Here is a 56,569-nt window from a genome sequence, read left to right as displayed (position 1 = left end):
CAAGCGCCCTCCGCATTTCGATTAATCAGCGTCAGTTTTGCTTTTTTGGTCTTTGTTGTGTTTATTCCCTTTGCTGTTGTCGCCGCTTATTGGGTCGGACAGGCCAGCGCGCGGGGAGTTTTGGTTGCTGCTGCCTTTATTATACTTTTTTGTCATCGCTTTTCCCCTCCTTATCCTAAGTACATCATTATCTTCCCATCAAGGAATCTTTTATATGCAGCGGCTGAAAGGATGGGTGGAACACCCGCTTTTGGCTGGGTTGCTCTGACTGGCTATGCTATAATGTAGGCAAAATTCTAAACGAGGTGAATGATTTGCTGGAAACGATACTGGTATGTGTAAGCAGCCCTCAGCATGCTGAAACGCTCATTCAAAGGGGGAAGCTCCTTGCTGATGCATTTAAGGGGAAGTGCTATGTATTGTCAGTGCTCCCGGGGCAGGAAAAGGATCTTGAGTTCAACCAGATCCAGACGAAAATGCTGTTCGAATCATTGGCTGAAAAATACGGCCTTCCAGCCATCCAAAAGTATAAGAACGGACAGAAGGTTTCTGATTTAATCGCCGAAACAGTCCGGGAGAAGTCCGCCACTCAAATCGTCATGGCCCACGCCGTTCAGAGCAAATGGGAAATGGTCGTCAAGCATTCCCTCGTCAATCATCTGTTCGAGCTTCTTGAAGGCGTTGACCTCCATCTTGTTGAAGTGAACCGCGATGTATACGATCCGGCAGGAGAATGGGATAAGGGGATAGAAGCTTCTTTGGTAAAAGAAGAAGGCGGCTATAAAATCTCGTTTGATGATAACGGGAAAGAAGGAACTCTTGGCACCTTTTTCAGGGAATTGTCCACCGATTTCTCCAATGGCTTTTTTGTAAAAGGGGATGGACAAAATCCAAAAGTCATTAAGATCCATAATGGGACCGCTGCAGCAGAAGCAGTGGAAAAGGACTGAAGAGTGTTGAAGCATTAAAAATCCGAGTACAAGATGCAGCGGGCGGCAAATAGTGCCGCCTGCTTCTTTATTGCTGTAAAAGGGCCCCTGCATAGGGCCCTTTTTTTGCTTTTGGGGGATGAGCCCGAACTAAATGGATGAAATCCCATATACAAGTAGTATAAGGGCCAAGCGCCTTGAGTGGCGCACCATCAGCCGATACAAACGCCCTTTTAAGCCGGGATAGGGATTAGCCCTCACTTGCCGGCTTAAAAATCATATTAAATAGTATAAGCGCTCGGAGGGGGTGAACTGTGTTGGATGAACTAAATAACAAGATGGCTGAGCTATCGAATCAGCTTGTAAGCCTTAAAGTCAGAGACCTTTTAAAGCGGAATCAAAGCGACGAAAGCGGATTGAAAACGAAAAACCTGTCAGATGAGGAAAAAACGCGTATCCGCAATCTTGTGAAAGATCTGGAACAGCAGGTTAAAGATTTTGTTGAAGCACAAAAAAAGAAAAATGATTCTGCCGAAGAAGAGCCTAAGAAAGAAGCCAAACGCACGTTTAGGAAAAAAAGCCGATAAGGCAAAAAATTAAAGGGAGAGATTACATTGTTAAGTGGAAACTATCGTCCAAAGGTAGAAGATGTTTATTGTGAAAGCAATGCTGCCGGTTCATCATGCCACCACAGCGGATGGAATGCCCTTGATCCTTCATCAAGCCATCCTATGAGCATTTTTGACAGCAGCGACAGAGATGTAAAAGATGTTGTGCAAGGCACGAATATGGGCCAATATTCTAAAGAGTCCATTGTCCTTAAAAACTGTCTCAATGTTGAAGTAAACTCAAGTGAAACCCAAGTTGCCGCTTCATTGCAGGCAGCCCTCGTTGTAGCAATCGTCATTGTCATCAATATCTCAATTGCTGACGGAGGCCAAGCTGAAAGGATCACTGAAGATTTGCTTCAATTCACACAAATCAACCAATCTAACCGCCAGAGCGTTTATATTGAAAATGCGAAAGACTGTACTGTAAACCTTGAAGATACTCAAGTAGCGCTGACACTCAACCTGCTGATCCAGGTACTTCTTGCACTGGTTATTGAACTGGAAATCCTGTAATAGGCAGTCTTAAAAAACGCAGACTTATCCAACCCTACCTCCTTTCATATAATAAATATGCGGCATAAGGAACCTCCTTGTGCCGCTTTTTTTATAGAATTTGGACCCGGGGGGAAGGAAAGCTATAATGTACATAAAGGCACAGCTTCCGTTATCAAATGTTTGATGTAATTTCTTACTTATTTCACAATTAAGAGATATAGTATCCTTTATAAAGGGAATCTGTATGAAAGAGGGACAAAGAATGAAGAAATATCTATATGTTTTTATCCTCGCCGTGATGGTTCTTGCAGCTTGCGGAAAGGGTTCTGATGACAGCGGCCAGGGGAACGGGGGACAAGTGCCGGAAATCCTTGAAGCCAAGCTTGATGTTCCTGAAAAAGTGGAGCTGAATGAAGAAATAACCCTTTCTGTCGAAGTAGTGCAGGGGGAAGAAGCTGTCGAGGATGCAGATGAAGTAAAGTTTGAAATCTGGCAGGAAGGAAATCAAGAGGAGAGTGAGATGCTTCCTGCAGAACATACAGGCAAAGGAATTTACCAGGCTGCCAAGACCTTCGGCAAGGATGGCGATTATATAGTCCAGGTCCATGTGACAGCGAGGGATATGCATACAATGCCAAAAGCTGAGGTACAAGCCGGTGAGGGCGGAGACGCTGGCAATAGTGCGGACGGAGAAGCCGCTCATGAGCATGGGGAAGATGAAGGCCATGACCATGAGTCAGGCGGAGAAGAATCATCCCACCATCATGGTGAGGCTGCAATCAGTTTCATCAAGCCGGATCATATCCATATGAAACAGGCGGCGGGCCTTGAGGTCCAGGTGGACAAGAAAGATGGGGCTCCCCTGGAAAAAGCGCTTGTTAAGCTTGAAATCATGAAAGAAGGCAAGGACACCCCTGAGTGGGTGAACCTGACAGAGTCCGGAGAAGGAAAATATTCTGCAGAACATAGCTTTGCAGAGGCGGGCAGCTATACAGTGACTGTTCATGTGGAAAACTCGGAAGGGCTGCATGAACACTCGGATTTTCCTCTGACAGTCAGCGAATAGGAAAGAGAAACGGCAGCTCCGGGGCTGCCGTTTTTTCCTGCGCAAGGTCAAAAAGGCGCCAGGTTCAGGAGGTAAGTGATATGATTTATAGGAGAAAAACCTGCAGGATGGTGGAAATATGACAAAAACACATTTGAACTTCAACACTTCAATCGGAGTGAAAAAGCCAAACAGTATCCGTGACAAAGAGCAGGGCTGCCCTTTCTGTGAGAGAGAAAAGCTGACCGATATCCTTGCAGTCGAGGACAATATCATTTTGCTGAAAAATAAATTCCCTGTCCTTGAAAATACACTGCAGACTGTTTTGATTGAATCAGACGAATGCAGCGGGGATATCTCAACCTATTCTTTAGAGCATCTGGAAAAGCTGCTAAGTTTCGGATTGAAGCATTGGATTGAAATGGAAAACAGCGGACGCTTCACATCTGTCCTGCTTTTTAAAAACCACGGGCCGCTCTCAGGGGGGACCATTGCGCATCCCCATATGCAGATTGTCGGGCTTAATGAAGTGGATTACACAGAAAATATCAGGGAAGAAGAATTTGAGGGACTGGCCATCAGCCAAAAAGGCAGATCACTGCTCAATATTTCAACAGCCCCGAAAATCGGCTTCTATGAATTTAATGCAAAGCTTGGAGACATGGAGGAAATCGGTGCCTTTGCTGCTTATATTCAGGCAGCTGTCCGCTATATCCTTCACAGCTTTCCGTTCAAATGCTCCAGCTATAATTTATTTTTCTATAAACTCGGAGAGGACATCTATGCCAAAATAGTCCCGCGGTTCGTAACAACACCTATTTACATCGGCTATTCGATCCCGCAGGTCCCCAATAATCTGGAATGGATGAAAGAGGACATCCGTGCAAAGTACTTTGACAGCTTCCCTGCCGAAGACTGATCCGGCAACTGAAAAAGAAAAGTGAAAAATGAAATAATATCCAACAGCATGAAACAAGTTGTGATTTGTCTCTTAAAAAAATATAATGAAGAATTGTAGTAGATTTTTTGTTTGGGCAGCCTGCGCATCAAAGCAAGCGCCCTCCGCTTTTCTATTTGTCCAGCTCCGGCGGCTAGGTGCTCGAGTCATAAGCCAATCAGGCCAGAAGGTTAAAGAACAACCTTCAGTCCTGCTTGTCTTATGCTTGTCGCACCTGAACAAGCCGCCTCCGCTTTTCTATAAAAGGAGACGATTATGACTTCTAAAAATAATTCTAGTTATCGTATAGATTTTGGGTTGATATTGATTTTGATGCTGCTGTGCCTGGTTAGCTGCATATCGATTTACAGCGCGCAGACCACGGGCCAGTATAAAGATAATTTCCTTCTGAAGCAGATTGTCTGGTGGGTGGTCGGGGCCGGCATTGTTGGAACGGTTATGACGCTTGATTCTGATCAGCTGAAGAAGATTTCCTGGTATGCCTATGGGCTGGGTATTGCGCTGCTTGGGTTTTTGATCGTGGCTCCTTCGGGGATTGCACCTGTCATAAATGGGGCAAAGAGCTGGTATACCTTCCCTGCGGTAGGGTCCCTTCAGCCTTCTGAGGTTGTTAAAGTTTTTATCATCCTCGCTCTGGCAAGGGTGATAACAGACCATCATCCGAAGTATCGGATCAAGACGATCCAAACCGATCTCTGGCTGCTGGTGAAAATCGGTGCAGTGACGTTCCTGCCGCTCATGCTTGTGATGCAGCAGCCTGACCTCGGCACAAGCCTTGTATTCATAGCAATCATGATTGGCATGATCTTCATCTCAGGAATCACATGGAAACTTCTGCTCCCAATATTCGGCGGCGGAATCACCTTAATCGCAGGCATTTTCTACCTCGTGCTCTGGCACCCCGATCTGCTGGAAAAATATCTGGGCGTCAAACAGTACCAGTTCGGCCGCATCTATTCCTGGATCGATCCCTATAATTATCAGGGGACGACCGGATTCCAGCTGACACGCTCCCTGCTTGCCATCGGTTCTGGGGAAACAAGCGGAAAGGGCTATGGCACAAGGGAAGTCTATCTTCCTGAAAGCCATACTGATTTTATTTTCAGCATTGTTGGGGAAGAGTTCGGGTTCATTGGAGCGAGTGTTTTGATCAGCCTGTTTTTCCTGCTGATTTACCATATTACGAAAGTTGGCATGGAAACTAAGAACGACTTTTACACCTATATTTGTGTCGGTGTCATCAGCATGATCACATTCCATGTATTCCAGAATATCGGCATGACAATCGGGCTCCTGCCGATCACTGGTATCCCGCTTCCATTTGTCAGCTATGGAGGAAGCTCGCTCATGGGCAGCATGCTTGCCATCAGCCTGATCTTCTCCATCCGCTACCATTATAAAAAGTATATGTTCTCCAATAGTGACTAAGGACAGGGAAGCCCCTGTCCTTTTTTCATTCTATTACCCCTGATTCAAGTATCTCTACATTGCTTGTAACCTTTACGCTCATGCGCTTGTATTCGTCTTCCCATTTCTTAAAATCAAAGCCCCTTGTTTTGCTTTTCACAAAAGCGCCAAATCCTACCGGATCAATGCCCTCTTTTTGAAAGCGGGTAATGAGCGCTTCCGTTTCCTTGTCTATAAGATTCTCGAAGTTCTTCTCCACACCCTTGATTTCTTTTATGGTCAGCTGTTCTCCGGAGTATTCCCGGATAATTCCTTTTATGCTTATTTCGACTTTAAATTCATAAGGCTCGCTTTTGATGATTTTAATTTTATGCTTGGATTTAATGCTCTTGATGGCTGCCTGATCGTTCCCGATATTTATCTTATAGGAACCCTCGCTGTACTTGTCTACCAGCAGTTTAAAAAAGAACATTTTCTCTGCATCAATTTCGTCTACCACTTTATCAAATTTAAATAAGGACATTCCTGAAATCTCTACTTTGTCCTTGCCCATATCTTTCAGCTTAGGCAAATAAGCTGTCTTGCCCTGCTGATAGAAAGATGCCAGGAAAATTTGGAGATTGCTTTTGGGGACATCGCGCTGTTCCATATTGTGCTTGAGCAAATTGGAGATATAAATGGCATTGCCCCTTGTCCCATACTCGCCTTTCATGATATCGCCTGCCTTATTATCTGCAACAGCGAGAAATACCCTGGCACCGATGCTTGCATCCCTCTGGAATGAGTCAAGGACATCAATGATACCCCTTTGGGTGAGTTCCTTGCCGAACACGCCTACCTCCAAGCTTCCAGTCACCAGAGGCTCGGACGACTGGCGCTGCATTTCCAGCAGCAGATCCCTGCTCAATGTGGAGGTGCTGGTAAACGTGACATTTTTTACAGGCTGGTCGGGCAGGTAGACAGGGATAAGGGCAGTGCCCTTCAATTTATCATCCTCCCAATCATAAGCAATCCCGCTCTCAATATTTAAATCATCAATAATTTCTTTTTCCAGGCACCCGGTCAGCAGTATACAGACCGCAAGGAGGGATAAATAACTGGATAATTTCATTTTTTCCTCACCTTCTTTGCAACGAGGCTGCCGGCAAACAACAAAGGAACATAGCCGTAATTAAAATAGAAGCCAAATTGGGAAGAGATATTATTGAGGAGATCAATCTGCTCCCTGGTCTCAAATATATTGGCAACAGCAAGGCAAATAAGGACGATGCCAATGACGTTCTTGCGCTGCTGGATGCCCGCGACCCGTTTGACGATCCTGCTTGCCCCCCAAATCGCCAGGCAGGCATTTGGTAGAATGATTAAATTCCAGTTGGCAATCCCGATATATTCAAACCGCTCAACAAAAGGCATTTCAACAATTTTCCACATCGTCAATGTTGCCCAGACAGTTTTCTGCAGCTGCTTTTCAGAAAAATAGCCGAAGGTAATGATTGTCAGGATGACATATAGTGAGGTTGTGGTGAAAATGGCCAGGTGTGCCCATTTTTTTGATTTGCCCGGATCCTTTAAAAATGGATAGACAAGCAATAAGATTTCATAGCCAAGATACGTCAGCGACATATCTCTTGCTGCAAGTGCAATATCCTTAATGGAATGGTCCAATACAGGAAAAAGATTGCGATAATCGCTGAATGGAATTGCAAAGGCGAAGGTAAGCATCAGATAGCTGGGAAGAATGGCGCCAAGAAAGGCGACGCCTGTGACTGTACGCAGGCCCCCGCTGACTACATATGCTGCCAGGGCCAAGAAGCCGAAAGAAAACCAGAAGGTGCTCAATTCCGGGAACAGCCAGACTTGGATGACTTCGATATATGTTCTTATGATTGTAGTAGTCAGCAGGATATAATAGGCAGAAAAAGCAAGGCTGACTATTTTTCCGATTTTCTTTCCAAAGACGTATGAGTTGATGGATACTAAATCTCCTCCTGCATTTTCGGCTGTCTTATACATCATCCAGAGAATGATATGGATAGAGGCGCCGGCCGCAATGACTGACATCCATGCATCATAGCCGGCTGTTTTGGCAATGATCCGCTGATACCCAAGAACGCCGATGCCTATCTGTATGGATACAATAATATAAAATATCAGGAAGGGAGATATTTTCACATTTTCAGGCAAGGACTGCTTCATAGCCATAACCCTCCGTTTTACTCATCAATGTCTTTCTTTTGCTGAGCCTTCTTTTTTGAAAAACGCCTTGGCTGCTCTGGCCGGACATATACCGGCCTTTTTGACTGCTTTGAAAATGGCAGGCGGATGAGCGCATCCTTTAAATCAGGTACTCTGAGGGGATAGATCGGCTCAAGGAATGGCCGGCCCAGCGATGTCAGCCTGATCAGATGCGTCATAAGGATGCAGAAGCAAAATACAATCCCGAGGAGCCCCCATAACTCGGCCAGGAAAAGGAAGGGGAACCGCAAAAGGCGGATCGTGTTGCCCATCCGGTAGACAGGTGTAGTAAAAGACGCCAGGGCAGAGAGAGCTACGATGATGAGAAGGACGTTGCTCGTCAGGCCGGCTTCTACAGAAGCTGTCCCGATAACGATTCCTCCTACGATACCGATGGTCTGGCCTACCTTGGTAGGAAGCCGTGCACCGGCCTCACGCAGCAATTCTATAGTCAATTCAAGGAATAGTGCCTCCAGGATTGGCGGCAGCGGAATCTCTCTCCTGGAAGTGATCAGCGTGCTCATCAGATCCTTTGGTATCAGTTCATAATGATAAGACAGTGTAGCAACATATATGGGTGTGATTAAAATGGAAAAGGCAACCGCAAACAGGCGGACAAGCCTGAAAAAGGAAGATAAATACCAATTCAGATAATAATCTTCAAAAGAACTGAAATATTCCACAAGCGTCGTCGGGCATATCAGCACTTGCGGGGAGCCGTCCACCACAATGGCGATCTTTCCTTCTGCAAGGATGCCGGAAACCCGGTCCGGCCTTTCCGAATCCAGGATTTGCGGAAATATTGTATTCTGATTGTCGGCTATGATTTCGACAATATAAGAACTGTCCATGATATGGTCAATCTCAATATCCTTCAGGCGCTGCCGCACCGTGTTAACATTCTCATTGTCGGCAATTCCTTCGATATACAGGACGGCGACCTTCGTTTTAGACAGCTTTCCGATTGTATACTGCTCGATGATCAGTTCTTTAATGGACAGTCTTTTCCGGATCAGGTTCAAGTTCTGGTCAATAGCTTCTACAAAGGCCTCCTTCGGGCCGATGACACTGAACTCCACCTCAGGCTGGGTCAGGCTTCTGACAACTTCCTTCTGGGCTGCAACAAATGCAAAATGCTTTACTTCTGTTTCAATCGTCACCATTACATAGCCATTGAATAGCTTCTGTTCAATATCTGAAGGGTCCTCGGAAACACTTACATCTGGAATAGGAATAATCTTTTTGACATCCTCGATCCGGGTAAATTCCTCTCCCTGAAGATAAGGAAGGACCCCTTCTTGGAGGATGCTCTCATCCACAAGTGTAGACATAAAGGAAAAGCCGAATCTCAGTCCCGTTTTCTGGTTATAATAGAAAGTCTTTTTATAGTCCTCAGATTTAACAAGTGACTCTTCCCAGTCTTTATACTCGACATCCTTTTGGATGCGTGGCTTTTTCATCCAGCTTTTCTTTTTCACTCATATCACCGCATCTTTTTAGCGTTACCGATATTGTTGCCAAAGTTGGAATAGTTATGAACGAATGCAAATAAAAAAAGGATCCGTTTCCGGATCCTTTTGGCTGCTATATAGAAGAGGGGGCTTCTGTTAAGCAGAAATTCCTTATTTAATCATGAATTTTTCAATATCATCAAGCATGAGATTGGCTGCAAGGACACCGCCTGCTGTATTCCAGATGGTATCATCCACTTTGTATACATTTCCTGCCTTAGCAACTTCAAGATTTTTGAAGAGCGGGTCTTCAATCCATTCTTTTTCCACATCTGTTGCTTCGCCGTCCCCTTCTTCATAGGTGAAGTAGAAGAGAGCGTCTCCGTCCATGGCCGGAATTCGTTCTTTAGTGGCATTCTTCTCGGCAAAATCATCTACATCCTGGCTTTCAGGGCGGGCAAAACCGATCTGATCAAGAATGACACCCGAGAAAGAATCTTTATGATAGATGCGGACATCTCCGGCCATGAAGCGGACCATGGAGATTTCCTTGTTCACATCATCGCCGAGTTTTTCCTTTATATCAGCGATGCGCTGATCATAATCGGCAATGACCTGCTTGCCTTCTTCCTCTTTATTGATGGCTTTGGCGTAAAGCTCGAAGTTTTCCTTCCAATTGCCGCGCAATGTTTCCGCAAAAACGGTCGGGGCGATTGACTTCAGCTGATCGTAAATCTTTTCCTGGCGCATCTTGTTTCCGATGATCAAGTCCGGCTCAAGAGCTGCGATGGCTTCCACATTCACTTCACTCTCTAGTCCGACAACCTGGACATCTTTCATCTGGTCTGAAATATGGTCATACCAGGGATCACCAGTCCAGGACTGGACAGCCCCAACCGGAGTGACGCCCATAGCAAGAAGTGCCTCAGTTCCTTCGTTTGTCAGAATGACAATTTTTTCAGGTGTTTTTTCTAAAGTTTCAGTTCCCATTGCATGTTCTACTGTGTAGCTTGTATCTTCGCCGCTTCCGGATGATGAATCTTTGCTGTCTGCCGCTTCATCCTCGGCAGCGCCTCCGCAGGCAGCCAGCATCAGGATGGCTATAAGTGAAAACAGCCCAAGATAAATTTTGCTCAACTTCATATATGTATCCTCCTATATGTAATTAATTGATAATCATTTTCAATGACTTTCTTATCATAAAATGAAAGCGTTCAAACTGTCAACAGGTTAATGAAAATGATTCTCAAACTCATTGACAGAGTATGCCGATTCCCCTAGACTTATTAATAGAGAAAAACTGTTATTTGTTTATAAAAGAGTGCAGAAAGGTTTACGCAGGATGCTATTAAAAAAAACAGGGCATAAATGGCTCGGGCTGTTTATTTCAATACTGATACTTCTATTACTAATGTGTGCCAGCATAGTGTATGGCTATACAGATACTACCTGGAAAATGGCCTTCGAAGCTTTTTCGGCATTCGATGGATCTAATGAACATATTATCCTCCAATCAGTCCGCCTTCCGCGGGCGCTGATTGGTGCTGCTACAGGAGCAAGCCTGGCGATTGCCGGGGCGCTCATGCAGACGCTGACAAAGAATCCGCTCGCATCGCCGAGCGTATTTGGAGTAAATGCAGGCGCCGGCTTTGCAGTTGTGCTGGCCGTATCTGTGTTCTCCGTTTCCAGCCTCCAGGCGTACACCTGGATCTCTTTTGCAGGCGCAGCCGCAGCCGCTGCAGCTGTGTATGGAATCGGTTCTGTCGGGCGTGAGGGGCTCACCCCTATGAAGCTGACACTGGCAGGCGCTGCAATGAGCGCCATGTTTTCAGCTTTCACACAAGGTTTGCTTGTGGTCAACGAAGCGGCGCTGGAACAGGTGCTCTTTTGGCTTGCGGGTTCAGTGTCAGGAAGGAAGCTGGAGTCTCTCACAGCTGTACTGCCATACTTTGCTGCAGGCTGGATTGGATCCCTGCTCCTTGCGAAAAAGCTGAATGTCATATCAATGGGAGAAGATGTTGCCAAAGGGCTGGGCCTTCGCACAGGCTGGACGAAGCTATTCGCTGGTGCCGCGATCATCCTTTTGGCTGGCGGCGCTGTTGCTGTAGCGGGCCCGATTGTTTTTGTCGGCATTGTGATCCCTCACCTGGCAAGAGCAGTGGTGGGGATCGACCATAGATGGGTGATCCCATTTTCCGCCGTTATGGGGGGAATCCTCCTTGTTGCGGCAGATATTTCTGCCAGATATATTATCATGCCGCAGGAAGTCCCTGTCGGTGTCATGACCGCCATCATCGGCACCCCGTTCTTTGTTTATATCGCCAGAAGGGGGTTTGGCAGCTGATGTCCAAGTATATGAATTTCAGGATATTCAAAGGCAGGATTTCCTTCCTGGCTGACCGTAAATCACTTTTTACCATAATCATTCTCGCTGCTGCTGCTTTCCTTGTCTTTCTTTTCAGCACAGGCACGGGGGAGATGAAAATAAATCCGCTCAAAGTGCTGCAGGTCCTTTTTGGCGGAGGGACGAATATGGAGCAGCTGGTCATCAAGAACTTCCGCCTGCCAAGAATTATTGTTGCCCTTATGGTGGGAATAGGGCTTGCTGTTGCCGGGGGCATTCTTCAGGGGATGATCAGGAACCCGCTTGCTTCACCTGACATCATCGGGATCACCGGAGGCGCATCTGTCGCCGTTGTGGCTTTCCTGGCGATATTCAGTGATGATAATAATGCCTTGACCGTAAGTATAGAATGGATGCCTGTTGCCGCTTTCGCAGGCGCTGCAGCCATTGCTTTCCTTGTCTATCTTCTGGCATGGAAAAATGGATCATCACCAATCAGGCTTGTGCTGATCGGAATAGGGATATCCACCCTCACCCAGGCGCTTACTAATCTGATGATGATCCTTGGCCCCATCCACCAGGCTTCACAGGCCAATATATGGATCACGGGTACTGTCCACGGATCGAATTGGGATAATGTTAAAATTATTGTCCCATGGATCATCCTATTATCGGCACTGGCTATGATATTTGCCCGCAACCTGAACATCCAGGAGCTTGGGGATGATGTGGCCACCGGGATCGGCGGAGCAGTGCAGCGCCACAGATTCATCATGCTGATGCTCAGCACAGGCCTGATCGGCGGATCTGTTGCATTCGCCGGAGGGATTGGATTTGTCGGGCTCATGGCTCCCCATATCGCAAGGAGGCTCGTCGGATCATCATTCGGTGCCCTGCTGCCGACTGCCGGCCTGATTGGCGGCATACTTGTAATGGCAGCCGATCTGATAGGCAGGACACTGTTCTCGCCCCTTGAAATTCCGGCAGGTGTGTTTACTGCCAGCATCGGGGCGCCGTATTTTATTTACTTATTATTTAAAACCCGAAATGGATAGCATATAAGAATATCAGCCATTGGATGAAAAGATAAAAAAGGAGAGAGCGCTATGACCGCCGGGCAGGCTATTTCAACAAAAGAGCTGACACTTTCATATGGGGACACCATTATCATAAATGAACTGGAGCTGGAAATCCCAAAGGGGGAAATCACAGTATTCATCGGAGGGAACGGCTGCGGGAAATCAACCCTGCTGCGTTCGATTGCAAGGCTTTTGAAGCCGAAATCAGGTTCAGTCCTGCTTGAAGGAAAAGCCATCTCCAAGCTGTCCACAAAGGATGTAGCAAGAAGGATGGCCATACTGCCGCAATCGCCATCTGCACCAGAAGGGCTGACTGTCCTGCAGCTTGTGAAACAGGGGAGATATCCGCATCAGACATGGCTGAAGCAATGGACCGAAGATGATGAAGCAAAGGTGAATGATGCGCTTGCTGCAACCGGGATCGAGCACCTGAAGGACCGCACAGTCGATTCCCTGTCCGGCGGCCAGAGGCAGAGGGCATGGATTGCCATGACACTTGCGCAGGATACCGATATCATCCTTCTGGATGAGCCCACGACTTACCTGGATATGACCCATCAGATTGAAATCCTTGACCTTCTGTTTGAACTTAACGAGAGGGAGAACAGGACAATCCTGATGGTGCTGCATGACTTAAATCTTGCCTGCCGCTATGCCCATAATATAGTAGCAATCAAGGATAAAGAGATTTTTGCCCAGGGCAAGCCCGAGTTCGTCATCAATTGCAGCCTTGTCCGCAATGTATTCGGAATGGAATGCGAAGTGACGATGGATCCGCTTTTCGGCACGCCATTGTGCATCCCGTACGGAAAAGGCAGATGCATTCTGAAGAAGCCTGAGGCAGCCAGTGTCTGAACCGGCCCCGGCTTTACACAGGCTTGAAGATTTCCGTCTTGTCCAGGAGGAAAACGATGCCCCTCTCTCTGTAAACACAGGGCATCTTCTGCAGCCAGGGGAAATGGAAATATATCTGAACAGGCTTGCGAAAGAGCTTGATGCCCCTCTCCCAGCCGCAGGTTCACTTTTTATGAAAAGATACAGCTTTCTGGCAGTAATCTATTTATATAGCTTCACAGCCGGAAATTGCAGGCTTGATGTATCATTTTCCAATATCACTGTGGTATCAGGCTATAAAAATGGAATGTGGCTCCCAGGCTTTTATTTGAATGATACAAGTTCCGTTCAAACAGAGTCTGAACCCCGTGAAGAGCGGAGGGAAGAATGTTTTGAAGCTTTATTTTCAGAACATATGCAAATTCTGCTGGAAAGAGTATCTAAAGCCGCTGGAGTCTCCAGATACATTTTGTGGGAAAACATAGCCGTTTACATCTATTGGCTCTACGAATCAGTCCTCGCTGGTGAACATGATGAGGTGAAAGCAAGAGGTGCGGATGATTTTGCCTGTCTCCTGGGATTGCCCGGAAAACTATTCGGCATAAAGGACAATCCTTTAAAAAAGTACCATTCGCCTGAGAAGGAAGCAAAGATGAGGAAGACATGCTGCCTTTCAAATCTCATAAATGATTCAATGCGGTGCACCACCTGCCCAAAGTCATGGGGGCTGAGTGAAAGGGGAGTTTAATATGGATCCAAAATTCAAAGAAGAAATAGAAGGCCTTTATAGTAAATATACAGAACTTCTTGTTGGCGAAGCTAATGAGGAAATGACTGAAAAGGTGAAGGTATGGATTCTTTATAATCATATCGCGAAGTCCATGCCAGCACTTGCCCGCCATTGGAATGGATCCTGCCCGGAGTCGAAGGATTCGGTCAAGAAGCTGATCATGGAAATCAAGGAGCTTAATGAAGCAAAGCGTAAAGAAGAGAATAACAGAAGCGACTAATGAAGGATCTTCCAGGGCGGAAGGTCCTTTTATTATGCAGCTTTGCTATACAAGAAAAAGCTGGAAGAGCAGAATGAAAGGCAGGGAGCAGCATTTAATAGAGGCCGGAAAAAGCGAGATTACAGTAAATAGAAGAGTTTGGCCATCAGCCGACAAATCTCGCTAAATTTCTCGGAAAATTATATTCAAATAAAGAGAAAGATGATAGAATTATGGTTATCAAAGGCACATTTCAGAAAATTGACCATATACAAAATTGAATGTGATCCATGAATCATGATCCTTTGCCACTGCCCGGATTTCGCTGAAAGACAGGGCTTAATTATCCAAAATGTATGCGTTTTCAAGGGGGAGCCATTATGGAACAAGTAATGAGGGACTTTTTTCTCTTTTTATCCAAAAATAAATCGCTGACAAAGCTTGCGAAGAAGTACGGCCTTCGTTTTGGGGCCAGCCGCTTCGTTGCGGGGGAAATGATCAGCCAGGCAGTCAACGTAATTAAAGATCTTAACAGCAAGGGTCTTGTGGTGACCATTGATTATTTGGGCGAATTCGTGGACAATGAGGCAGAAGCAAGGGAAATGGCGGATAACTCAATTTTGGCAATCGAAGCAATCGGCCGTGAAGGAATCAATTCACAGCTGTCGCTCAAAATGACGAGCATGGGCCTTGATATTTCCGATGATGTGGTAATGGGGAATATGAGGCGCATCCTGGAGGCAGCCAAGAAAAACGGCGTGTTTGTCACGATCGATATGGAAGACTATTCACGCTGCCAGAAGACACTTGATATCTTCAAGCAGCTTAAATCGGAATACGATAATATCGGGACAGTCATCCAGGCCTATTTGTACAGGACAGAGGGCGATATGGACGACCTAAACCAATATTCGCCCAATCTGAGGCTTGTAAAGGGTGCTTATAAAGAATCCCCGGAGGTTGCATTCCCGGAAAAGAAAGACGTGGATGAAAACTTCAAGAAAATCATCAAAATGCATCTCCTGAACGGCAACTACACAGCCGTTGCCACCCATGATGATGCAATTATCGACTATACAAAGCAGCTGGTCAGGGAACATAACATCCCGAACAGTCAATTTGAATTCCAAATGCTCTACGGCATCCGCAATGAGCGGCAGCTGGAGCTGGCCAATGAAGGCTACAAAATGAGGGTATACGTCCCTTATGGAACAGACTGGTACGGCTATTTCATGCGCAGGCTCGCAGAACGCCCGGCCAATGTGGCATTCGTGTTGAAGGGTATGGTTAAGAAATAGGTATGTAAGGCCCAGCGGGGATCTGCTGGGCTTTTTTGATGTTTTGATGTGGAGCTGGCTGGTGGTGTGGACGGGGGAGTCGCAAATAAAATGGAGAAGTCGCAAATAAAAATTGTGAGTCGCAAATATAATCAGAAAGTCGCAAATAAAAGCTGAAACACGCAAATAAATCGGAAATCTCGCAAATAAAGGAGGCCGGATGCGTCGGTTGGCTACCCTTGTGCAAGGAGAGAGTCCCTAAAAACGGGCAGGCGTTTAGTGATAGTGGCGGAAAGCGGCCAGTTGCTAATAAAGGCTGAAAGTTGCTAATAAAATCCAGAAGTTGCTAATAAAACAAAAAAGTTGCTAATAAATCACCAAACTTGCTAATAAACCCCAAAAGTTGCTAATATCCTCAAATACAACCCACTAAAGCTCCCGCCAACCCTCCACAAACCCCCTGATCACCCAAATCTCCCCTTTAATTTCCATCTCATCCACCTCGCCACCCCTCATAAATCATAAAAAAAGAGAGCGGCCTCCCGCTCCCCTGCAGCAATTCTTACTTCTTATACTGATTGTTCTGGCTGTTTCTTTTTCCTCCGCCGTCACGTTCAACTGTCGGGCCTGCGTCACCTTTTACGCTGGCGGCGCTCACGCCTGCTTTTGAAGGATTTTTCTTATGCTTCATCCTGTTCACCTCCTGCCTGCCAATCTCGGCTATCGGGGAATGCCCACCCGAAGAACGGCAATTGCCAGATATCAGCGCCGTTCCTTATTGGGTGAGCTTCCATACTAGGTTGTCCATTCAAAGATAATTCACTATAAGCCAGAGATTGTAAATTTTAATAAATTTCACTGCTAAATATTGCGAAAATTTCAGAAATATCTTATAGTATTAACTAACAGAACTCATTCTCTGCCATTTTTTTTATCAGGAAAATGAATGAGTGTTCATTCAAAAGTGTCAAAGGGGGAAACAAAATTGATCCAACAAATTAAGAAGGCAGCAGTATTAGGTTCCGGTGTAATGGGTTCGGGCATTGCTGCACACTTGGCGAACATTGGCATCCCGACATTGCTGCTGGATATCGTGCCTCGTGAATTAAATGAGGCAGAGCAGAAGAAAGGCCTGACTTTGGAGGATAAAGCTATCAGAAACAGGATCAGCCAGGGAGCGCTGCAAAAGCTTCTTAAGCAGAAGCCGGCTCCGCTCACATCCAAAAAAAGCCTTGCGCTGCTTGAAGCCGGCAATTTTGAAGATGATATGGAACGTTTAAAAGATGTTGACTGGATTATCGAAGTAGTCGTCGAAAATCTGGATATAAAAAAGCAGGTATTTGCGAAAGTTGACCAGTTCAGGAAGCCTGGCAGCATTGTCAGCTCCAACACTTCCGGAATATCCGTCAACAGCATGGCTGAAGGAAGATCTGATGATTTCCAGAAGCACTTTATCGGCACCCACTTCTTCAATCCGCCGCGCTATCTAAAACTGCTGGAAGTAATTCCTGCAAAAACGACAGCACCTGAAGTCCTTTCTTTTATGAAGAAGTTTGGTGAAGATGTACTGGGCAAAGGCGTGGTTGAAGCAAAGGATACACCGAATTTCATCGGAAACCGCATCGGGACATACGGCCTTCTGATCACAGTCCAGGAAATGCTCAAGGGCGGCTATAGTGTAGGAGAGGTAGACTCTGTGACAGGTCCCCTGATCGGCAGGCCGAAAAGCGCTACATTCCGGACTCTGGATGTGGTTGGGCTTGATACGTTCATCCATGTGGCGAACAACGTATATGAACAGGTGGACGGCAAGGAAAAAGAGGCCTTTGAAGTGCCGGCATTCATGAAGCAGATGCTTGAGAATGGCTGGCTTGGAAGCAAATCAGGACAGGGGTTCTTTAAGAAAGAAGGAAAAGAAATCCTTGAACTCAATCCGGACACACTTGAGTACGGGCCGCGCCAAAAGCTGAAAGCTGCTTCGGTTGAAATGAGCAAACAGGAAAAAGGGCTGGCCAATAAATTGAAAGCGCTTGTATATACGGATGACAAAGCCGGACAGCTTCTCTGGAGCATCCTCAGCCCGGCGCTTCTGTACTCTGCCGAGCTGCTTGGCGAAATTGCAGATGATGTTACAAGCATCGATAAAGCCATGAAATGGGGCTTCGGCTGGCAAATGGGCCCATTTGAAACTTGGGATGCTATCGGACTCGAGAAATCAGTCGGCAAAATGGAGGCAGAAGGCAAGGAAGTCCCTGCCTGGATCAAGGAAATGCTCTCCAATGGGCATACATCCTTCTATAAGGAAGAAAACGGAGATATCTCCTTCTATAAAAACGGCGAGTATGTGCCGGAAGAAGAAAATCCAAAGAATATTAATTTAAAGAAGCTTAAAAAACAAAAGGGAGTCATCAAGAAAAATACAGGTGCGAGCCTGTTGGACCTTGGAGACGGGGTTGCCCTTCTTGAATTCCATTCACAAAGCAATGCGATCGGACTCGATATCATCCAGATGATCAATTTTGCGGTTGATGAGGTTGAAAAGAACTACAAGGGTCTTGTCATCGGCAACCAGGGCAAAAACTTCTCCGTCGGCGCCAATCTGGCCATGATTCTGATGGAGGCGCAGGATGATAATGTTTTTGAACTGGATATGGTTGTCCGTCATTTCCAGCAGGCGATGATGAAAATCAAGTACAGCACCAAGCCGGTAGTGGCTGCGCCATTTGCCATGACACTTGGCGGAGGTGCGGAAATATGCCTGCCGGCAGCACACATCCAGGCTTCGATGGAAACGTATATGGGCCTTGTGGAAGCCGGGGTCGGCCTCATCCCTGGCGGAGGCGGCAACAAGGAGCTGTATATCAAGCATCTTGAAGGCATGCCAAACGGAGTGGAGTTTGACCTGCAAAAAGTGGCCAACAAAGTATTTGAAAGCATTGCTATGGCCAAGGTATCAACTTCAGGGGAGGAAGCAAGGGAAAATAACTTCCTGGGAGCTGCAGACGGAATCAGCGTGAATGGAGACCATCAGCTGTATGATGCAAAGCAGGCTGTACTTGCTCTCCATGAACAAGGCTATACGCCGCCGGTAAGGAAGAAGATTCCTGTAGTCGGTGAAACGGGATATGCGACGCTTCTCCTTGGAGCACAGGCGATGCTGTATTCCGGCTTTATTTCTGAACATGATTTAAAAATTGCCCAAAAACTGGCGTATGTCATTGCCGGCGGCAAGGTGCCATACGGGACGGAAGTTGATGAACAGTATCTTCTGGATCTGGAAAGAGAAGCTTTCCTCAGCCTGGTAGCGCAGCCGAAATCCCAGCAGCGCATGCAGCATATGCTTGTAAAAGGAAAGCCATTGCGCAACTGACATATTAACAGATTGATAGATTAAATCTCGAACATCCATAGAAAGAGAGGGAATGAACGATGAGAGAAGCAGTTATTGTTGCTGGTGCCAGGACGCCCGTCGGCAAAGCGAAAAAAGGAACGCTCGCCCATGTCCGTCCAGATGATTTGGGGGCACTGGCTGTAAAAGAAACCTTAAGGCGTGCCGGAGGCTATGAAGGCAACATTGATGACTTGATTATCGGCTGTGCCATGCCGGAGGCTGAGCAGGGGCTGAATATGGCCCGCAATATCGGGGCGCTTGCCGGGCTGCCTCATACAGTGCCGGCAGTAACAGTAAACCGTTATTGTTCTTCCGGCCTGCAGACCATTGCTTATGCTGCAGAAAAAATCATGGTAGGCAGTGCGGACACTGTCATCGCAGGCGGGGCTGAATCAATGAGCCTTGTGCCGATGATGGGCCATGTGGTCCGTCCGAATGCAAAGCTCGCGGAAAGTGCACCTGAATATTATATGGGCATGGGGCATACGGCAGAAGAAGTGGCCAAAAAATACGGCATCAGCCGTGAAGACCAGGATGCTTTCGCGGTCCGGAGCCATCAGCGAGCGGCAAAAGCGATCCAGGAAGGCAAGTTCCAGGATGAAATTGTGCCGGTGGATGTGACCTTCCGTTCAGTCGGAAAGGACAATAAGCTTGTTGAGAAAAACGTTCAATTCACTACAGATGAGGGAGTGCGCCCTGATTCAACGGTCGATACGCTCGGCAAGCTCCGTCCAGCTTTTTCTGTCACAGGTTCAGTTACAGCAGGAAACTCATCACAGACAAGCGACGGCGCTGCCGCGGTCATGGTGATGGACCGCGAGAAAGCAGATTCCCTCAGCCTGAAGCCGATGGCCAAGTTCAGAAGCTTTGCCGTTGGCGGTGTGCCTCCAGAAGTAATGGGAATCGGGCCGATTGTGGCCATTCCTAAAGCACTGAAACTTGCCGGCCTGGAGCTGTCTGATATCGGCCTGTTCGAACTGAATGAGGCATTTGCATCTCAATCCATCCAGATCATCAGGGAGCTTGGCCTTGATGAGGATAAGGTGAATGTAAACGGCGGAGCAATTGCACTTGGTCACCCGCTCGGCTGTACAGGTGCAAAATTGACGCTAACGCTTCTGCACGAAATGAAGCGCCGCAATCAGCAGTTCGGGGTTGTCACAATGTGCATCGGCGGTGGCATGGGTGCAGCGGGCGTATTCGAGCTTCTCTAAAAGACAGCAATTATAGTGAAAAATATGGTATTCAATAAAAAACCGGAGCCAGCGCTCCTTCAATTGAATGGAGGAATAAAGATGTCTAACCAGACAGAAAACGTAATCAAAGGCGGAAGCTTCCTGATTGAAGATGTATCTTATGACCGTGTGTTTACACCGGAGGATTATACTGATGAGCAGAAAATGATTGCCAAGACAACTGAAGATTATGTGGTAAATGAAGTGGTCCCGCAGGTTGAACACCTGGAGAACCATGAGTTCGACCGCTCTGTTAAGCTGCTGAAGCAGGCAGGGGACCTTGGGCTCCTTGGTGCAGATGTGCCGGAAGAGTACGGCGGGCTTGGCCTTGATAAGGTAAGCTCAGCTCTTATCGCTGAAAAAATGTCCCGTGCAGGCGGATTCTCAATCACCCATGGTGCCCATGTGGGAATCGGGTCGCTTCCAATCGTGCTGTTCGGAGATGAAGAACAAAAGCAAAAATATCTGCCTCTTTTGGCGACAGGCGAAAAGATCGCTGCCTATGCACTCACTGAGCCGGGTTCAGGTTCCGATGCACTCGGGGCAAAAACAACTGCAAAATTAAATGCTGAAGGCACTCACTATGTCCTGAACGGTGAGAAGCAATGGATTACCAATGCCGGCTTTGCCGATGTGTTTGTCGTCTATGCGAAAGTGGACGGAGAGCATTTCTCCGCCTTCATCGTTGAGAGGGAATACCCTGGCGTTTCCACGGGCCCTGAGGAAAAGAAAATGGGCATCAAGAGCTCTTCCACAAGGACGCTGATCCTGGAAGATGCACAAGTGCCGAAGGAAAATCTGCTGGGTGAACTTGGCAAGGGGCATATCATCGCTTTCAATATCCTGAATATCGGCCGCTACAAGCTTGGAGTAGGAGCAGTAGGAGCTTCCAAGCGCGCGTACGAGGTTACTGTACAATATACAAATCAGCGCCAGCAGTTCAAAACGCCGATTTCCCAATTCAACCTTACGAAAGAGAAGCTTGCCAATATGGCTGCAAAGCTGTATGCGGCTGAGAGCTCTGTCTACCGTACAGTCGGTTTGTTCGAGGACCGGATGAGCAGGCTTACAGAGGAAGAAGTAAAGAACGGCAAGGAAGTTGCCAACTCGATTGCAGAGTACGCAATCGAATGCTCCCTGAACAAGTTTTTTGCCACAGAAGTCCTTGACTATATTGCCGATGAAGGCGTGCAGCTGCATGGCGGCTATGGTTTCATGGCTGAATATGAAATTGAAAGGATCTACCGCGATTCCCGCATCAACAGGATTTTTGAAGGTACAAACGAAATCAACCGCCTTCTTGTGCCTGGCACTTACCTGCGCAAGGCTTTCAAAGGAGAGCTGCCATTATTCCAGAAAGCTCAGGCGCTCCAGGAAGAGCTGATGATGCTGATGCCTGAGGAGCCTGGAGATGAGCCTTTGGCACAGGAAAAATATTTGGTGAAGAATGCCAAGAAAATCGGCTTGCTTGCAGCAGGGCTTGCAGCACAGAAGTTTGGCAAAGCGATTGAAAAAGAGCAGGAAATCCTGGTCAATATTGCAGACATCGTTTCCAATGCCTATGCAATGGAATCAGCGGTTCTCCGTACAGAAAAGGCTATCAGCAAGGACGGCGCTGAAAAGAGCAAGCAAAAGCTTCTCTACACACAGATTTTCTGCCAGGAGGCATTCAATAAGATCGAACAGGATGCGAAAGAGACTTTGGTTGCTGCAGAGGATGGGGACGCACTGCGCATGATGCTTTCCGCTCTCCGTAAATTTACCCGCCACACACCGATCAATCTGATCGCCAAAAAGCGCGAGGCTTCAGAGAAGCTGATCGACGCTGAGCGTTATGTACTGTAATCAGAAATAAATAGGAGTTATCCTTAACTGAAAATGCAAAGACGCATTGCTCCTCTATCCGGAGGGGCAATTGCTGTTTTTGGACACTTCAATCTGACGAAATTTTTAAAACTCAAGGTTATGAATTTTGCCGAAAATATGATAGTATGCAATTAAATGGGTGATCAGCCTGTGAGTTTGGATAGAAACGATTGGGTGGTGCAGAATTTGCTGCTGAATTTTTACTGGTATCCGAAATGCGGGACATGCCGCAAGGCCAAAAAATGGCTTGAAGAAAACGGCGTTCCTTACCATGAAGTACATATTGTCGAAAATCCTCCTTCACGCACTGAGCTTGAAGATGCTTATAGAAAAAGCGGCCTCGATATTAAAAAATTCTTTAATACGAGCGGCCAGAAGTACAGGGAGCTAGGTTTGAAGGACAAGGTGAAAACCATGTCCGACACAGAGCTGCTGGACTTGCTTGCATCTGACGGAATGCTGATAAAGCGGCCTTTGGCATTCGACGGCCAAAAAGCGACAGTCGGTTTCAAAGAAGAGGATTTTGCTAAAACATGGCTTTAAGGCATCATCTGCTATTTCCTTTATAGCGAAGGCTTAAGCCCGGTAAAGAACTAGAATCTTGGAGGGATTATTGTGAGCAGCATACCTAAGGAATTGCGTTACTCAGAAGAACATGAATGGGTAAAAGTTGAAGGAGAAAAAGTACGGGTCGGCATTACCGATTTTGCTCAATCAGAGCTCGGGGACATCGTTTTCGTTGAGCTTCCTGAAGTCGGGGACAGCATCACGGTAAATGAGCCTTTTGGAAGCGTTGAGTCTGTAAAGACTGTATCTGAATTATATGCTCCAATCAGCGGCAAGGTGGTTGAAATCAACGAAGAGCTGAATGACAGCCCTGAATTTGTAAATGAATCTCCTTATGAAAAGGCCTGGATGGTTGTTGTTGAGCCTGCAGACAGCAGCGAAGTGGACAAGCTGATGACTGCTGAACAATATGAAGAGATGACCAACGAAGATTAAAAGAGATAAGCGCCTGCTGCAGGCGCTTTTTATGCTTTCTCTTTCCGTTATTTTCTTACTTCACTCAATGTAATTAATTTCCCATAGTTTCTTTCCATTAGAAGGGCATTCTATTGTTAAGAAAGTAAAAAAGGTGGGATTCTAATGACACTGAAACAGCAAAAGATCGATATTACCGATCGGGTCACAGGAAGGCTGAAGGACGGTAAGCTGGAGCTTTATCTTGGAAATGAGATGATCGGGGAAGCGCCGATGCCTGAAGGTGCTTCATTTACCCTTGATCATCACTTTGAGCAGAATGAACAGAAAATCTACCAGCATATTACTTCAACAGAGCAGCCGGAAGCCCGTTATACGGACTGCGATGAAGGCGGCTGGTGCTAAAGAAAGCAGCGGGCATTGCCGCTGTTTTTTTTGCAGAAAAAAGGGTAAATAAGGATCTGCCGGCTCTTTTATGGGCGGATTTTGATCAGGCGGAATGCGGGGATGGTGTTTTTCAGCAAGTGACCGCCTGCCCGTTTTCCGAAAGCAAGGCAGGAGTTCAACACCATTTTGCCGAACATAGAATAAGGTAAAGTAAAAATATCAACTCCCGTCAGGTGATGAATATGCATGCAGAAAACATAGAAAAGGTAATTATTGTCGAAGGCACTTCTGATAAGCGCAAGGTTAAGAATATTATTAAGGAGCCTGTTGAAATCATTTGTACGAACGGGACAATCAGCATAACCCGCCTGGATGAATTGATTGACGAATTATTTGACCGTGATGTTTATATTCTGGTGGATGCAGATGAATCCGGCGAAAAGCTGAGAAAGCAGTTCAAACGGGAATTCCCGGAAGCAGCACATCTTTATATTGATAAAATGTACCGGGAAGTGGCCACTGCACCGGAGCAGCATCTTGCAACGGTTCTGCTTGGCGCAAATATAGACGTTTATGCTGAGTTTTTAGATAGAGGATGATGGGGTTGCAAGAACTGATGCTTGGGGATTTGGAACGGTATGAAAAAGACAGGGAGACATGGATGCTCTATCTTTACACACCGATGTGCGGAACATGCCAGATGGCTGGACGGATGCTGGAAGTGACCCTTGAGGTACTCCCGGGAATTGAATGCAGAAAGGCAAACTTGAACTATTTTCCTGACCTGGCCGGCAAGTGGTCAGTAGAAAGTGTCCCCTGCCTGCTATTTTTCCGGGAGGGACAGCTGGCAGAAAAAATATACGCATTCCACTCTGTTCCATACCTGCTGGAAAAAACAAAAGAATATCTGCTGTAAATAATAAAGCCTGTACTAGAGGGTAGGACACCCGGCTGGTACAGGCTTTTTACTGTTTGCGCATCTGTCCGCGGCCAGTGTCCAGGGATTATCATGGTCAATGGATAAAATGTTCCGGATTATTTAGCAGAAAAACCAGAAGATTCAAAGGAAAAGGATGGATTTTTTCTCTAAACGATATTATGATTATTTAGGGAAACGAAATAAATGCGAGGGGCATATAAAATGGCTTTTTATCAGGAATGGGCTGAACAGATCCGCGGATATAACAGTAATATACGCCGGGCTTTTGCAGCCAATATTTTCACGCAGATCGGAATGGGCATTTTTATGGTCATTTATAATTTTTATATACGGGAGCTTGGCTATTCAGAGCAGGTGAATGGCCAGATCATAGCGATGACTGCATTGGCGACAGCCCTTGTGCTGATCCCCGCAGGCATTATGAGCGACAGGATCGGCCGGAAGAAGGCTATGCAGTTCGGGGCTGCTGCAACCGGTGTGATTCTGCTTGCCAGGAGCATGGTTGACATGCAGAGCCTGCTTATCGTGTTTGCCTTTGGCACAGGGCTGGGGACGGCCTTCATTCAGGTATCCTCCATTCCCTGGCTGACAGAGAATTCCAAGCCAGAGCAGAGGGTTCATTTGTTCAGCATCCATTTCGCTGTTATGACAGGAGCCAATGTCATCGGCAATTTAAGCGGCGGACTGCTGACTGACTTGTTTGCTTTTTATTTCTCGGAGCTGGCGAGCATACGGTTTACTTTACTGCTGGGAGGAGCCATCTATCTGGCGGGAATATTTCCGATACTCCGCTTTCAGGAAAACCGAAGCGATAAAATCCCGCAAATCGGCGGAGCTAAAGGAAGCACACGGTTTTCTCTGAAGGATGATGGTTTCAAGATCATCATCCTGTTCGCTGCAGCACAGCTGTTTATCGGATTTGGGGCAGGGCTTGTCATACCTTACCTAAATCTATATTTTGCAGACCGTTTCCATGCGTCGAATTCTGCAATCGGGCTGATTATTTCCCTCGGTCAGGCAGCTACGGCAGCGGCCATGATCATTGGTCCCCAGGTGGTAAGGAGGATCGGGGAGGTAAAGGCAGTCGTTTTCCTGCAGCTTTCCTCCCTGCCTTTCCTTCTACTGACTGCTTACACAGAGAATTTATGGCTGGCCGCCATTGGCTTTCTATTCAGGCAGGCTTTAATGAATGCGGGAAATCCGATCCAGATGTCTTTGATGATGTCGAAGGTGGATGATTCCAAAAGAGGCCTGGCCAGCTCGGTGAATCAGATGGTGTTCAATCTGGGCTGGGCAGTGATGGGCCCTGTCTCTACAGGCCTTGTCATCAAATACGGAGACTATTGGGGATATTCTATTGTCTTCACCATAACTGCAGTCTTATATTTAATAGGCTCTACATACTTTTTTGTCGTATTCAGAAGGCTTTCAGAGCCTTCTGGAAGAACAAATACAGCAAAGATTGTATGATAAGCGGATATTTCTCGGGAAATTGTCATAAGCCTTTCTATTTGTCGAACATTCATAGAAATATAAAACTGAACTTTCTAAAAAATCAGTTGACTCTTTTTTGCTGGTTATGATACTATCATTTTAACTTCAAGCACGCTAAAAATTTCATATTTCTTATCAAGAGAGGTGGAGGGACTGGCCCGATGAAACCCGGCAACCGGCAATAGAACGGTGCTAATTCCAGCAGAGCATGATCTCTGGCAGATAAGTTGAGCGAAAAAGCCCCTCTTCTGCAGAGGGGCTTTTATTGTTACCAGCAGTGATCCGGCATAATGAAAATATCTGATAACCCGAAGGAGAGAGAACAATGGCAGAGAAGCAAAAGAACTATCGATTTGAAACACTTGGTGTACATGGAGGACTGCAGCCTGACCCTGCAACAGGGGCAAGGGCAGTGCCGATCTATCAGAATAATGCTTATCAGTTCCAGAATACAGAGCACGCCGCCAATCTGTTCGGCTTAAAGGAGCCGGGCTATATCTATACAAGAATCCATAATCCGACAGTTACTGTATTTGAGGAAAGGGTCTCACTGCTTGAAGGCGGCGTAGGGGCACTTGCTGTTGCAAGCGGCCAGGCTGCCATCACTCTTGCCATCCTGAACATTGCCCAGGCCGGAGATGAAATTGTAGCAGCTTCAAATCTTTATGGAGGGACATATAATTTATTTGCCGTCACTCTTCCTAAATACGGAATCAATGTAAAGCTGGTCAATCCCGAGGACCCGGAAAATTTCAGGGAGGCCATCAATGAAAAAACAAAAGCTGTATTCGCTGAAACAATCGGCAATCCAAGCTTAAAGGTCCTCGATATTGAGAAAGTGGCGGAAATTGCCCATGAAGCAGGTATTCCGCTGATAGTTGATAATACCTTTGCCACTCCATATCTCTGCAGGCCGATTGATTTTGGGGCAGACATCGTGATCCATTCAGCGACAAAATGGCTACTGGGAAATGGGACGACAATGGGGGGCGTCATAGTAGACGCAGGTCGTTTTGACTGGAATTCAGTCAAATTCCCTGGCTTCACCAATCCGGACCCAAGCTACAATAACCTGGTGTACAGTGAAGCAATCGGCGCGGCAGCTTTTATCGTCAAAGCCAGAGTCCAGCTGCTGAGGGACCTGGGGCCGGCACTCAGCCCGCAGAACGCATTCCAGTTCACTCTCGGTCTTGAAACACTGCATGTGAGGATGAAGGAGCATATCAGCAATACAAAGAAAGTGACAGAGTATTTAAAGAATCACCCTGCTGTGACCTGGGTGCTTTATCCGGGGGATGAAGGCCATCCTGATAAGGCACTTGCTGATAAGTATTTGCCTAAAGGAGCCGGAGCTGTGGCTGTATTTGGCATTGAGGGAGGCAGGGAGGCCGGTGCCAAGCTGATCAACAGCCTGGAACTGTGGGCGCATGTAGCCAATGTCGGCGATGCCAAAAGCCTCATCATCCATCCTGCCAGCACCACTCACCAGCAGCTTGATTCAGAAGGCCTGAAGTCAGCAGGGGTGCCGGAGGATCTAATCCGCATTTCTGTTGGCATAGAAAATGCCGAAGATCTGATCGAGGACCTGGAGCAGGCAATTGAAGCCGCAACCGGAAGCCATTCACTGGCAGGGAAGGTATGAACTTCAGGAATCAGCCGGTAATTTTTAGCATTAAACTTTGTTGTTGACACCCTTTTTCATCCATGATACGATAGCACTCGTAATTCAAAAATGGCTAATGAATGAAAATGAACTTCATATATGATAGCTCTTATCAAGAGAGGTGGAGGGATGTGCCCGATGAAGCCCGGCAACCGTCAATGTTTATTGAAATGGTGCCAATTCACACAAAGCTTTTAGCTTTGGCAGATGAGAGAAAGGTTTTTCCATCATGCCTTTCTGCTCACATGCAGAAAGGCATTTTTATTTTTACAGAAAAGTCTCCTGTCTTGAAGCCATGGAATAATCTTGCCCTGGTTTCAGGAAACTACTCTTATGGGGATTGGCAGGATGATATATCTCTGTAAAGCCATTTGTCTAATTGGATATAAAAGAGGTGAATACGGCAATTGATTTCAATAAAAGATGTTAAAAAGATATATTCGTCAAAAAAAGGCCCGGTCAAAGCAGTTGATGATGTCAACCTTGAAATCAAGGAAGGTGAAATCTTCGGAGTGATCGGCTACAGCGGTGCAGGGAAAAGCACCTTGATACGGATGCTGAACGGGCTTGAGCTTCCCTCAGAGGGAACGGTTACGGTAGCCGGCAGGGAGATCTCAAAAATCAGGGGTGCGGAGCTGCGCAAAGCGCGCCAGGAAATCAGCATGATTTTCCAGCACTTTAACCTTCTCTGGTCAAGGACCGTAAGAGACAATATTGCATTCCCGCTGGAAATTGCGGGGGTTGCGCGCCAGGAAAGAGAAAAAAGAGTCAATGAGCTCATCAACCTTGTCGGCCTTGACGGCCGTGAGGATGCTTACCCTTCCCAGCTGAGCGGCGGGCAGAAGCAGCGCGTCGGGATTGCCAGGGCGCTTGCAAATAACCCGAAGGTGCTTCTGTGCGATGAGGCAACCTCGGCGCTTGACCCGCAGACAACGGATTCCATTCTGGATCTGCTAGTGGACATCAACAGCCGCCTGGGACTGACCATTGTACTTATTACCCATGAAATGCATGTAATCAGGAAGATCTGCCATCGGGTAGCTGTCATGGAAGGCGGAAAGGCCGTGGAAATCGGCCCTGTCCTGGAAGTGTTTAAAAATCCGCGCGAGCAGATCACAAAGAGATTCGTCCAGCAGGTCACAGAACCTGAGGAAACAAAAGAGACAGCAGAGGCCTTGCTTGGATTGTATCCGCATGGAAAAGTCGTACAGCTGTCCTTCGTCGGGGAATCGGCTGAACAGCCGCTCATCACGAATCTGATCCGTTCCTTTGAGTTGACAGTTAATATCCTTCAAGGGAAAATCTCGCAGACTCAAAACGGCTCTTATGGAACATTGTTCATCCATCTAGATGGGCAGGCTGACGAAATTGCCAAAGCGATTGAATATATCCATGCACAGCAGGTTGGCGTGGAGGTGATTTCGAATGCTTAATGAATTTTTCCCAAATGTTAACTGGGATAAGATGTGGGAAGCAACGAATGAAACGCTTTATATGACTGGCATTTCTGTACTGGTTACATTCGTATTGGGGATTGTGCTCGGCCTGCTGCTTTTCCTTACTTCCAGGGGGAACATCTGGCAAAATGCACTCATCAATAAAATTATAGCGGCGTTTGTCAATGTATTCAGGTCCATCCCGTTCATCATTTTAATCGTATTGCTGATCCCGTTCACGAAATTCCTTGTGGGCAGCATGATCGGAGAAAATGCTGCCTTGCCTGCACTGATCATCGGTGCGGCACCATTTTATGCCCGTATGGTTGAAATTGCTTTGCGGGAAATTGATAAAGGCGTCATTGAAGCAGCCAAGTCAATGGGTGCAAGAACGAGCACAATCATCTTTAAGGTGCTCCTCCCTGAATCTATGCCGGCTCTTGTATCGGGCATTACTGTTACAGCCATCTCGCTTGTGGGCTTTACCGCAATGGCAGGAGTCATCGGTGCAGGAGGACTTGGGAACCTTGCTTATCTGGAAGGCTTCCAGCGGAACCGCTTTGATGTAACCTTGATGGCGACCATCGTCATCCTGCTGATTGTGTTTATCCTCCAAGTAATTGGAGATATCATAACTTCTAAACTAGACAAACGATAAAAGGAGACTTAACTAATGAAAAAATGGTTATCACTTGTATTGGCACTTGCCGTAGCGCTCGTCATTTCAGCATGCGGAACATCTGAAGATAATGCTGACGGCGGAAATGCGGACAGCGGGAAAGAAGAAACATCCAAACTGGTTGTGGGAGCTTCCAATGTCCCGCACGCTGAAATTCTTGAAGAAGCTAAGCCGCTTTTGGAAGAAAAGGGCATTGAACTTGAAGTCGTAACATTCCAGGACTATATCCTGCCTAACCAAGCATTGAATTCCGGAGAGCTTGATGCAAACTATTTCCAGCATATCCCGTACCTTGAAGCGCAAATTGAAGAAAATGACTATGATTTCGTCAATGCAGGCGGAATCCACATTGAGCCGATCGGTGTGTATTCAAAGAAATACAAGAGCCTTGATGAACTTCCAGACGGTGCGAAAGTCCTGATGAGCAATTCAGTTGCTGATCACGGCCGTATCCTGACTATGCTTGAAAAAGAAGGCCTTATCACACTTAAAGAAGGCGTAGATAAAATCAAGGCAACAATTGACGATATTGAAACGAACGAGAAAAACCTTGAGTTTGATACAGAATATGAAGCTTCCCTCCTTCCGCAGATTTACAACAACGATGAAGGCGATGCAGTTCTGATCAACTCTAACTATGCTATTGATGCAGGCTTAAACCCAATTGAAGATTCAATTGCAATCGAAGACAAGGAATCTCCATATGTGAACGTCATCGCTGTTAAGAGCGGCGACGAAGATAAAGAAGCGGTTAAGGCACTTGTCGAAGTGCTCCACTCTAAAGAAATCCAGGATTTCATCCTTGAAAAATACGAAGGTGCAGTCGTTCCTGTATCTGAGTAATAATAGAAAAAGGCAGCCGCTGAGAATGCAGGCTGCCTTTTCTTATGTAAAAAAACAGCCATGTCGAGCCCGCATAGCATTTCTGAAAATAAAACATACTAATGATGTTAAAGATTTCAGGAATGGAGTGGACACGAATGGAGCATTCATACGAACCGTCAAATTCAATCGAAGCAGCTCTTCATGACTATAAAATGGGCCTTGGCACATTTACACAAAAAATGCCGGACCTTGCCCAGCATTATAATGCATTCACTGAGGCATGCTTTAAAGAAGGCAGCCTCTCCCAAAAGCAAAAGCAGCTGATTGCCCTTGGAATCAGCCTGTATTCACAGGATGAATACTGCATTATTTATCATGTGAAAGGCTGTCTTGACCAGGGGGCTAGTGAGGAAGAGGTGCTCGAAGCAGTCGGCGTCACAGCGGCTTTTGGCGGCGGCGCAGCGATGAGCCAGGCAGTCACCCTTGTGCAGGAAGCAATGGATGAATTGAATCAGGGGCAGATGAAGCAGTAAAAGCCAATCTATATGATAAAGCAGCCCTGTCTGAAGCAGGGCTGTTTCCTTTTTTGCATGCGTTATGGACTCTTGGGGGAGGGACAACCTTTATTTGGAAGAATTCAGCCGGAATTGTAAGGATGGCGGAGATGAGGTCCCTTCAAGAGGGGATACCTTAATGAATTATACAAAATGAGGTTTTTTCCTGTTTGAGCGTGGTATAGAAGGAGTGTTACGATATTCCATGAGTAAAATAAATCGCGGAAGCGACAAAATTGAAAGGATTGATTTACTATCAGTCAGCTGGACTTGAATTACACAAGTGAAATGGAAAAAGCGATGCACAGTGCCCACGGTGTCGGCTATGAGGTATACAGCCGGAAACATGATGTAAGGATGAGCGTAGAAAAACGGCGCGAGCAGGACTATCTGAAAAGCCAGCGTATGGTAGCGGATCTGGAAAGAAAAGTACATTCTTAAGAATTATATATAATAAGGAAGAAAAACAGTTGAAACCAGTGTGATGCCGCACTGGTTTTTCTTTTAGTATAAAGCAGTAACAATATAGCCCGTTTTTTCCGGAACAGTAGGAGCCCGGTCCATACTTATGTTAAACTGAAGGGGCTGCAACTGAATTCATGTACATTGAAAGCCGCTCTGCAGGGAAAAATAGTTTGGACATGCCTGGATTTCCAGTTTTGGATCCAGGGAAGCGGAAAGGGTTTAGCCAATAAAAGTTCTTACCAGATAATTAATACTATCTGCGTGTTGTTAAAGAGTTGCTAACACTTTCTATTTGTTATAAGATTGTAATGAGAATAAAATGAGAATAGAGATTTGCGGCTCTTGCCGGTATATACAAATCTTTTTTATTGACGGAGGTATAATGATGGCTGGATCTACACTTAAAATTAATGATCTTCATGTTTCTATTGAGGACAAAGAAATTCTTAAAGGGGTCAACCTTGAAGTGAAAGGCGGAGAAATCCATGCGATTATGGGTCCTAACGGAACTGGTAAATCAACCCTTTCTTCTGCAATCATGGGACATCCTAAATATGAGGTAACCTCAGGAAGCATTGAATTGGATAACGAAGATGTACTTGAGATGGAAGTGGATGAGCGTGCGCGTGCAGGCCTGTTTCTTGCCATGCAGTATCCAAGTGAAATCAGCGGAGTTACAAATGCGGACTTCCTGCGTTCTGCAATCAACAGCCGCATGGAAGAAGGCAATGAAATTTCATTGATGAAATTCATCCGCAAGATGGACAGCAAGATGGACTTCCTTGAAATGGACCAGGATATGGCACAGCGCTATCTGAACGAAGGCTTCTCCGGAGGCGAGAAAAAGCGGAACGAAATCCTTCAGCTGATGATGATCGAACCTAAAATCGCCATTCTTGATGAGATCGACTCCGGATTGGATATCGATGCCCTGAAGGTTGTTTCCAAAGGGATCAATGAAATGCGCGGAGAAGACTTCGGCTGCCTGATCATCACTCACTATCAGCGCCTTCTTAACTACATCACTCCTGACCATGTGCATGTCATGATGCAGGGCCGCATCGTTAAATCTGGCGGGCCTGAGCTGGCACAGCGCCTTGAGGCTGAAGGTTATGACTGGATCAAAAAAGAACTTGGCATTGAAGACGAAACTGTAGGGCAAGAAGCGTAAGCGTTAGGGGGATCACGATGACTATTGAAACGAAATTGCCGTTTGACAAAGAGTATATCAGCTCTTTTTCAAAAGAAATGGGTGAACCGGCCTGGCTGACAGAACTGCGTGTGAAAGCTCTTGCTGACGCTGAGACGCTGCCAATGCCGCGGCCTGATAAAACAAAGATCGATAAATGGAACTTTACACAGTTTGAAAAGCATATAGTGGAAAGCGAAGATTTTGGCTCACTTGATAACCTTCCGGAAGAAGCCAAATCTTTGATTGACCTGGATAAAGAAAGCAAGAACCTTTATATCCAGAGAAATAACCGTCCGACACATCTTTCCCTTTCGAAAGAACTGCAGGACCAGGGAGTCATTTTTGCGGATATCTTCACAGCTGCCCGCGAATACGGCGACCTTTTGCAGAAGTATTTCATGAAGGATGGCGTTAAGGTGGATGAACACCGCCTGACAGCACTTCATGCAGCACTCCTGAACGGCGGGGCATTCTTATATGTGCCGCGCAATGTTGAGGTGTCTGAGCCGATCCAGGCGATCTATCTGCATGATGACAAAGAAGCGAATGTCTTCAACCACGTACTGATCGTAACTGAAGATAACAGCAGTGTTACTTATGTTGAAACATACCTTTCAACGATCGATTCAGCAGAAGGTGTTTTCAATATCGTCACTGAAGTGCTTGCAGGCACTAACAGCAGGGTGCAGTACGGAACAGTTGATAACCTTGCAAAAGGAATCACTACGTATGTTAACCGCCGCGGCAGGGCGGAACGGGATTCCCGCATTGAATGGGCTCTCGGGCTCATGAATGATGGAAACACGATTTCCGAAAACGTAACGAACCTGATTGGCGACGGTTCTGTCGGCGATACGAAGACTGTTGTCGTCGGACGCGGTGAGCAGAAGCAGAACTTCACGACAAGTGTTGTCCATTTCGGTAAAAATACAGAAGGCTATATCCTGAAGCATGGCGTTATGAAAGAAAGTGCCTCCTCTATCTTCAATGGCATCGGCAAAATCGAACACGGTGCAACGAAGTCGAATGCAGAGCAGGAGTCCCGCGTTCTGATGCTGAGCGAAAAGGCACGCGGAGACGCAAACCCGATCCTTCTCATCGATGAGGATGATGTAACGGCAGGCCACGCAGCATCTGTCGGCCGTGTGGATCCGACCCAGCTGTACTACCTGATGAGCCGGGGAATTCCGCAGACAGAGGCAGAGCGCCTTGTCATCCACGGATTCCTTGCTCCGGTCGTGAAAGAGCTTCCGATCGAAGGAGTCAAAAAGCAGCTTGTTGATGTGATTGAAAGGAAAGTTAAGTAATGGATTTCAAGAATATCCGTGAACATTTCCCTATTCTGAACCAGGAAGTCAACGGAAGGCCTTTGGTTTACCTTGACAGCGCCGCAACTTCCCAGAAGCCCGTACAGGTCATCGAGGCATTGAACGAGTATTACCGCGGGTATAACTCCAATGTTCACCGCGGGGTGCATACCCTCGGTACAAAAGCGACGGATGCGTATGAAGGTGCAAGGGAAAAGGCCAGGAAATTCATTAATGCCCGTTCGATTGAGGAAGTGATCTTCACGAGCGGGACAACAAGCGCATTGAATATGGTTGCTTCAAGCTATGGAGGAGACAATCTCTCCGAAGGGGATGAAATTGTCATTACCTATATGGAGCACCACAGCAATATCATTCCGTGGCAGCAGGCAGCCAAAAGAGCCGGAGCGGTGCTGAAATATGTCCCTCTTCAGGAGGACGGCACCATTTCACTGGAGGATGTCCGCAAGACGGTTACAAGCAATACGAAAATTGTCAGCATTATGATGGTGTCCAATGTCCTTGGCGTTATGAACCCGATCAAGGACATCGCAAGGATTGCCCATGAGAATGGCGCGATCATGGTAGTGGACGGCGCACAGGCTGCACCTCATATGAAGGTGGATGTCCAGGATCTTGACTGCGACTTCCTTGCTTTTTCAGGACATAAGATGTGCGGCCCTACCGGTATCGGCGTCTTGTACGGCAAAAAGCAGCTTCTTGAAAACATGGAGCCTGTCCTTTTCGGAGGAGAGATGATCGATTTTGTTGATCTCTATGACTCTACCTGGAAAGAGCTTCCCTGGAAGTTCGAGGCCGGCACCCCGATTATTGCAGGAGCCATCGGCCTTGGTGCAGCAATCGATTTCCTACAGGAAGTCGGCCTTGAAAACATTGAAGCACATGAGCATAGGCTTGCCGCATACGCAATGGAAAAAATGTCATCAGTTGAAGGCATGACCATCTATGGACCGAAGAATGCCGGCGAAAGAGCCGGACTTGTAACCTTCAATCTTGATGATGTCCATCCGCATGATGTGGCGACTGTCCTTGATGCTGAAGGAATAGCGGTAAGGGCAGGCCATCACTGTGCACAGCCGCTGATGAAATGGCTGAAGGCTTCCGCAACGGCACGGGCCAGTTTTTACCTGTACAACACGGAAGAAGATATTGATAAGCTTGTTGAAGGACTTGTTAAAACAAAGGAGTATTTCAGCGATGTCTTTTAATAATTTAGATACCCTGTACAGGCAAGTCATTATGGATCATTACAAAAACCCCCGCAATAAAGGGGTTCTTGAAGAAGATAACAGCTTGACGATCAATATGAACAATCCAACCTGCGGAGACAGGATCCAGCTGACGCTTAAGGTTGAGGATGGGAAGGTGGCGGACGCCAGATTTGACGGTGAAGGCTGCTCCATCTCCATGTCTTCGGCATCGATGATGACCCAGGCAATCAAGGGCCAGAAAGTGGAAGATGCCTTAAAGCTCTCAAAGATCTTTTCAGATATGATGCAGGGCAAAGAGTATGATGAAGATTTGGATTTGGGTGATATTGAAGCACTGCAGGGCGTTTCAAAGTTTCCGGCACGCATCAAATGTGCGACTCTTTCATGGAAGGCCATGGAAAAGGGCCTGAAGGAAGAAGAACAACAATAAACGGCAATACAGGGTCCAAGGCCCTGTCTGCCCTGAATGGAGGAAAACGACGATGGCAAAAAAGATGCCTGAAATCGGTGATTATAAATACGGATTTGCCGATAAAGACGTTTCCATTTTCCGCTCAAAACGTGGTTTGACGAAGGAAATCGTAGAGGAAATTTCAAAGCTGAAAGAAGAGCCTCAGTGGATGCTTGACTTCCGTTTAAAATCTCTTGAACATTTCTACAACATGCCAATGCCTCAATGGGGCGGAGATCTAGCGTCATTAAACTTTGATGAAATCACTTATTATGTAAAGCCTTCTGAAAAGACAGAACGCTCATGGGACGAAGTGCCTGAAGAGATCAAGCAGACGTTTGACAAGCTTGGCATCCCGGAAGCAGAGCAAAAATACCTTGCAGGTGTTTCTGCGCAGTACGAGTCAGAGGTTGTTTACCATAATATGCAGGAAGACCTTGAAGCAAAAGGAATCGTATTCAAGGATACAGATTCTGCTTTGAGGGAAAACGAAGATCTTTTCCGCGAGCACTGGGCGAAGGTAATCCCTCCGACCGACAATAAGTTTGCGGCTCTGAACTCTGCGGTATGGTCAGGCGGTTCTTTCATCTACGTGCCAAAAGGCGTAAAGGTAGACACTCCGCTTCAGGCTTACTTCCGCATCAACTCAGAAAATATGGGGCAGTTCGAGCGCACGCTCATCATCGTGGATGAAGGCGCCCATGTCCACTATGTTGAAGGATGTACAGCTCCAGTCTACACAACGAACTCTCTTCATAGTGCCGTTGTAGAAATCATCATCAAAAAGGATGCGTACTGCCGCTATACGACAATCCAGAACTGGGCAAACAACGTATACAACCTTGTAACAAAAAGGGCTGTATGTGAAGCCAATGCTACAATGGAATGGATTGACGGAAATATCGGCTCCAAGCTGACAATGAAATATCCGGCAGTTATCCTTAAAGGAGAAGGCGCCCGCGGAATGACCCTTTCCATTGCACTTGCAGGGAAAGGCCAGCATCAGGATGCCGGGGCAAAAATGATCCACCTTGCTCCAAATACTTCTTCTACAATCGTATCAAAATCAATCTCCAAGCAGGGCGGTAAAGTAACATACCGCGGGATCGTGCACTTCGGCCGCAAAGCGGAAGGCGCTCGTGCAAACATTGAGTGCGATACGTTGATCATGGATAATCAGTCTACTTCTGATACAATCCCTTACAATGAAATCCTGAATGATAACATCTCGCTTGAACACGAAGCGAAGGTATCAAAGGTTTCGGAAGAGCAGCTGTTCTATCTGATGAGCCGCGGCATCTCCGAAGAAGAAGCAACTGAAATGATCGTAATGGGCTTCATCGAGCCATTTACAAAAGAGCTTCCAATGGAATATGCAGTTGAAATGAACCGCCTGATCAAGTTCGAGATGGAAGGTTCCATCGGCTGATCAAGCTTGGTCCCATCCGGTTATTGCCGGATGGGTTTTTTTCTCTTTTAAAGGCACCTTAAAAGCGGCCTGGCGGTTGTTCTTGTATAATGAAGGCAGGAGTGCTTCGTGGTTTTTCCAGACGTGAAAGAGGGAAAATAGAACGTTACATAGAGAACAGAAAGGAGGCGGCAGCATGATTAATATTGGACTCACAGGCTGGGGGGATCATGACAGTCTTTATAAGAAGGGCATTTCCCCGCGTGATAAGCTGAAGGAATATGCAGCATATTTCCCCATTGTAGAGGTGGATGCTTCTTTTTATGCTGTCCAGCCTCTGAGGAATGCACATAAATGGACGGAAGAAACGCCCGACGGCTTTGAATTCATCGTTAAAGCCTATCAGGGTATGACTGGGCATCAGCGCGGAGAAATCCCCTTTGACAGCAAGGAAGAGATGTTTACAGCTTTTAAGGAGTCCTTGCAGCCTTATATCGCTAAGGATAAGCTCGGCATGGCGCTGTTTCAATTTCCTCCATGGTTTGACTGCCGCAGGGAAAATGTTGATTATCTGCGCTGGTGCAAGGATCAGATGGATGATATCCCTTGTGCCCTGGAATTCCGCAATCAGACTTGGTTCTATCCGGAAATGAAGGACAAGACCTTAAGGTTCATGGAGCAGGAAGAATGGATTCACAGTATCTGCGATGAACCACAGTCCGGCGAGGGGTCTGTCCCGACAGTCATGGAGAGTACCCATCCGGGAAAGGTGCTGGTCCGCTTCCATGGAAGGAATGTGCACGGCTGGCAGAAAAAGAATGCGGAGAACTGGAGGGAAGTGAGATATCTCTACCGCTATAATGAGGAGGAGCTTTCCGGCTGGGCCCCGGCCCTCAGGGAACTGGAAAAAAGCACAAAGAAGGTATATGCTGTCTTTAATAATAATTCAGGCGGGGATGCGGCAGACAATGCACTCCAGCTGGTCGATATGATGGGGATTGAGTATACAGGCCTGGCTCCCCGGCAGCTTGATTTGTTCTAAAATGAGGAGAGGCTTGCACCTCCGTGATGTTCGGCCTGCATTGGCCTGATGGGAAAAGGAAAGAAGGTTTCATCTTTGAAAGAAGTTATCCATATATACCATACAAATGATTTGCACAGCCATTTTAGCCGCTGGCCGAGGATTCACAGCCTTTTAACAGAAAGACGCAAATGGCATGAAGAGGCAGGAGAAGATGTCTTCTTTTTCGATATCGGCGACCATGTGGACCGCTGGCATCCGCTGACAGAGGCTACTGGGGGGAAGTGCAACACAGACCTGCTCAATCAGGCAGGCTGCACTGCTGCTGCCATCGGCAATAATGAAGGAATTACCCTTCCTTTTGACTCTCTTGACACTCTCTATGAGAAAGCGGGTTTTGATGTTATCACCGCCAACCTTTTTTACAAAGATGGAAGGCGGCCGGACTGGGCTAAACCTTATGCAATTTATGAGACTGTAAGCGGACTTAAGGTGGCTGCTGCCGGTGCAACAGCAAACTATGAACATTTCTATGATTTGCTCGGCTGGAAGCTGACAGACCCCTTTGAAGAGCTTCGAAAGGTACTTGCAGAGGTAAGGGGACAGGCCGATATTATCGTCATCCTGTCACATCTGGGCATTCATGATGATGAAAGGCTGGCGGCGGAATTTCCGGAAGCCGATGTGATTCTTGGCGGCCATACCCATCATATTCTGCATGAAGGGAAAATGGCGGAAGGCTGCCTGCTGGCAGCCGCCGGCAAGCACGGGTTTTATGCCGGGCATGTTATGCTCGAAATAGACACGGAAACGAAAACAGTCATCGGCAAAAAGGCGCAGCTGTATGATACAAATGAGCTGCCACCTGCTGATGATGAAGAGCATATCATTGAAAATCTTTATCGGAAGGGAAAAAGCCTCCTTGATGTACCGGCAGCACCTCTGCCAAACGGCGGCATGAGCAAAAAGCAGCTTGCCATTCTTTTGTGTAAAGCACTCCAGGAGAAGTGCGGGGCGGATGCAGCCCTTCTTAATGAAGGCTTGATCCTTGAGGGGCTGGAAAAGAATGAGGCAACTCTGTATGACCTCCATAGAATCTGTCCGCATCCGATCAATCCAAGCAAAGTTGTGCTGACAGGGTCTGAGCTGAAGGAAGTGCTCCGGCATGCACAAAGTGATGAGTGGGAGCAGTTACAGGTCAAGGGACTTGGTTTCCGCGGGACCCTCATGGGAAGAATGATCAGTACCGGTGCAGAAATGGATACTTCGGGAAATATGCAGATTGGCGGTCAGGTGCTCGACAATGAAAAAAGCTATTCCCTTGCCATCCCGGACATGTTTACATTCGGTCCCTTTTTCCCTGAAATCCGCAGGGCTGCCGAAAAGGAATATTTCTTTCCCGATTTCCTGCGGCATCTGCTGGAATGGAAACTGCAGCAGCTTCAGTAATATGCCGGCACCCTTTTTCTTTTGCTGACATAATCTGTTATGAAGCGAAAGGAGTGGATACTTATGATGGAACTGTCACCTGTCATCATCGACGGCCATACCTTTTTAAGCGTATCCGTTCAGCTGCCGAAAACGACCCTGCTCGCTGTCTCGAGCGAAAAGGGCTATATTATGTGCGGAGCGCTGGACATCGCCCTGCTCAATGAAAAGCTGAAGGACCGGAAAGTGATTGCTGGAAGGGCTGTTGGTGTCCGCACGATCGAGCAGCTCCTGGAGGCACCGCTGGAATCGGTGACCTTTGAGGCTGAAGAACTTGGAATCCATAAAGGCATGATCGGCAAGGACGCCCTGCTGAAAATGCTGTAGAGAGCCAGCCGCAGCAGGCGGCTCTTTTTTTTCTTTAACGGATCATTCCACTCCAAATAGAAGCCGAAGATACTTACTTATGCAAAGATTACCATTATCAGTCGTATTTTGTAGAATTTTCTACTATAATGTGGATAGGATGAAGGACGTAAATTGAGACAGAAATGATTGGAGCTTTTATATGAGATTAGTAGCTACCTCATCAGTACATCCGGGGGCCATTCTTGCAAAAGCGGTTTTAAGCGATAAGGGTGTTGTGCTTGTCAGCGACGGAGTGGAGCTTTCGGAGAAGCTGCTTGCAAGGCTCGGGGATCTTGGCGTCACCTATATATATGTAAAAGACCCGAGGACAGATGATATAGAATCCGGCAGCTCGATCGATTCGGCGATGAAAAGGAAAGCGGTATCTTCCATTGAGGAAACTTTTACCCAGATAAAGAAAGGGAACAAGCTGTCAGACTCGATCATTATTGAAAAATCGTCGAAAAGCTTTAAACAGATCATCAGGGATCTGGTGCAGCAGATTAATGATAATAAAGATCTGTTTGGCATATTGGCGGACGTGTGTACATATGACAGTTATATTTTCTCCCATTCGCTGAATGTGACGCTCTATTCCCTGGCGATCGGCATAGAGCTGAAGCTGAAGCCGCAGGAGCTGGATATGCTGGGGATCGGGGCTATTCTCCATGATGTCGGCAAAATGAAGGTGCCCTCTGAAATTCTCTTTAAGACGGGAAAGCTGACAGAAGATGAATTTGCAGAAATCCAAAAGCATGCAGAAGCAGGCTTTGAAATTTTGCGCAGGGTACATACATTGCCTCTCCTTGCTGCCCATTGCGCCTTTCAGCATCATGAACGGCTGAACGGCAGCGGCTACCCAAGGAGGCTGGTGGAAGATGAAATCCATCTGTTTGCCAAAATCATTGCCGTCGCTGATGTATTCGATGCCGTCACCTCCAACCGTGTATACAGGGGGGCCATGCTGCCGCATGAGGGGCTCGAGATATTGTATGCAGGCTCAGGGAAGCAATTTGATACGGCTGTGGTAGAAGCTTTCCGGCGGTCTGTTGCTGTCTATCCTTCCGGGATGATGGTCCATTTGAATGATGGCAGGTCAGGAGTGGTGGTCCGCCAGAATAAAGGGGTGTCAGACAGGCCAGTCGTCCGCATCCTTGAAAAAGAGGGCCTTCCGGTTGAACCATTCGATCTCGACTTGTCAGAAGAGCTTACCGTGATTGTCACCGGCTGTGAAATGCGGATGCCGGAAACAGCAAATAAAATCTAAGTTTTTCTGCTAGTTCCTCCCTTTGCAGCATACATATAGCTTGTAAAGGGGGGATTTGCTTTGGCTAAATTCGGCGGCCGGCTCCCAAGGAAAGGCCCGCTTCCTTTCCGGTATGTTTTTCTGCTGACTTTTGTGTTTTTTATGTTCTCGACCGCAGCCGGAATATGGATCATCAATAAGGGGCTTGAACCTACCCTGATGAGTTACGCTGACTCTCAGACGAGGAAAATCGCATCGCTGGTCATTAACAATGCCATCAACAAAAAAATCACGAATGTAATGGACCTTGAGGAGATGTTTGTTAAAAGCGGCGATGGTTCTGTCATCACCATCAATACCGAGAAGCTAAACCGTGTGAAGGCAGAGGTTACGGAAATGGTCCAGGATAATATCAAAAAAGCTGAACAGGGCGATCTATCAGCCCTGGAATCATTCACAGAAATAGAAATTGAAACAGAAGGCTCCAAAAAGCAGGATGGGATCATCTACTATGTGCCATTGGGCCAGGCAACTAACAACGCCCTTTTAGGGAATCTCGGACCCCGGATACCTGTGAAATTCAATTCCGTGGGATCTGTTACATCAAATGTGATCAGAAAAAGTGAAGACCATGGAATCAATAATGTACTGGTGGAAGTGTTTGTCCGCCTGGATGTCCAGGTCCAGATCATCATACCATTTGCTACAAAAGTTATACATGTGCGGGAGGATGTGCCGGTGGCCATGGGAGTCATCCCGGGAGATGTGCCTCAATTCTATAACGGGGGCGGCGGTGATTCTGCCCCTTCCATTGAGCTGCCTGCTAATTAATGGATTTGCTAAAAAGAAGGGTGCCTGTTATAGTATTATAGAAATTAATATGACCTTATCATATCCGGTGGGGTAGAGGTGCAAAATTCAAGAGTAAGATGTGCGAGGATGACAACGTTGACCGCATCAGAAAGGGAATTTTTGCCGAAGCAATTGACATGTGTCCGCATTCCATTGCTGGGGCTGCTTTGAAGAAGGGCAGCACTGTCATTATAAAGGCAAAGCAGGTATATGCTTAGAAAAGCCTTATAATGGGGAGCTACAGATCGTGATGGAGAAACCTATTACTTAGAAAGAGTAATGATGGATTTTCTATCATTGCTCTTTTTTATTATCTGCAGCTGCACAGCAGCTGAAACTGCATCTTCGTCTGGAAGTTCCCCCCTGTCATCATACAAGGAGGAGGAGAGAAATTGGCAAACACGATATTTTCACTTTTGCCGCCGCTTGTGGCCATTTTAATGGTCGTTCTGACAAGAAGAGTATTGTTATCTTTAGGTGTCGGGATTATAACCGCTGCCTTCCTGCTTGCCGACTTTGGCATCGGGAAAACCCTGAGCATCATCTGGGAGGCCGTCAAAGGCATTTTTGTGGCTGATGGAGCCCTGAATACCTGGAATGTATATATTATTTTATTTTTGCTGGTTCTTGGCATCATTACCGCTTTTATCAACATTTCCGGAGGAAGCCGCGCATTCGGGGAATGGGCGATGAAACGGGTGAAAACCCGGGCTGGAGCCCAGCTTGTCGGTGCAGTGCTTGGCATCATTATTTTCATAGATGATTATTTCAATGCACTGGCGGTCGGCCAGATCTCACGGCCGATAACGGACCGGCATAAAGTTTCAAGGGCAAAGCTTGCGTATCTGATTGATTCTACATCTGCTCCGGTATGTGTCGTTTCCCCTGTTTCGAGCTGGGGCGCCTATATCATTGCCCTAATCGGGACGATCCTAGCCGGTCATGGGGTGACAGAATACTCGGCATTCTCAGCTTTCATGCAGATGGTGCCGATGAACCTTTATGTATGGACTGCTCTTGCCATGGTATTCATTGTGGCATTCAGGAATATCCAAATCGGGCCGATGAAAGCCCATGAAGAGCGGGCTGTAAAAGAAGGACTGGTTCTGGATCCTGATAAGCCTGCTCCTGGAGAGCTGAAGGATGATCTTCCAACAAGCACAACCGGGTCAGTCGGAGATCTTGTCTGGCCGATCATTGCGTTGATTCTCGGAACAGTCGGCAGCATGGTCTGGACTGGATACACAGCAACAGAGGGAAGCGCAACGATCCTGAAGATCTTCGAAAATACCGATGTAGCGAAATCCCTGATCATCGGAAGCCTGATCGGGCTTGCTCTCACACTGCTGCTGTTCCTTCGCCAGGCTGTCGTATTGAAGGGAGTAAGTGCAGGCGTTTTCGGAAAAGGGATCTGGGAAGGAGTTAAATCCATGCTCCCTGCGGTCTATATTTTGATCTTTGCCTGGGCGATTGTTGATCTGATCGGCCAGCTGGAAACCGGGACCTATCTTGCAGGTGTCGTGGAAAACAGCAATATAAGCCTTTCACTGCTGCCAATCATATTGTTTGTAATTGCAGGGATCATGGCATTCAGTACAGGAACATCATGGGGCTCCTTTGGCATCCTGCTTCCTATTGCCGGCGACGTTGTAGCAGCGACCGATATTTCGCTTCTTCTGCCTGCAATGGCAGCCGTTTTGGCTGGAGCGGTATTTGGAGACCACTGTTCTCCTATTTCAGATACAACCATCCTTTCATCCACAGGGGCCGGGTGCAACCATATCGACCATGTGCTGACTCAGCTGCCGTATGCACTCATATCAGCGCTGATCGCAGCTGTGGGATACCTGGTGATCGGATTTACCGGCAGCACCATTTTTGCTTTATTTTCAGTGGCAGTCCTTTTAGCTGCCTTTGCCTTCATTGCGGGGCGCGGGCAGGGAACATCTGCTGAATTTACAGATTGATATTGAGAGGCATCCCGCATAGGGTGCCTCTTTTTTAATTGCCATTGGAAAGTGCATTCTGAAAAACGATTTATATGAAAATGCCAGAATTTCATGGATAGTCTATCCGGCGGGGGAATATTAGTATATTAAGGAGGTGGATGGGCATTAAGGGGCTTGGGAGTTATTATTTAAAAATAATAATTTTCAAAAAATAAAGCTTTGACACCGTAGGGAAATGTGGCTATACTATGTTTAGATTATACTAAAAAATCAGAAAATATAAAAGTTTCCAACTCTTGAGACGTGCATTTCAAAAGAACTGGAAATGAAATGGGGGTAAATTGAATTATGGATAATCGTCCTCAATGGGGAACGAGAGCAGGTTTCATTATGGCAGCTGTCGGATCAGCGATCGGGCTGGGGAATATATGGAGATTCCCTGCCGTGGCGTATGATAATGGAGGAGGAGCTTTCTTCTTTCCTTATCTGTTTGCACTTCTGACAGCAGGGATCCCAATTCTCATCCTTGAATTTACACTGGGCCATAAGTACCGCGGCTCCGCTCCGCTTACGTATGCAAGGCTGAACAAAAAATTTGAATGGCTCGGCTGGTGGCAGGTAGCTGTTTCCTTTGTCATCTCCACATATTATGCGGTCATCATTGCGTGGGCCATGTCATTTGCAGGGTTTTCCTTTAACCAGAATTGGGGAGATGACCCGAACGGTTTCTTTTTCGGAGAATATCTTAAGCTTTCAGATGCACCGGGATCAATCAGCACGATCGTCCCAGGCGTATTCTTCCCATTGATCCTTGTATGGCTCATTACTCTTGGCGTATTGTTTAAAGGCGTGAAAAAAGGGATAGAAGTAGCGAACAAAATCTTTATTCCAGCCCTTGTTATCTTATTTTTAATCATTGTTGTTCGCGCGCTGACACTTGATGGAGCTGTCCAGGGGCTTGATGCCTTCTTCAAGCCGGATTGGAGCAAGATTGCAGATCCTGGAGTATGGGTGGCCGCATATGGCCAGATCTTCTTCAGCTTATCAATCGGATTTGCGATCATGATCACGTACTCCAGCTATCTTCCAAAGAAGACGGATCTGACAAACAGTGCATTCATCACTGGATTTGCAAATTCCGGGTTTGAGCTTCTCGCCGGGATCGGCGTCTTTGCTGCACTGGGCTTCATGGCTGCACAGCAAGGCGTGCCAATCAATGAGGTTGTTAGTTCAGGTGTGGGCCTTGCTTTCGTGGTATTCCCGCAGATCATTAGTGAATTCCCTGCTTTAAACGGACTGTTTGGCTTCTTCTTCTTCCTATGCCTGGTCCTTGCAGGTCTTACATCACTCATCTCAATCGTGGAAACTTTTGTTGCTGGTGTACAGGATAAGTTCAAAGTGTCCCGTACAAAAGCAGTATTATTTGGAGGCGGGGCTTCTGCCATCATTTCCGTATTGTTTGCGACAGACAGCGGCCTCTATTTCCTTGATGCAGCTGATTATTTCATCAACCAGTTTGGAGTAGCGCTTGCAGGGCTTGTGGAAGTAGTCGTAATTGCATGGGTATTGAGGGAGCTGAAAAGCATCCAGTCGCATGCGGACAGCGTCTCAGATATCCTTCTAGGCGCGTGGTGGAGGATCTGTCTGACTGTTATTACACCGCTGATCCTTGGCTATATGATGATCCAGAACATCTACACTAATATCAAGGACAATTACGAGGGCTACCCGACAGGCTTTATCATCTATTCAGGATGGGCAGTCGCGGTCGGCGCCATTGTACTCGGATTCATCTTCATGGCATTCAAGTGGGATAAAGGCACCATTTCTGTCCCGGATAAGAAGGGGGTTTCTCAATAATGTCTGCTAGTGCAATAACAATGATGATCGTTGGGATGCTTATCATTTGGGGAGGACTTGCTGCAAGCATTTCCTTTGCAGTTTCAAAAGCAAAAAAGTCATGAAAGCAAAGGCTGCCGAATCTTTTCGGCAGCCTTTATTTATTATCCGGGGACAATGGTTCCGGCCCTTATTTCTTTTTCCGGGACTGAATCTTATCCTGCCTCTCCCACAGCCTTAGGTGCGGATAAGGATCGTAGGACCATTCCGTATACCCATTGTCTTTGTACATTCCATAGTGAAGATGAGGCGGGAACTTCCCGGATGTTCCCGGCGGGCCATAGCCGGAGCTGCCTACACCCCCGATCAGCATGCCCGGTTCAACAATCTGCCCTGCTTTCAAATCCTTAGCAAAGCCGCTCAAATGCGCAAAATAATGATAGTTATTATTGATATCCCGGATGCCGATTCTCCAGCCGCCATACTTGTTCCAGCCTTTCATTTCTATAATGCCGTAGCTGGTGGCCCTCACGGGGACGCCGTAGTCGGCAAAAATATCTGTTCCTTCATGAATCCTTCTGCCTCCCCAGCCCCTTGCATCCCCCCAGGTATTTTTGTAGCTGTGATTGCTTCTGAAAGGAACGGGAAAGGCATGGCCGTCAAGGTCCAGCCGGCCGAAGTGTTTATAGATCTCAGCATGCCCTATGATGATCCCGACGGTTTTATCCCGTTTATAATAATCCCATAACCCAATTTTTATATTATCATGGTCAACTCCATAAGAAAGAAGAAAGTGGGCAAAAGCATAAATGACATCCTGGTCATCCTTCAATGAAGCTTTGCCATCACCATTGCCATCGACTCCCATGCCTCCGAAAAATTGGATGGAAGCAGGATGATCGTCCTCCATATCAGGGTTTAACAGGCCGGCCCATTCTTCCGGCTTAAAATAAATTCCTGTCAGTCCCTCTGCTTTCGGGAGGTCCCGGCGCGCCTTGCGGATGCTGCGCTCATACTGGTCGACAGCCGCCAAATAATACCAGGGTATATTGGTGATGGCCTCAGTATTCTTGTATAATTGCATTCTTTTGCTGTAAATCTCCGCCAGATCCGTGCTCTCAGCCGCATCTGTCCTGGCCGGATAAAGGGAGAACAGCAGCAGAAGGGTCAAAAGTATGCGCATGGAAACCTTCCTTTCGGTCTTGTTTGCAGTTTAGTTTGTGAAAGAGCGCGCCTTTTCATCTATATCAATTAATGGTAATGATGAGAGGAATGGCTTGTTCTGCCTTCTTCATTATGTTAAAGTGACATCATGAAGTCTAAATCAGTCCGGTTTTCTGGGGACAAGATTGAATGGATGGAGTGGGAATAGTGAGCCAAAAAGAAGAATATATCCGCAAGCCTGAATGGCTGAAAATAAAATTAAATACGAATGAAAATTACAATGGCCTCAAAAAAATGATGAGGGAAAAAAACCTTCATACCGTCTGTGAGGAAGCAAAGTGTCCGAATATTCATGAATGCTGGGCAGTCAGAAGAACGGCAACTTTCATGATCCTGGGTGGCGTATGCACACGTGCATGCCGTTTTTGTGCGGTTAAAACAGGCCTTCCAAATGAGCTGGACTTACAGGAGCCGGAAAGAGTGGCAGACTCTGTTGCCCTGATGAACCTTAAGCATGCAGTTGTTACAGCTGTAGCAAGGGATGACCTTAAGGACGGAGGCGCAGCTGTATTTGCTGAAACCGTAAGGGCGATCCGCCGCAAGAGCCCATTCACAAGCATTGAGGTGCTGCCTTCAGATATGGGCGGTGTTTATGAAAACCTTAAAATGCTGATGGATGCCCGCCCTGATATCCTGAACCATAATATAGAAACGGTTGAAAGGCTGACTCCAAGAGTCCGTGCACGTGCTACATATAAGCGCTCATTGGAATTCCTGAAGCGCGCAAAAGAAATGCAGCCTGATATCCCTACAAAATCCAGCCTGATGATCGGCCTTGGCGAAACAAAAGAAGAAATCATCGCAACGATGGATGACCTTCGCGCCCATGATGTAGATATCATGACAATCGGCCAGTATCTGCAGCCTACCAAGAAGCACATAAAGGTCCAGAAATACTACCATCCGGATGAATTCCAGGAGCTGAAGGAAATTGCCATGAGCAAAGGTTTCAGCCATTGCGAGGCAGGCCCTCTGGTGCGCTCTTCCTACCATGCCGATGAGCAGGTCAACGCTGCAGCGAAGCAAAAGCAGCTGATGGGCGAGGAGCAAAGCGTCCAGCAGGCTTAAAGCGGGAAAATGGGTAAAAATAGTAAAAGAGTTCAGCGCTTGCTGAACTCTTTTTCAGTCATATCATTATTTCATTTGAGGGCTGCTGCCCTTTTTTGCTTTCGTTTTGTCCAAAGCTTCGCTAATATCGTCATGATCAGTATCGTCATTCATTTCACCCTGTGCTTCACCGTTTTCATTTTCGCCTGAGGACATTTTTCTGCCCTGTGGCGACTGAAGCATTTCTTTAATCGTTTCATTGATGGCATATTCCATGTTGCGGCTGTCTGAATCCATGGTCGCATAATTTTCCACATTTTTGCGTAAGTTGGTGTTGTCGGAAACGTATACATGGTACCAGCGCGGTATGACTGACATGGCCATTTTTTTCACCTGGTCTGCTGTTTCAGCACGGTCCTTTGAATCTGTATCATATACAAGCAGGACCTCTTCATCCGTTACAAGAGCTGATACATCATCGACATTAGGGACATCTGTGCAATATTTGGCGATGATATCGGCAACCTGCTCCCGGTTGATGGCAGCATAATGGTCATTGGAAGAGTTGTCTCCCGGGATCGGGCTTCTTTGGTGGCGGACATAACCATAGCTTTCGCTCATATTATTGCCGCGCCTGTAATTCTGGTTGTACAATTCAGGACGCTGATCATTCACGTTGATCGTATTGCCGCTTTCCTCATACATTTCATCCTTGGAGGAAAAGTTCTGGCAGGCAGCAAGAGCTGAAAGGCTGCAAATACCTATTATGATGATGGACTTCTTCAATTGAAACACCCCCTCATTACTATCATGACCATGTGTATACTTTTTTTTCTTAGTAATTGATGGGGAATCAGTTATAATTTAAGTAGCAGGAAGGGAAAAGGCAAAGAGACATGAGAGGTGATAGACATGGTTTGCATCAATAATATCTGTTATGAGCTGATTGAAGAGAGAACAGATGGGTTTAATGAAGAGGCCTTCCGAGGAAGGTACAGCGAGATCCTGACAAAGTATGATTATATTGTGGGGGACTGGGGCTATGGGCAGCTGAGGCTCAGGGGCTTTTTTGACGACCAGAACCAGAAAGCCACTTTTGATACGAAGATAAGCACGCTGACTGAATATCTTTATGAGTATTGCAATTTTGGGTGCCCATACTTTGTTGTAAAAAAGATAAAAGCCTGACAAGAGCCGATGAACGGCTCTTGTTTTGTCTTATTTTGAGGTATATGGCGGCTCTTCATTCTTATCTGGATCATCATGGGTCGGGTGGGCCCCCTCCATCTGCCTCGGGAGGTTTTGATGGAGGGATTTGAACTCATAATTAAAGGCGCTGTAATAGCGCTGGCCCTCCCGCCAAGGGGTACTTTTATTCTCGACAGGCTGATCCTTCCCTCTCGGAGAGCCATAAGGACCTTCCGGAAGCGTTTCAGGTACAAGGAAATTGCGCTGGGTCTCCACGTTTGAAAAGTCAGTATAAGTTTCTTTTTCTTTATCATCGCTCATTCTATCACCTCCTGCCTAGTATCTGCATTCCTTCACAAGATATAAGGGGCAAGATGGCGCAAAAAGGCATTAAATCATTTCATATAAGAATGACCGCAGCTCTTCCGCATCTTCTTCAGATAGCTTAAAGGCAAATTCAAGGTATCCTTCTTCTTTCAGGTCATCGGGACCGATGATGGCAAACCGGCTGCCCTGGATATCAAGGACAAGCTGCTTCCCATAATAGCGGGACGACTGGATAATGGCGAGGTCGAAGCGCTGGTTTTCACCCATAAAACTGACGAATCTTGTTTTCGTTTCTTCTAAATCATCATATAAAAAAAATCTTTCGGACATCCTGCCGATTCCTCCTTGAGCTTCTTATTATCCTTATCTTATCAGAAGCTGCCCACTTGAAGCACTGTGATTTTATTCTATTTTACCGTAATGAAAAAAACGGTTTCTTGAAAATTATGGTACAATAGATTCATGAAAAATGCCGACTCCTGAGAGGAATGAGACAAATGGTCCATAAAAGCAGACAAAAGCTCCGCAATTTTTTCAACTGGGGAAAGATTGTATTCCCGCTATCCAGCATCCGTTATTATCCTCCCCAGTTCATCCTTAGGGACCCGATCATCCAGGGTGTCAAACGGGCATTCCGTAAAGGATCTGAGGTAGCTGTCGCGGTCTTTACTATCAAGAATCTGAGAGAGATTTCAGACCAGCTTGGCCAAACCGGCTATTTTGCTTACATATCCAGCATTAAAAGGGAGTTCTGCCATACAATCCAGGGGGAATTGAAGGAAGAGGAGGTTATTCTCCTTCATGATCATTACAGCGACGGGCTTACTCTTTTCATTGAGGTAGGGCATGAACGCTATTGCATCTCGGAGATTGAGGGAATTATGAAGAAAATCCTCAGGGAATCAGAACGGAATCTCCTGCTGAGCCATCCGGCAGTCAATCCTCAGATTGAAACCGGATACATGTTTATTGAGAAAAAGCATTATTCTATAGAAGAAGCCGTACTGAAGGCCCATCAGCAGGCACTTGCGATGGCGGAAAAAAGGGTGCAGTCCGATTTCAATGAAATGCTGTACAGCATGAGCAAAATCGTCGCAAAGAAAGAGATCCGCCTTCTCGCCCAGCCTATTCTTGATGTGGCTACAAAGGAAGTGAAGGCATGGGAGATGCTGACCCGCGGTCCGGAGGGGACCCCGCTTGAAAATCCGCTTCAGCTCTTTTCAGTCGCAAGGCAGACAGGCATGCTTTATGACCTTGAAATGATCGTGATGGAAAAGATACTCGAACAGATTGAAACGACCGGCTGCCAGCAGGATATTTTCATTAACTTCACACCGATCACCCTGGGCAACCAGCTTTTTGTCAGGGACATTAAAAAACTGCTTGCCAGGCATAAAGGGATCAGCCCTCGCCAGATGACAATCGAGGTGACTGAAAGGGATTCAATTGAAGGAATGGAGTATTTTATTTACAATATAAAGGTACTCAGGACTTTAGGATTCCGGATTGCCATCGATGATACAGGAGCAGGATATGCCAGCTTGAACTCTATTACGGAAATCATGCCGGACATCATCAAGATCGACCGTTCCGTCATTCAGAATATCGACAAAAATACGGTAAAGGAATCCATGCTTAAAGGCCTGCTCCTGGTGGCAAAAGAAACCGGCTCCCTGGTGGTGGCAGAAGGTATTGAAAGCGAAGAGGAGGCGATTGTCCTCTTCCGCAATAAAGTGGACCTGGCACAGGGTTATTTTTATGCCCGGCCTGATCTGCTTCAAAAAGGCCTGTTGTCATCATAGGGGTCAATTGAAAGGATGAACCTTTATGTATTTTGTGGACAGGGAAAAGATTGAAGAGATACTCGTATTTTTTGAAAAGCAAACTGCCCTTTTCGAGGGAAAGGACAATTGGGACAGTGAGATTGAAAGGGCAGCACTGGAACGGGTTTCCCATCTGCTGATCGAAGCGATCCTTGATGTCGGCAACAGCATAATAGACGGCTTTATTATGAGGGACCCGGGCAGCTATGAAGATATCGTGGATATCCTTGAAGATGAAAAAGTGATCTCAAGTGATATGGCAGGCAGCTATAAAGCGATCATCCAATACCGCAAGGAACTGGTCCAAAACTATACAAGCATCAGCCACACGGAGCTGCAGAAAGCTTTTGCTGATCATCTGGATGATATTAAAAGATTCGCACCCGCTGTAAGGTCATATATCCTCAATGAACTTGGACCGGTATCGGCATTCAAGAACTGACCGGAGAAAGCTGAATCCTTTGGAGGGAAAAGCCTTTTCCTTTATACTAAAGCCAAGACCTTATGGTTTTGGCCTTGGCAGAATAAGACGCTAGTCAAAAAAGGCTCTTGGAAAAGAGCTTTTTTTGCATTTTAATTTTAAACAGGGGCAAAACAAAATAGAATGAGGCAATTACAGGCAGGAGTTGGATATTTTGAAGGATTATAAAGGCTATTTAATTGATTTGGATGGGACTATGTACCGTGGAACAGAATTGATCCAGGAAGCCGCTGATTTCGTCAAAAAGCTCAAAGAGAGAGGCATTCCTTATTTGTTCGTGACCAATAACTCTTCACGCACTCCCCAGCAGGTTGCTGCGAAGCTGAGGGATTTTGATATACCTGCAGAAGAAGAGCAGGTCTTTACGACAAGCATGGCAACAGCAAGCTTTATTGCGGAAGAAAAGAAGGATGCCTCTGTATATGTCATTGGGGAAGAAGGGATCCGCACGGCGATTGAAGATGAAGGCCTTTCATTTGCAAATGAAGATGCAGATTATGTTGTTGTGGGAATCGACCGTTCAATCAACTATGAAAAGCTTGCCATCGGCTGTCTGGCCGTGCGCAGGGGCGCAAAATTCATTTCCACAAATGGAGATATCGCGCTGCCGACTGAAAGGGGCTTTCTTCCGGGCAATGGATCCATCACCTCTGTAATCACTGTTTCAACTCAAACCGAACCGCTGTTCATCGGCAAGCCGGAGTCAATCATCATGGAGCAGGCATTAAAGGTAATCGGCACCAGCAAGGACGAGACATTGATGGTAGGCGACAACTATGATACCGACATTCTGGCAGGGATGAATGCGGGAATGGATACCCTTCTTGTCCATACCGGCGTGACAACAAAGGAACTGCTCGAAGGTTATGAAAAGAAGCCGACATATGTCATGGATTCGCTCGACCAATGGAAGTTTTGATAAAGGCACGAAAGAATGGCTGCAGAAATTCTGCGGTCTTTTTTTGTGCATGATTTCTTCCCATATTCTTCTGCATCCCTTCCCAATTTGGTAACAGTTTGGTCATATTTGCCCGGTAATATAAAAATCAGGCAAAGTATTAAATAATCTATTAGGAGGATTCAGAATGATGGATTCCAATGATAAATATAACCAGGAAGAAACTAAATCAAAGCTAAGGAAGGGCAAAGGCTTACTGTCAGTTGTTGCAGCCGGGGTGATCGGTTCTGCGCTGACATTGTATGCCGCGCCTTACACTGATTATATTAGGGACCAATTCCCTCAGGCAGCCGCAAGCCAGGATGTTTCAGGAGGACAGGCATCCAGCACCGCTGATGCCAATAAAACGGGCATCATTCCTGAGCAGACTAGTGCTCATACAGAAGGCTCTCTTGCTGATATAGTCGAAGGTGCATCAAAAGCGATTGTGGGAATCGTGAAATCGGAGAATCGAGCCAATCAATTTTCAAACACCAGCCAAACGGTGGAAAGCGGTTCAGGCTCAGGTGTGATATTTAAAAAAGAGAATGGAAGCGCCTATATCCTGACAAACAACCATGTTGTCGAGGGGGCCAGCAAGATTGATATTTCCCTTCATGACGGCCAGAAAACAACTGCAGAGCTAGTCGGAGCAGATGCACTGACAGATTTGGCAGTGTTGAGGATGGATGAAAAGTATGCCGATACTCTGCTGGGCTTTGGTGATTCATCCAAGCTGAGGCCTGGAGACCAGGTGCTCGCGATAGGAAACCCGCTCGGTCTTGACCTTTCAAGAACAGTCACACAGGGGATTGTCAGTGCGGTGGACCGCTCAATCTCTGTTGATACTTCTGCCGGCAGCTGGGATATGAATGTCATCCAGACAGATGCAGCAATCAATCCGGGGAACAGCGGCGGGGCATTGATAAATACTGCAGGGGAAGTAATCGGCATCAACAGCCTGAAAATTTCCGAAAGCGGGGTAGAAGGCCTTGGTTTTGCCATCCCTTCCAATGATCTTCAGCCGATCGTGGAGGAAATCATGGCAAATGGCAAGGTAGAGCGCCCTTATGCAGGGGTCGGTCTTGCCGGTCTTCAGGAAGTCCCTCAAGGGTATCTGCAAAACCTGCCGCAGAATGTCACCAAAGGAGCATTTATTGCCAATATTGATCCTGAATCTGCTGCAGCAAAGGCAGGCCTGAAAACGGGAGACGTGATTATTGCCATTAATGATACAGAGATTGGCAGTCCGGATGACTTTAGGAAGTATCTGTATACCAAGCTGAAAACAGGCGATAAAGCGGAGCTGTCACTTTACCGAAATGGTGAAAAAATGAATATCACTATGGAATTGGGGACAAAAACAATTACAGATTAAAAGTCCGCCGCCGGACTGTATGCCGACATTTTAAATAATAGAATGGAAAGGAAGTTATGATGGGGTTTTTAACAAAGAAAATCGGATTAGGGATATTGGTGCTTATTTTGGCAGCTGCAGGTACTGCTGCCTTCTTTCTTTCAAAGGAGCCGGCTGTAGCAAGTGTGGGCAGCGAAAGTATAAAAAAAGAAGAGCTCTACAGCCTGCTGGTCAAGCAATATGGAGATGAGGCTCTGGAAGCGCTTGTAACGGACAAGATCATTGAAATGGAGGCAAAGAAGGAAAAAGTAACAATAAGCGACAAGGAAAAAGAAGAAGAGCTGAAAAATCTGAAAGAATCATATGGCGGGGAGGAGGGCTTCAAAGCTGCACTTGAACAGAGTGGTGTTACAGAAGCCGGAATAGCAGAGGATATTGAAAAATACTTAAAAACAGAAAAGCTCCTCGAGCCGCGAATTGATTTAAAAGAAGATGAAATCAAAGCTTATTTTGATGAAAATAAAGATCAGTTTGCCCAGCAGGAGCAGGTGAAGGCAAGCCATATCCTAGTTGAAGATGAAGCGACAGCAAAAGAAGTCAAATCCAAGCTGGACAAAGGAGAAGAATTTGCCGATCTGGCAAAAGAATACTCCACCGATGCTTCCAATGCCGAATCAGGCGGCGAGCTCGGCTATTTCGGAAAGGGAGAAATGGAAGCCGCGTTTGAGGAAGCTGCCTTTGCGTTGAAAGCTAATGAAATAAGCGGGCCAGTCAAAACCGATTACGGCTACCATATCATTAAAGTGGAAGATAAAAAGGAAGCAAAAGAAGCTGTGTACGAAGACAGCAAAGAAACAGCGAAAAAGGCACTTTTTGACGAAAGGATGCAGACTGAGTACTATAACTGGCTTGAAGAGAAAAAGGAAGAATATAAAATCGAGAAAAATATGAATGCCTAAGATTGGGAGCAGCCTTCCCTCTTATTCCTGGATAATAGACAATTAGCAAAACGAAAGAGCTTGGGTTCCAATATGGGGAAGTGGCTCCCGATTTAATTAGAGAAATCTTGTTGGACAAAGCCTGATAGACAGTCTATCAGGCTTTTTCATGTAAGTTTAAACAGGCTGCACCGGCTGGCTGACGACCAAGTCTGCCCCTTCCAGCGGCCGGACAGTTTCTAAGTAATGATCTTCCGCCTTCCAGTATCTGTTTTCAAACTTGTCCACTTTTTGTCTGGTGGCTTCTTTTTCGCGTTTGAATCTTGTCTCTCTCGGACAGTCCAGGTAAACGATATAATCAAGATGGTTTTTCCATTCGGGACGCTGCAGGAAGACGCCTTCGATGATGATGAGGCATTTCCGGGGAATGGTGGTATTTTTAAGAAAATGGCTGTCATTTTGTTCGACATAGAACCTTAAGGTAAGTTCTTTTCCGGTATGTACTTTTGAAAACAGCTCCTGCTTTAAGTGTTCTGCATCCCATTGAAGGGAGTAGTATTCGTACCATTCTTCGTTTCCTGTGTTGTATCTTTTATTCCGGTCTTCTATATAATCATCGAGATGAAAGATGATTGCAGGGTGACCTTCTGCCTGCAGCCATTGTTTGAGCCTATTGACGAGTGTGGTTTTTCCTGAGCGGCTGAGTCCATCTATTCCGAGGATGAACCGGTCGTTTTGGAGACCTTGTTTGAGAGCTTGTTTCAGAGGTTTAATATCCATTTTTGCTCCTCCAGTTTCTTAATTATCTATCTAAAATCGTAGCATGGAATTTTTATTGTGTACAATTTTTCCAGGGTTGTAAAAACACTGCCTAAATGGGGGCTGTTGATTTGCGTTGCAGGCACTTCGCTTTCCGCGGGGCGAAGTTGAGCGTCCTCGCGCTGTTGCGCTGTGGGGTCTCAACATTTCCGCTATTTCCCGCAGGAGTCTTCGTGCCTTCCACTCCAATCAACAGGGTTTTTTATTTTTTGGGTATATTCTCTTTAGGGAAACAGGACGTTTTTTTGATGAGTTTTTGTTTTTAAAGGGGGCTGCTGATTTGCGTTGCAGGCACTTCGTTTTCCGCGGGGCGAAGTTGAGCGTCCTCGCGCTGTCGCGCTGCGGGGTCTCAGCCCTGCCGCTATTTCCCGCAGGAGTCTTCGTACCTTCCACTCTAATCAACAGGTTTTTTATTTTTTCGGTAAATTCTCTTTAGGGAAACAGGACGTTATTTTGATGAGTTTTTGTTTTTAAAGGGGGCTGCTGATTTGCGTTGCAGGCACTTCGCTTTCCGCGGGGCGAAGT

At 46.6% G+C, this 56,569-nt stretch carries 58 protein-coding genes and 3 riboswitches; of the genes, 48 read left to right on the top strand and 10 right to left on the bottom strand.

What is annotated here, in order from left to right; translation table 11 throughout:
• The 7 genes from ABU165_RS24015 to ABU165_RS23985 form a co-directional block, all read left to right on the top strand.
• Positions 1-288: hypothetical protein (locus ABU165_RS24015; protein ID WP_353762696.1), on the top strand; the 288-nt coding region annotated here is incomplete at its 5' end.
• A gap of 17 nt (positions 289-305) precedes the next feature.
• Complete coding sequence (locus tag ABU165_RS24010; RefSeq protein ID WP_318060788.1) at positions 306-950, top strand: adenine nucleotide alpha hydrolase family protein; 645 nt, start codon at positions 306-308, stop codon at positions 948-950.
• Between the two features lie 296 nt (positions 951-1,246).
• Entirely contained in the window at positions 1,247-1,516 is a 270-nt protein-coding gene (locus ABU165_RS24005; RefSeq protein ID WP_022544364.1) for a hypothetical protein, read from the top strand.
• 27 nt (positions 1,517-1,543) lie between these two features.
• Complete coding sequence (locus ABU165_RS24000) at positions 1,544-2,053, top strand: spore coat protein (protein ID WP_022544363.1); 510 nt, start codon at positions 1,544-1,546, stop codon at positions 2,051-2,053.
• 244 nt (positions 2,054-2,297) lie between these two features.
• A complete protein-coding gene (locus ABU165_RS23995) occupies positions 2,298-3,101 on the top strand; it encodes a FixH family protein (protein WP_318060787.1) in 804 nt (267 codons plus the stop codon).
• Positions 3,102-3,219: 118 nt separating this feature from the next.
• Complete coding sequence (locus ABU165_RS23990) at positions 3,220-3,999, top strand: DUF4931 domain-containing protein (RefSeq protein WP_318060786.1); 780 nt, start codon at positions 3,220-3,222, stop codon at positions 3,997-3,999.
• Between the two features lie 294 nt (positions 4,000-4,293).
• Positions 4,294-5,466, top strand: coding sequence for an FtsW/RodA/SpoVE family cell cycle protein (locus ABU165_RS23985; RefSeq protein ID WP_022544361.1), 1,173 nt, complete (start codon positions 4,294-4,296; stop codon positions 5,464-5,466).
• Positions 5,467-5,491: 25 nt separating this feature from the next.
• Here ABU165_RS23985 and ABU165_RS23980 read toward each other — a convergent pair whose 3' ends face one another.
• The 4 genes from ABU165_RS23980 to ABU165_RS23965 all read right to left on the bottom strand — a co-directional run bounded on the left by ABU165_RS23980 (position 5,492) and on the right by ABU165_RS23965 (position 10,274).
• Positions 5,492-6,556, bottom strand: coding sequence for a Ger(x)C family spore germination protein (locus tag ABU165_RS23980; RefSeq protein ID WP_094768561.1), 1,065 nt, complete (start codon positions 6,554-6,556; stop codon positions 5,492-5,494).
• The gene (locus ABU165_RS23975) at positions 6,553-7,641 is read right to left on the bottom strand and encodes a GerAB/ArcD/ProY family transporter (protein ID WP_318060785.1); all 1,089 of its coding nucleotides are present in this window, start codon (positions 7,639-7,641) and stop codon (positions 6,553-6,555) included. Before ABU165_RS23975 ends, ABU165_RS23980 begins: the two co-directional genes overlap by 4 nt.
• A gap of 17 nt (positions 7,642-7,658) precedes the next feature.
• Entirely contained in the window at positions 7,659-9,140 is a 1,482-nt protein-coding gene (locus ABU165_RS23970; protein WP_035402201.1) for a spore germination protein, read from the bottom strand.
• Between the two features lie 162 nt (positions 9,141-9,302).
• Complete coding sequence (locus ABU165_RS23965; protein WP_129613390.1) at positions 9,303-10,274, bottom strand: ABC transporter substrate-binding protein; 972 nt, start codon at positions 10,272-10,274, stop codon at positions 9,303-9,305.
• A 199-nt stretch (positions 10,275-10,473) separates the two neighbouring features.
• Here ABU165_RS23965 and ABU165_RS23960 point away from each other — a divergent pair, with 199 nt between their 5' ends.
• The 6 genes from ABU165_RS23960 to ABU165_RS23935 all read left to right on the top strand — a co-directional run bounded on the left by ABU165_RS23960 (position 10,474) and on the right by ABU165_RS23935 (position 15,675).
• The gene (locus tag ABU165_RS23960; RefSeq protein WP_094768563.1) at positions 10,474-11,475 is read left to right on the top strand and encodes a FecCD family ABC transporter permease; all 1,002 of its coding nucleotides are present in this window, start codon (positions 10,474-10,476) and stop codon (positions 11,473-11,475) included.
• Entirely contained in the window at positions 11,475-12,530 is a 1,056-nt protein-coding gene (locus ABU165_RS23955) for a FecCD family ABC transporter permease (RefSeq protein ID WP_009793149.1), read from the top strand. The genes ABU165_RS23960 and ABU165_RS23955 overlap by 1 nt, the downstream gene beginning before the upstream one ends.
• A gap of 51 nt (positions 12,531-12,581) precedes the next feature.
• Positions 12,582-13,409 (top strand): ABC transporter ATP-binding protein, encoded by an 828-nt coding sequence (locus ABU165_RS23950; RefSeq protein ID WP_009793150.1) that lies wholly within the window; start codon positions 12,582-12,584, stop codon positions 13,407-13,409.
• Positions 13,402-14,136 (top strand): IucA/IucC family C-terminal-domain containing protein, encoded by a 735-nt coding sequence (locus ABU165_RS23945; RefSeq protein WP_094768564.1) that lies wholly within the window; start codon positions 13,402-13,404, stop codon positions 14,134-14,136. The genes ABU165_RS23950 and ABU165_RS23945 overlap by 8 nt, the downstream gene beginning before the upstream one ends.
• Position 14,137: 1 nt before the next feature.
• The gene (locus ABU165_RS23940) at positions 14,138-14,398 is read left to right on the top strand and encodes a YusU family protein (RefSeq protein ID WP_009793152.1); all 261 of its coding nucleotides are present in this window, start codon (positions 14,138-14,140) and stop codon (positions 14,396-14,398) included.
• 359 nt (positions 14,399-14,757) lie between these two features.
• Positions 14,758-15,675 carry a proline dehydrogenase family protein gene (locus tag ABU165_RS23935; RefSeq protein ID WP_094768565.1) on the top strand — a complete coding sequence of 306 codons (918 nt, stop codon included), beginning with the start codon at positions 14,758-14,760 and terminating at the stop codon, positions 15,673-15,675.
• Positions 15,676-16,216: 541 nt separating this feature from the next.
• Here the strand turns inward: ABU165_RS23935 and ABU165_RS23930 are convergent.
• Entirely contained in the window at positions 16,217-16,345 is a 129-nt protein-coding gene (locus ABU165_RS23930) for a YuzL family protein (RefSeq protein WP_009791500.1), read from the bottom strand.
• A 297-nt stretch (positions 16,346-16,642) separates the two neighbouring features.
• On the opposite strand from ABU165_RS23930, the gene ABU165_RS23925 reads away from it, so the two are divergent.
• The 28 genes from ABU165_RS23925 to ABU165_RS23790 all read left to right on the top strand — a co-directional run bounded on the left by ABU165_RS23925 (position 16,643) and on the right by ABU165_RS23790 (position 46,028).
• Positions 16,643-19,024: a 3-hydroxyacyl-CoA dehydrogenase/enoyl-CoA hydratase family protein gene (locus tag ABU165_RS23925; protein ID WP_318060819.1), complete on the top strand. Its 2,382-nt coding sequence runs from the start codon at positions 16,643-16,645 to the stop codon at positions 19,022-19,024.
• 59 nt (positions 19,025-19,083) lie between these two features.
• Positions 19,084-20,259, top strand: coding sequence for an acetyl-CoA C-acetyltransferase (locus tag ABU165_RS23920; protein ID WP_094769825.1), 1,176 nt, complete (start codon positions 19,084-19,086; stop codon positions 20,257-20,259).
• 81 nt (positions 20,260-20,340) lie between these two features.
• Positions 20,341-22,125 (top strand): acyl-CoA dehydrogenase family protein, encoded by a 1,785-nt coding sequence (locus ABU165_RS23915; protein ID WP_009791496.1) that lies wholly within the window; start codon positions 20,341-20,343, stop codon positions 22,123-22,125.
• A 207-nt stretch (positions 22,126-22,332) separates the two neighbouring features.
• Entirely contained in the window at positions 22,333-22,689 is a 357-nt protein-coding gene (locus ABU165_RS23910; RefSeq protein ID WP_009791494.1) for an arsenate reductase family protein, read from the top strand.
• A gap of 72 nt (positions 22,690-22,761) precedes the next feature.
• Positions 22,762-23,148: a glycine cleavage system protein GcvH gene (gene gcvH / locus ABU165_RS23905; RefSeq protein WP_009791493.1), complete on the top strand. Its 387-nt coding sequence runs from the start codon at positions 22,762-22,764 to the stop codon at positions 23,146-23,148.
• A gap of 144 nt (positions 23,149-23,292) precedes the next feature.
• Positions 23,293-23,532, top strand: coding sequence for a YusG family protein (locus ABU165_RS23900; RefSeq protein WP_009791492.1), 240 nt, complete (start codon positions 23,293-23,295; stop codon positions 23,530-23,532).
• Between the two features lie 224 nt (positions 23,533-23,756).
• Positions 23,757-24,113 carry a toprim domain-containing protein gene (locus ABU165_RS23895; RefSeq protein ID WP_022544356.1) on the top strand — a complete coding sequence of 119 codons (357 nt, stop codon included), beginning with the start codon at positions 23,757-23,759 and terminating at the stop codon, positions 24,111-24,113.
• Complete coding sequence (locus ABU165_RS23890) at positions 24,113-24,430, top strand: thioredoxin family protein (RefSeq protein ID WP_371931670.1); 318 nt, start codon at positions 24,113-24,115, stop codon at positions 24,428-24,430. The genes ABU165_RS23895 and ABU165_RS23890 overlap by 1 nt, the downstream gene beginning before the upstream one ends.
• 225 nt (positions 24,431-24,655) lie before the next feature.
• Complete coding sequence (locus ABU165_RS23885) at positions 24,656-25,924, top strand: MFS transporter (RefSeq protein ID WP_094769830.1); 1,269 nt, start codon at positions 24,656-24,658, stop codon at positions 25,922-25,924.
• A gap of 153 nt (positions 25,925-26,077) precedes the next feature.
• Positions 26,078-26,177, top strand: a riboswitch (SAM riboswitch).
• A gap of 96 nt (positions 26,178-26,273) precedes the next feature.
• Positions 26,274-27,590 (top strand): O-acetylhomoserine aminocarboxypropyltransferase/cysteine synthase family protein, encoded by a 1,317-nt coding sequence (locus ABU165_RS23880; RefSeq protein WP_094769831.1) that lies wholly within the window; start codon positions 26,274-26,276, stop codon positions 27,588-27,590.
• A gap of 127 nt (positions 27,591-27,717) precedes the next feature.
• Positions 27,718-27,825, top strand: a riboswitch (SAM riboswitch).
• A 193-nt stretch (positions 27,826-28,018) separates the two neighbouring features.
• Positions 28,019-29,044: a methionine ABC transporter ATP-binding protein gene (locus ABU165_RS23875; RefSeq protein WP_009791485.1), complete on the top strand. Its 1,026-nt coding sequence runs from the start codon at positions 28,019-28,021 to the stop codon at positions 29,042-29,044.
• Positions 29,037-29,705 carry a methionine ABC transporter permease gene (locus tag ABU165_RS23870; protein WP_009791484.1) on the top strand — a complete coding sequence of 223 codons (669 nt, stop codon included), beginning with the start codon at positions 29,037-29,039 and terminating at the stop codon, positions 29,703-29,705. The genes ABU165_RS23875 and ABU165_RS23870 overlap by 8 nt, the downstream gene beginning before the upstream one ends.
• A gap of 15 nt (positions 29,706-29,720) precedes the next feature.
• On the top strand, positions 29,721-30,569 hold the full coding sequence (locus ABU165_RS23865) for a MetQ/NlpA family ABC transporter substrate-binding protein (protein WP_009791483.1): 849 nt from the start codon (positions 29,721-29,723) through the stop codon (positions 30,567-30,569).
• Between the two features lie 137 nt (positions 30,570-30,706).
• Positions 30,707-31,084, top strand: a complete 378-nt coding sequence (locus ABU165_RS23860) for a carboxymuconolactone decarboxylase family protein (RefSeq protein ID WP_022544352.1) — start codon at positions 30,707-30,709, stop codon at positions 31,082-31,084.
• Positions 31,085-31,393: 309 nt separating this feature from the next.
• Entirely contained in the window at positions 31,394-31,546 is a 153-nt protein-coding gene (locus tag ABU165_RS23855; RefSeq protein WP_009791480.1) for a YuzK family famiily protein, read from the top strand.
• 409 nt (positions 31,547-31,955) lie between these two features.
• Positions 31,956-32,741 (top strand): Fe-S cluster assembly ATPase SufC, encoded by a 786-nt coding sequence (gene sufC, locus ABU165_RS23850; RefSeq protein WP_009791479.1) that lies wholly within the window; start codon positions 31,956-31,958, stop codon positions 32,739-32,741.
• A gap of 17 nt (positions 32,742-32,758) precedes the next feature.
• Positions 32,759-34,069 (top strand): Fe-S cluster assembly protein SufD, encoded by a 1,311-nt coding sequence (sufD, locus tag ABU165_RS23845; protein ID WP_009791478.1) that lies wholly within the window; start codon positions 32,759-32,761, stop codon positions 34,067-34,069.
• Positions 34,069-35,298 carry a cysteine desulfurase gene (locus ABU165_RS23840; RefSeq protein ID WP_009791477.1) on the top strand — a complete coding sequence of 410 codons (1,230 nt, stop codon included), beginning with the start codon at positions 34,069-34,071 and terminating at the stop codon, positions 35,296-35,298. Before sufD ends, ABU165_RS23840 begins: the two co-directional genes overlap by 1 nt.
• A complete protein-coding gene (gene sufU, locus ABU165_RS23835) occupies positions 35,288-35,731 on the top strand; it encodes a Fe-S cluster assembly sulfur transfer protein SufU (protein WP_009791476.1) in 444 nt (147 codons plus the stop codon). Before ABU165_RS23840 ends, sufU begins: the two co-directional genes overlap by 11 nt.
• 52 nt (positions 35,732-35,783) lie before the next feature.
• Positions 35,784-37,181, top strand: coding sequence for a Fe-S cluster assembly protein SufB (gene sufB, locus ABU165_RS23830; RefSeq protein ID WP_009791475.1), 1,398 nt, complete (start codon positions 35,784-35,786; stop codon positions 37,179-37,181).
• A 175-nt stretch (positions 37,182-37,356) separates the two neighbouring features.
• Positions 37,357-38,202, top strand: coding sequence for a DUF72 domain-containing protein (locus ABU165_RS23825; protein WP_094769834.1), 846 nt, complete (start codon positions 37,357-37,359; stop codon positions 38,200-38,202).
• A gap of 75 nt (positions 38,203-38,277) precedes the next feature.
• Positions 38,278-39,630 carry a bifunctional metallophosphatase/5'-nucleotidase gene (locus ABU165_RS23820; protein ID WP_318060784.1) on the top strand — a complete coding sequence of 451 codons (1,353 nt, stop codon included), beginning with the start codon at positions 38,278-38,280 and terminating at the stop codon, positions 39,628-39,630.
• Positions 39,631-39,693: 63 nt separating this feature from the next.
• On the top strand, positions 39,694-39,996 hold the full coding sequence (locus ABU165_RS23815; protein WP_009791471.1) for a YunC family protein: 303 nt from the start codon (positions 39,694-39,696) through the stop codon (positions 39,994-39,996).
• 181 nt (positions 39,997-40,177) lie between these two features.
• On the top strand, positions 40,178-41,284 hold the full coding sequence (locus ABU165_RS23810) for an HD-GYP domain-containing protein (RefSeq protein WP_009791470.1): 1,107 nt from the start codon (positions 40,178-40,180) through the stop codon (positions 41,282-41,284).
• A gap of 60 nt (positions 41,285-41,344) precedes the next feature.
• Complete coding sequence (yunB, locus tag ABU165_RS23805; protein WP_318060783.1) at positions 41,345-42,094, top strand: sporulation protein YunB; 750 nt, start codon at positions 41,345-41,347, stop codon at positions 42,092-42,094.
• Positions 42,095-42,159: 65 nt separating this feature from the next.
• Positions 42,160-42,364, top strand: a riboswitch (Lysine riboswitch).
• Between the two features lie 143 nt (positions 42,365-42,507).
• Positions 42,508-44,082: a Na+/H+ antiporter NhaC family protein gene (locus tag ABU165_RS23800; RefSeq protein ID WP_318060782.1), complete on the top strand. Its 1,575-nt coding sequence runs from the start codon at positions 42,508-42,510 to the stop codon at positions 44,080-44,082.
• Positions 44,083-44,412: 330 nt separating this feature from the next.
• Complete coding sequence (locus ABU165_RS23795; protein ID WP_035401234.1) at positions 44,413-45,924, top strand: sodium-dependent transporter; 1,512 nt, start codon at positions 44,413-44,415, stop codon at positions 45,922-45,924.
• Positions 45,924-46,028 carry a methionine/alanine import family NSS transporter small subunit gene (locus ABU165_RS23790; protein WP_022544349.1) on the top strand — a complete coding sequence of 35 codons (105 nt, stop codon included), beginning with the start codon at positions 45,924-45,926 and terminating at the stop codon, positions 46,026-46,028. Before ABU165_RS23795 ends, ABU165_RS23790 begins: the two co-directional genes overlap by 1 nt.
• 65 nt (positions 46,029-46,093) lie before the next feature.
• Here the strand turns inward: ABU165_RS23790 and ABU165_RS23785 are convergent, their stop codons facing one another.
• A complete protein-coding gene (locus ABU165_RS23785) occupies positions 46,094-47,086 on the bottom strand; it encodes a M23 family metallopeptidase (RefSeq protein ID WP_318060781.1) in 993 nt (330 codons plus the stop codon).
• Between the two features lie 188 nt (positions 47,087-47,274).
• Here ABU165_RS23785 and lipA point away from each other — a divergent pair, with 188 nt between their 5' ends.
• On the top strand, positions 47,275-48,195 hold the full coding sequence (gene lipA, locus ABU165_RS23780) for a lipoyl synthase (protein WP_041825247.1): 921 nt from the start codon (positions 47,275-47,277) through the stop codon (positions 48,193-48,195).
• Positions 48,196-48,261: 66 nt separating this feature from the next.
• Here lipA and ABU165_RS23775 read toward each other — a convergent pair whose 3' ends face one another.
• Entirely contained in the window at positions 48,262-48,960 is a 699-nt protein-coding gene (locus ABU165_RS23775) for a YhcN/YlaJ family sporulation lipoprotein (protein ID WP_009791459.1), read from the bottom strand.
• Positions 48,961-49,086: 126 nt separating this feature from the next.
• Here ABU165_RS23775 and ABU165_RS23770 point away from each other — a divergent pair, with 126 nt between their 5' ends.
• The gene (locus tag ABU165_RS23770) at positions 49,087-49,362 is read left to right on the top strand and encodes a YutD family protein (protein WP_009791458.1); all 276 of its coding nucleotides are present in this window, start codon (positions 49,087-49,089) and stop codon (positions 49,360-49,362) included.
• A gap of 30 nt (positions 49,363-49,392) precedes the next feature.
• Here the strand turns inward: ABU165_RS23770 and ABU165_RS23765 are convergent, their stop codons facing one another.
• Complete coding sequence (locus ABU165_RS23765; protein ID WP_009791457.1) at positions 49,393-49,683, bottom strand: hypothetical protein; 291 nt, start codon at positions 49,681-49,683, stop codon at positions 49,393-49,395.
• 69 nt (positions 49,684-49,752) lie between these two features.
• On the bottom strand, positions 49,753-50,019 hold the full coding sequence (locus ABU165_RS23760) for a DUF3055 domain-containing protein (RefSeq protein WP_009791456.1): 267 nt from the start codon (positions 50,017-50,019) through the stop codon (positions 49,753-49,755).
• 167 nt (positions 50,020-50,186) lie between these two features.
• Here ABU165_RS23760 and ABU165_RS23755 point away from each other — a divergent pair, with 167 nt between their 5' ends.
• The 5 genes from ABU165_RS23755 to ABU165_RS23735 all read left to right on the top strand — a co-directional run bounded on the left by ABU165_RS23755 (position 50,187) and on the right by ABU165_RS23735 (position 55,246).
• Positions 50,187-51,491 carry an EAL domain-containing protein gene (locus ABU165_RS23755; protein WP_009791455.1) on the top strand — a complete coding sequence of 435 codons (1,305 nt, stop codon included), beginning with the start codon at positions 50,187-50,189 and terminating at the stop codon, positions 51,489-51,491.
• Positions 51,492-51,516: 25 nt separating this feature from the next.
• Positions 51,517-51,954: a DUF86 domain-containing protein gene (locus tag ABU165_RS23750; RefSeq protein ID WP_101549564.1), complete on the top strand. Its 438-nt coding sequence runs from the start codon at positions 51,517-51,519 to the stop codon at positions 51,952-51,954.
• A 193-nt stretch (positions 51,955-52,147) separates the two neighbouring features.
• Positions 52,148-52,912 (top strand): TIGR01457 family HAD-type hydrolase, encoded by a 765-nt coding sequence (locus tag ABU165_RS23745; RefSeq protein ID WP_022544346.1) that lies wholly within the window; start codon positions 52,148-52,150, stop codon positions 52,910-52,912.
• Between the two features lie 166 nt (positions 52,913-53,078).
• Entirely contained in the window at positions 53,079-54,308 is a 1,230-nt protein-coding gene (locus tag ABU165_RS23740) for a S1C family serine protease (protein WP_318060780.1), read from the top strand.
• Positions 54,309-54,367: 59 nt separating this feature from the next.
• The gene (locus ABU165_RS23735) at positions 54,368-55,246 is read left to right on the top strand and encodes a peptidylprolyl isomerase (RefSeq protein WP_353762694.1); all 879 of its coding nucleotides are present in this window, start codon (positions 54,368-54,370) and stop codon (positions 55,244-55,246) included.
• Between the two features lie 156 nt (positions 55,247-55,402).
• On the opposite strand, the gene ABU165_RS23730 is transcribed toward ABU165_RS23735, so the two are convergent.
• Complete coding sequence (locus ABU165_RS23730; protein ID WP_311225645.1) at positions 55,403-56,005, bottom strand: kinase; 603 nt, start codon at positions 56,003-56,005, stop codon at positions 55,403-55,405.
• Positions 56,006-56,569 lie beyond the last annotated feature (564 nt).

This window comes from Cytobacillus sp. T106 (assembly GCF_040492155.1).
Lineage (GTDB): Bacteria > Bacillota > Bacilli > Bacillales > Cytobacillaceae > Bacillus_AB > Bacillus_AB infantis.
This window is presented reverse-complemented; position numbering and strand designations above follow the sequence as displayed.

Bases quoted from the DNA above. Each gene is read 5' to 3' on its own strand.
- ABU165_RS23995 (WP_318060787.1), top strand. From the start codon at position 2,298: ATGAAGAAATATCTATATGTTTTTATCCTCGCCGTGATGGTTCTTGCA.
- ABU165_RS23990 (WP_318060786.1), top strand. From the start codon at position 3,220: ATGACAAAAACACATTTGAACTTCAACACTTCAATCGGAGTGAAAAAG.
- ABU165_RS23985 (WP_022544361.1), top strand. From the start codon at position 4,294: ATGACTTCTAAAAATAATTCTAGTTATCGTATAGATTTTGGGTTGATA.
- ABU165_RS23980 (WP_094768561.1), bottom strand. From the start codon at position 6,556: ATGAAATTATCCAGTTATTTATCCCTCCTTGCGGTCTGTATACTGCTG.
- ABU165_RS23975 (WP_318060785.1), bottom strand. From the start codon at position 7,641: ATGAAGCAGTCCTTGCCTGAAAATGTGAAAATATCTCCCTTCCTGATA.
- ABU165_RS23970 (WP_035402201.1), bottom strand. From the start codon at position 9,140: ATGAAAAAGCCACGCATCCAAAAGGATGTCGAGTATAAAGACTGGGAA.
- ABU165_RS23965 (WP_129613390.1), bottom strand. From the start codon at position 10,274: ATGAAGTTGAGCAAAATTTATCTTGGGCTGTTTTCACTTATAGCCATC.
- ABU165_RS23960 (WP_094768563.1), top strand. From the start codon at position 10,474: ATGCTATTAAAAAAAACAGGGCATAAATGGCTCGGGCTGTTTATTTCA.
- ABU165_RS23955 (WP_009793149.1), top strand. From the start codon at position 11,475: ATGTCCAAGTATATGAATTTCAGGATATTCAAAGGCAGGATTTCCTTC.
- ABU165_RS23950 (WP_009793150.1), top strand. From the start codon at position 12,582: ATGACCGCCGGGCAGGCTATTTCAACAAAAGAGCTGACACTTTCATAT.
- ABU165_RS23940 (WP_009793152.1), top strand. From the start codon at position 14,138: ATGGATCCAAAATTCAAAGAAGAAATAGAAGGCCTTTATAGTAAATAT.
- ABU165_RS23935 (WP_094768565.1), top strand. From the start codon at position 14,758: ATGGAACAAGTAATGAGGGACTTTTTTCTCTTTTTATCCAAAAATAAA.
- ABU165_RS23930 (WP_009791500.1), bottom strand. From the start codon at position 16,345: ATGAAGCATAAGAAAAATCCTTCAAAAGCAGGCGTGAGCGCCGCCAGC.
- ABU165_RS23920 (WP_094769825.1), top strand. From the start codon at position 19,084: ATGAGAGAAGCAGTTATTGTTGCTGGTGCCAGGACGCCCGTCGGCAAA.
- ABU165_RS23915 (WP_009791496.1), top strand. From the start codon at position 20,341: ATGTCTAACCAGACAGAAAACGTAATCAAAGGCGGAAGCTTCCTGATT.
- ABU165_RS23900 (WP_009791492.1), top strand. From the start codon at position 23,293: ATGACACTGAAACAGCAAAAGATCGATATTACCGATCGGGTCACAGGA.
- ABU165_RS23895 (WP_022544356.1), top strand. From the start codon at position 23,757: ATGCATGCAGAAAACATAGAAAAGGTAATTATTGTCGAAGGCACTTCT.
- ABU165_RS23890 (WP_371931670.1), top strand. From the start codon at position 24,113: ATGGGGTTGCAAGAACTGATGCTTGGGGATTTGGAACGGTATGAAAAA.
- ABU165_RS23885 (WP_094769830.1), top strand. From the start codon at position 24,656: ATGGCTTTTTATCAGGAATGGGCTGAACAGATCCGCGGATATAACAGT.
- ABU165_RS23880 (WP_094769831.1), top strand. From the start codon at position 26,274: ATGGCAGAGAAGCAAAAGAACTATCGATTTGAAACACTTGGTGTACAT.
- ABU165_RS23870 (WP_009791484.1), top strand. From the start codon at position 29,037: ATGCTTAATGAATTTTTCCCAAATGTTAACTGGGATAAGATGTGGGAA.
- ABU165_RS23865 (WP_009791483.1), top strand. From the start codon at position 29,721: ATGAAAAAATGGTTATCACTTGTATTGGCACTTGCCGTAGCGCTCGTC.
- ABU165_RS23860 (WP_022544352.1), top strand. From the start codon at position 30,707: ATGGAGCATTCATACGAACCGTCAAATTCAATCGAAGCAGCTCTTCAT.
- ABU165_RS23855 (WP_009791480.1), top strand. From the start codon at position 31,394: ATGGAAAAAGCGATGCACAGTGCCCACGGTGTCGGCTATGAGGTATAC.
- sufC (WP_009791479.1), top strand. From the start codon at position 31,956: ATGGCTGGATCTACACTTAAAATTAATGATCTTCATGTTTCTATTGAG.
- sufD (WP_009791478.1), top strand. From the start codon at position 32,759: ATGACTATTGAAACGAAATTGCCGTTTGACAAAGAGTATATCAGCTCT.
- ABU165_RS23840 (WP_009791477.1), top strand. From the start codon at position 34,069: ATGGATTTCAAGAATATCCGTGAACATTTCCCTATTCTGAACCAGGAA.
- sufU (WP_009791476.1), top strand. From the start codon at position 35,288: ATGTCTTTTAATAATTTAGATACCCTGTACAGGCAAGTCATTATGGAT.
- sufB (WP_009791475.1), top strand. From the start codon at position 35,784: ATGGCAAAAAAGATGCCTGAAATCGGTGATTATAAATACGGATTTGCC.
- ABU165_RS23825 (WP_094769834.1), top strand. From the start codon at position 37,357: ATGATTAATATTGGACTCACAGGCTGGGGGGATCATGACAGTCTTTAT.
- ABU165_RS23815 (WP_009791471.1), top strand. From the start codon at position 39,694: ATGATGGAACTGTCACCTGTCATCATCGACGGCCATACCTTTTTAAGC.
- ABU165_RS23810 (WP_009791470.1), top strand. From the start codon at position 40,178: ATGAGATTAGTAGCTACCTCATCAGTACATCCGGGGGCCATTCTTGCA.
- ABU165_RS23795 (WP_035401234.1), top strand. From the start codon at position 44,413: ATGGATAATCGTCCTCAATGGGGAACGAGAGCAGGTTTCATTATGGCA.
- ABU165_RS23790 (WP_022544349.1), top strand. From the start codon at position 45,924: ATGTCTGCTAGTGCAATAACAATGATGATCGTTGGGATGCTTATCATT.
- ABU165_RS23785 (WP_318060781.1), bottom strand. From the start codon at position 47,086: ATGCGCATACTTTTGACCCTTCTGCTGCTGTTCTCCCTTTATCCGGCC.
- ABU165_RS23770 (WP_009791458.1), top strand. From the start codon at position 49,087: ATGGTTTGCATCAATAATATCTGTTATGAGCTGATTGAAGAGAGAACA.
- ABU165_RS23765 (WP_009791457.1), bottom strand. From the start codon at position 49,683: ATGAGCGATGATAAAGAAAAAGAAACTTATACTGACTTTTCAAACGTG.
- ABU165_RS23760 (WP_009791456.1), bottom strand. From the start codon at position 50,019: ATGTCCGAAAGATTTTTTTTATATGATGATTTAGAAGAAACGAAAACA.
- ABU165_RS23755 (WP_009791455.1), top strand. From the start codon at position 50,187: ATGGTCCATAAAAGCAGACAAAAGCTCCGCAATTTTTTCAACTGGGGA.
- ABU165_RS23750 (WP_101549564.1), top strand. From the start codon at position 51,517: ATGTATTTTGTGGACAGGGAAAAGATTGAAGAGATACTCGTATTTTTT.
- ABU165_RS23740 (WP_318060780.1), top strand. From the start codon at position 53,079: ATGATGGATTCCAATGATAAATATAACCAGGAAGAAACTAAATCAAAG.
- ABU165_RS23735 (WP_353762694.1), top strand. From the start codon at position 54,368: ATGGGGTTTTTAACAAAGAAAATCGGATTAGGGATATTGGTGCTTATT.
- ABU165_RS23730 (WP_311225645.1), bottom strand. From the start codon at position 56,005: ATGGATATTAAACCTCTGAAACAAGCTCTCAAACAAGGTCTCCAAAAC.